52 protein-coding genes (2 of these 52 only partly in view) are annotated in these 56,770 nt (G+C 73.1%); 17 read left to right on the top strand and 35 right to left on the bottom strand.

Annotated elements, in window-relative coordinates; genetic code table 11:
* Window positions 1-696, bottom strand: the 5' portion of a protein-coding gene (locus tag ACIRJR_RS23280) for a S1 family peptidase (RefSeq protein WP_403783849.1). 81 nt of this gene lie to the left of the window's left edge; only the first 696 of its 777 coding nucleotides appear in the window; the start codon lies at window positions 694-696; its stop codon lies beyond the left edge, outside the window.
* A 255-nt stretch (window positions 697-951) separates the two neighbouring features.
* On the opposite strand from ACIRJR_RS23280, the gene ACIRJR_RS23275 reads away from it, so the two are divergent.
* The gene (locus ACIRJR_RS23275) at window positions 952-1,863 is read left to right on the top strand and encodes a hypothetical protein (protein WP_403783847.1); all 912 of its coding nucleotides are present in this window, start codon (window positions 952-954) and stop codon (window positions 1,861-1,863) included.
* 38 nt (window positions 1,864-1,901) lie between these two features.
* Entirely contained in the window at window positions 1,902-2,972 is a 1,071-nt protein-coding gene (locus tag ACIRJR_RS23270) for an ankyrin repeat domain-containing protein (RefSeq protein ID WP_403783845.1), read from the top strand.
* 45 nt (window positions 2,973-3,017) lie between these two features.
* Here the strand turns inward: ACIRJR_RS23270 and ACIRJR_RS23265 are convergent, their stop codons facing one another.
* The 4 genes from ACIRJR_RS23265 to ACIRJR_RS23250 form a co-directional block, all read right to left on the bottom strand.
* Window positions 3,018-4,706, bottom strand: a complete 1,689-nt coding sequence (locus ACIRJR_RS23265) for a DEAD/DEAH box helicase (RefSeq protein ID WP_403783843.1) — start codon at window positions 4,704-4,706, stop codon at window positions 3,018-3,020.
* Window positions 4,707-4,904: 198 nt separating this feature from the next.
* A complete protein-coding gene (locus ACIRJR_RS23260; RefSeq protein WP_015607926.1) occupies window positions 4,905-5,108 on the bottom strand; it encodes a cold-shock protein in 204 nt (67 codons plus the stop codon).
* A 562-nt stretch (window positions 5,109-5,670) separates the two neighbouring features.
* Window positions 5,671-6,192: a pyridoxamine 5'-phosphate oxidase family protein gene (locus ACIRJR_RS23255; protein WP_403783841.1), complete on the bottom strand. Its 522-nt coding sequence runs from the start codon at window positions 6,190-6,192 to the stop codon at window positions 5,671-5,673.
* 136 nt (window positions 6,193-6,328) lie between these two features.
* Entirely contained in the window at window positions 6,329-7,072 is a 744-nt protein-coding gene (locus ACIRJR_RS23250) for a vWA domain-containing protein (protein ID WP_403783839.1), read from the bottom strand.
* A gap of 164 nt (window positions 7,073-7,236) precedes the next feature.
* Between ACIRJR_RS23250 and ACIRJR_RS23245 the strand changes: the two genes are divergently transcribed.
* Window positions 7,237-8,151: a rhomboid family intramembrane serine protease gene (locus ACIRJR_RS23245; RefSeq protein ID WP_403783837.1), complete on the top strand. Its 915-nt coding sequence runs from the start codon at window positions 7,237-7,239 to the stop codon at window positions 8,149-8,151.
* Window positions 8,152-8,353: 202 nt separating this feature from the next.
* Window positions 8,354-9,589 (top strand): SLC13 family permease, encoded by a 1,236-nt coding sequence (locus ACIRJR_RS23240; RefSeq protein WP_403783835.1) that lies wholly within the window; start codon window positions 8,354-8,356, stop codon window positions 9,587-9,589.
* Window positions 9,590-9,716: 127 nt separating this feature from the next.
* Here ACIRJR_RS23240 and ACIRJR_RS23235 read toward each other — a convergent pair whose 3' ends face one another.
* The 3 genes from ACIRJR_RS23235 to ACIRJR_RS23225 all read right to left on the bottom strand — a co-directional run bounded on the left by ACIRJR_RS23235 (window position 9,717) and on the right by ACIRJR_RS23225 (window position 16,932).
* A complete protein-coding gene (locus ACIRJR_RS23235; protein ID WP_403783833.1) occupies window positions 9,717-11,177 on the bottom strand; it encodes a glutamate synthase subunit beta in 1,461 nt (486 codons plus the stop codon).
* Entirely contained in the window at window positions 11,170-15,729 is a 4,560-nt protein-coding gene (gltB, locus tag ACIRJR_RS23230; RefSeq protein WP_403783831.1) for a glutamate synthase large subunit, read from the bottom strand. The genes ACIRJR_RS23235 and gltB overlap by 8 nt, the downstream gene beginning before the upstream one ends.
* Before the next feature lie 471 nt (window positions 15,730-16,200).
* Window positions 16,201-16,932 (bottom strand): VIT1/CCC1 transporter family protein, encoded by a 732-nt coding sequence (locus ACIRJR_RS23225; protein ID WP_403783829.1) that lies wholly within the window; start codon window positions 16,930-16,932, stop codon window positions 16,201-16,203.
* Between the two features lie 224 nt (window positions 16,933-17,156).
* Between ACIRJR_RS23225 and ACIRJR_RS23220 the strand changes: the two genes are divergently transcribed.
* The 7 genes from ACIRJR_RS23220 (at window position 17,157) to ACIRJR_RS23190 (ending at window position 25,063) form a co-directional block, all read left to right on the top strand.
* Complete coding sequence (locus tag ACIRJR_RS23220; protein WP_403783827.1) at window positions 17,157-18,353, top strand: ADP-ribosylglycohydrolase family protein; 1,197 nt, start codon at window positions 17,157-17,159, stop codon at window positions 18,351-18,353.
* 71 nt (window positions 18,354-18,424) lie between these two features.
* Entirely contained in the window at window positions 18,425-19,654 is a 1,230-nt protein-coding gene (locus tag ACIRJR_RS23215; protein WP_403784257.1) for an ADP-ribosylglycohydrolase family protein, read from the top strand.
* Complete coding sequence (locus ACIRJR_RS23210) at window positions 19,599-20,786, top strand: ADP-ribosylglycohydrolase family protein (protein WP_403783825.1); 1,188 nt, start codon at window positions 19,599-19,601, stop codon at window positions 20,784-20,786. The genes ACIRJR_RS23215 and ACIRJR_RS23210 overlap by 56 nt, the downstream gene beginning before the upstream one ends.
* Window positions 20,783-22,150 carry an ADP-ribosylglycohydrolase family protein gene (locus tag ACIRJR_RS23205; RefSeq protein WP_403783823.1) on the top strand — a complete coding sequence of 456 codons (1,368 nt, stop codon included), beginning with the start codon at window positions 20,783-20,785 and terminating at the stop codon, window positions 22,148-22,150. The genes ACIRJR_RS23210 and ACIRJR_RS23205 overlap by 4 nt, the downstream gene beginning before the upstream one ends.
* Window positions 22,147-23,034 (top strand): ribokinase, encoded by an 888-nt coding sequence (gene rbsK / locus ACIRJR_RS23200; RefSeq protein ID WP_403783821.1) that lies wholly within the window; start codon window positions 22,147-22,149, stop codon window positions 23,032-23,034. Before ACIRJR_RS23205 ends, rbsK begins: the two co-directional genes overlap by 4 nt.
* Window positions 23,031-24,248 carry a CaiB/BaiF CoA transferase family protein gene (locus ACIRJR_RS23195; RefSeq protein WP_403783819.1) on the top strand — a complete coding sequence of 406 codons (1,218 nt, stop codon included), beginning with the start codon at window positions 23,031-23,033 and terminating at the stop codon, window positions 24,246-24,248. The genes rbsK and ACIRJR_RS23195 overlap by 4 nt, the downstream gene beginning before the upstream one ends.
* Window positions 24,245-25,063: an HpcH/HpaI aldolase/citrate lyase family protein gene (locus ACIRJR_RS23190; protein ID WP_403783817.1), complete on the top strand. Its 819-nt coding sequence runs from the start codon at window positions 24,245-24,247 to the stop codon at window positions 25,061-25,063. Before ACIRJR_RS23195 ends, ACIRJR_RS23190 begins: the two co-directional genes overlap by 4 nt.
* 68 nt (window positions 25,064-25,131) lie before the next feature.
* Here ACIRJR_RS23190 and lgt read toward each other — a convergent pair whose 3' ends face one another.
* The 11 genes from lgt to hisI form a co-directional block, all read right to left on the bottom strand.
* Window positions 25,132-26,109: a prolipoprotein diacylglyceryl transferase gene (gene lgt, locus ACIRJR_RS23185; protein ID WP_403783815.1), complete on the bottom strand. Its 978-nt coding sequence runs from the start codon at window positions 26,107-26,109 to the stop codon at window positions 25,132-25,134.
* 106 nt (window positions 26,110-26,215) lie between these two features.
* Complete coding sequence (locus tag ACIRJR_RS23180; RefSeq protein ID WP_403783813.1) at window positions 26,216-27,040, bottom strand: thioredoxin domain-containing protein; 825 nt, start codon at window positions 27,038-27,040, stop codon at window positions 26,216-26,218.
* A 75-nt stretch (window positions 27,041-27,115) separates the two neighbouring features.
* Complete coding sequence (trpA, locus tag ACIRJR_RS23175; RefSeq protein WP_403783811.1) at window positions 27,116-27,928, bottom strand: tryptophan synthase subunit alpha; 813 nt, start codon at window positions 27,926-27,928, stop codon at window positions 27,116-27,118.
* Window positions 27,925-29,205, bottom strand: coding sequence for a tryptophan synthase subunit beta (trpB, locus tag ACIRJR_RS23170; protein ID WP_403783809.1), 1,281 nt, complete (start codon window positions 29,203-29,205; stop codon window positions 27,925-27,927). Before trpB ends, trpA begins: the two co-directional genes overlap by 4 nt.
* A 136-nt stretch (window positions 29,206-29,341) precedes the next feature.
* Complete coding sequence (gene trpM, locus ACIRJR_RS23165) at window positions 29,342-29,599, bottom strand: tryptophan biosynthesis modulator TrpM (protein WP_403783807.1); 258 nt, start codon at window positions 29,597-29,599, stop codon at window positions 29,342-29,344.
* 8 nt (window positions 29,600-29,607) lie between these two features.
* Entirely contained in the window at window positions 29,608-30,417 is an 810-nt protein-coding gene (gene trpC / locus ACIRJR_RS23160) for an indole-3-glycerol phosphate synthase TrpC (protein WP_277334476.1), read from the bottom strand.
* 113 nt (window positions 30,418-30,530) lie between these two features.
* Window positions 30,531-30,989: a DUF2752 domain-containing protein gene (locus ACIRJR_RS23155; protein WP_403783805.1), complete on the bottom strand. Its 459-nt coding sequence runs from the start codon at window positions 30,987-30,989 to the stop codon at window positions 30,531-30,533.
* 160 nt (window positions 30,990-31,149) lie between these two features.
* Entirely contained in the window at window positions 31,150-31,401 is a 252-nt protein-coding gene (locus ACIRJR_RS23150) for an HGxxPAAW family protein (protein WP_403783803.1), read from the bottom strand.
* 95 nt (window positions 31,402-31,496) lie between these two features.
* Complete coding sequence (locus ACIRJR_RS23145; RefSeq protein WP_403783801.1) at window positions 31,497-32,156, bottom strand: TIGR02234 family membrane protein; 660 nt, start codon at window positions 32,154-32,156, stop codon at window positions 31,497-31,499.
* Between the two features lie 14 nt (window positions 32,157-32,170).
* Complete coding sequence (locus ACIRJR_RS23140) at window positions 32,171-33,664, bottom strand: anthranilate synthase component I (RefSeq protein ID WP_403783799.1); 1,494 nt, start codon at window positions 33,662-33,664, stop codon at window positions 32,171-32,173.
* 11 nt (window positions 33,665-33,675) lie between these two features.
* Window positions 33,676-34,056: a phosphoribosyl-AMP cyclohydrolase gene (hisI, locus tag ACIRJR_RS23135; RefSeq protein WP_403783796.1), complete on the bottom strand. Its 381-nt coding sequence runs from the start codon at window positions 34,054-34,056 to the stop codon at window positions 33,676-33,678.
* An 85-nt stretch (window positions 34,057-34,141) separates the two neighbouring features.
* Between hisI and ACIRJR_RS23130 the strand changes: the two genes are divergently transcribed.
* Window positions 34,142-34,774, top strand: a complete 633-nt coding sequence (locus ACIRJR_RS23130) for a TIGR03085 family metal-binding protein (RefSeq protein ID WP_403783794.1) — start codon at window positions 34,142-34,144, stop codon at window positions 34,772-34,774.
* Window positions 34,775-34,802: 28 nt separating this feature from the next.
* Here the strand turns inward: ACIRJR_RS23130 and ACIRJR_RS23125 are convergent, their stop codons facing one another.
* From ACIRJR_RS23125 to ACIRJR_RS23115, 3 genes are all read right to left on the bottom strand, one after another.
* Window positions 34,803-36,404, bottom strand: a complete 1,602-nt coding sequence (locus ACIRJR_RS23125) for a cation acetate symporter (protein WP_403783792.1) — start codon at window positions 36,402-36,404, stop codon at window positions 34,803-34,805.
* Between the two features lie 487 nt (window positions 36,405-36,891).
* Window positions 36,892-38,280 (bottom strand): PucR family transcriptional regulator, encoded by a 1,389-nt coding sequence (locus ACIRJR_RS23120; protein ID WP_403783790.1) that lies wholly within the window; start codon window positions 38,278-38,280, stop codon window positions 36,892-36,894.
* A 126-nt stretch (window positions 38,281-38,406) separates the two neighbouring features.
* Complete coding sequence (locus tag ACIRJR_RS23115) at window positions 38,407-41,199, bottom strand: LuxR C-terminal-related transcriptional regulator (protein ID WP_403784255.1); 2,793 nt, start codon at window positions 41,197-41,199, stop codon at window positions 38,407-38,409.
* A gap of 170 nt (window positions 41,200-41,369) precedes the next feature.
* Between ACIRJR_RS23115 and ACIRJR_RS23110 the strand changes: the two genes are divergently transcribed.
* A complete protein-coding gene (locus tag ACIRJR_RS23110; RefSeq protein ID WP_403783788.1) occupies window positions 41,370-42,143 on the top strand; it encodes an alpha/beta fold hydrolase in 774 nt (257 codons plus the stop codon).
* 92 nt (window positions 42,144-42,235) lie between these two features.
* Here the strand turns inward: ACIRJR_RS23110 and ACIRJR_RS23105 are convergent, their stop codons facing one another.
* The 10 genes from ACIRJR_RS23105 to hisD form a co-directional block, all read right to left on the bottom strand.
* Window positions 42,236-43,171, bottom strand: coding sequence for an alpha/beta hydrolase family protein (locus tag ACIRJR_RS23105; RefSeq protein ID WP_403783786.1), 936 nt, complete (start codon window positions 43,169-43,171; stop codon window positions 42,236-42,238).
* A gap of 250 nt (window positions 43,172-43,421) precedes the next feature.
* Window positions 43,422-44,354 carry an alpha/beta hydrolase family protein gene (locus ACIRJR_RS23100; RefSeq protein ID WP_403783784.1) on the bottom strand — a complete coding sequence of 311 codons (933 nt, stop codon included), beginning with the start codon at window positions 44,352-44,354 and terminating at the stop codon, window positions 43,422-43,424.
* Between the two features lie 186 nt (window positions 44,355-44,540).
* Window positions 44,541-45,296, bottom strand: a complete 756-nt coding sequence (hisF, locus tag ACIRJR_RS23095) for an imidazole glycerol phosphate synthase subunit HisF (protein ID WP_403783782.1) — start codon at window positions 45,294-45,296, stop codon at window positions 44,541-44,543.
* Entirely contained in the window at window positions 45,293-45,691 is a 399-nt protein-coding gene (locus ACIRJR_RS23090) for a RidA family protein (RefSeq protein WP_403783780.1), read from the bottom strand. The genes hisF and ACIRJR_RS23090 overlap by 4 nt, the downstream gene beginning before the upstream one ends.
* Entirely contained in the window at window positions 45,688-46,413 is a 726-nt protein-coding gene (gene priA / locus ACIRJR_RS23085) for a bifunctional 1-(5-phosphoribosyl)-5-((5-phosphoribosylamino)methylideneamino)imidazole-4-carboxamide isomerase/phosphoribosylanthranilate isomerase PriA (RefSeq protein ID WP_403783778.1), read from the bottom strand. The genes ACIRJR_RS23090 and priA overlap by 4 nt, the downstream gene beginning before the upstream one ends.
* The gene (gene hisH, locus ACIRJR_RS23080; RefSeq protein WP_103760317.1) at window positions 46,413-47,054 is read right to left on the bottom strand and encodes an imidazole glycerol phosphate synthase subunit HisH; all 642 of its coding nucleotides are present in this window, start codon (window positions 47,052-47,054) and stop codon (window positions 46,413-46,415) included. Before hisH ends, priA begins: the two co-directional genes overlap by 1 nt.
* A gap of 7 nt (window positions 47,055-47,061) precedes the next feature.
* Window positions 47,062-47,229, bottom strand: a complete 168-nt coding sequence (locus ACIRJR_RS23075; protein WP_014156783.1) for a hypothetical protein — start codon at window positions 47,227-47,229, stop codon at window positions 47,062-47,064.
* On the bottom strand, window positions 47,226-47,819 hold the full coding sequence (hisB, locus tag ACIRJR_RS23070; protein WP_403783775.1) for an imidazoleglycerol-phosphate dehydratase HisB: 594 nt from the start codon (window positions 47,817-47,819) through the stop codon (window positions 47,226-47,228). Before hisB ends, ACIRJR_RS23075 begins: the two co-directional genes overlap by 4 nt.
* Entirely contained in the window at window positions 47,816-48,943 is a 1,128-nt protein-coding gene (locus ACIRJR_RS23065) for a histidinol-phosphate transaminase (protein WP_403783773.1), read from the bottom strand. The genes hisB and ACIRJR_RS23065 overlap by 4 nt, the downstream gene beginning before the upstream one ends.
* On the bottom strand, window positions 48,940-50,262 hold the full coding sequence (gene hisD, locus ACIRJR_RS23060) for a histidinol dehydrogenase (RefSeq protein WP_403783771.1): 1,323 nt from the start codon (window positions 50,260-50,262) through the stop codon (window positions 48,940-48,942). Before hisD ends, ACIRJR_RS23065 begins: the two co-directional genes overlap by 4 nt.
* Window positions 50,263-50,422: 160 nt before the next feature.
* On the opposite strand from hisD, the gene ACIRJR_RS23055 reads away from it, so the two are divergent.
* The 4 genes from ACIRJR_RS23055 (at window position 50,423) to ybaK (ending at window position 54,586) form a co-directional block, all read left to right on the top strand.
* Window positions 50,423-52,024 (top strand): oxidoreductase, encoded by a 1,602-nt coding sequence (locus tag ACIRJR_RS23055; RefSeq protein ID WP_403783769.1) that lies wholly within the window; start codon window positions 50,423-50,425, stop codon window positions 52,022-52,024.
* Between the two features lie 222 nt (window positions 52,025-52,246).
* Window positions 52,247-53,281, top strand: coding sequence for a hypothetical protein (locus ACIRJR_RS23050; protein ID WP_403783767.1), 1,035 nt, complete (start codon window positions 52,247-52,249; stop codon window positions 53,279-53,281).
* A gap of 11 nt (window positions 53,282-53,292) precedes the next feature.
* Entirely contained in the window at window positions 53,293-54,069 is a 777-nt protein-coding gene (locus ACIRJR_RS23045) for an LON peptidase substrate-binding domain-containing protein (RefSeq protein ID WP_403783765.1), read from the top strand.
* Window positions 54,070-54,085: 16 nt separating this feature from the next.
* The gene (gene ybaK, locus ACIRJR_RS23040) at window positions 54,086-54,586 is read left to right on the top strand and encodes a Cys-tRNA(Pro) deacylase (protein WP_403783763.1); all 501 of its coding nucleotides are present in this window, start codon (window positions 54,086-54,088) and stop codon (window positions 54,584-54,586) included.
* A gap of 37 nt (window positions 54,587-54,623) precedes the next feature.
* Here the strand turns inward: ybaK and ACIRJR_RS23035 are convergent, their stop codons facing one another.
* The 3 genes in view from ACIRJR_RS23035 to ACIRJR_RS23025 are tightly spaced (at most 55 nt apart) and all read right to left on the bottom strand, a layout consistent with a single transcriptional unit that may run on beyond the window.
* Window positions 54,624-55,346, bottom strand: a complete 723-nt coding sequence (locus tag ACIRJR_RS23035) for an ABC transporter permease (RefSeq protein WP_403783761.1) — start codon at window positions 55,344-55,346, stop codon at window positions 54,624-54,626.
* A 34-nt stretch (window positions 55,347-55,380) separates the two neighbouring features.
* The gene (locus ACIRJR_RS23030) at window positions 55,381-56,229 is read right to left on the bottom strand and encodes an ABC transporter permease (RefSeq protein ID WP_403783759.1); all 849 of its coding nucleotides are present in this window, start codon (window positions 56,227-56,229) and stop codon (window positions 55,381-55,383) included.
* Between the two features lie 55 nt (window positions 56,230-56,284).
* A protein-coding gene (locus tag ACIRJR_RS23025) for an ABC transporter ATP-binding protein (RefSeq protein ID WP_403783757.1) crosses the window boundary here: on the bottom strand, window positions 56,285-56,770 show its 3' portion. Its footprint extends 498 nt past the window's final position; the window shows 486 of its 984 coding nt (coding positions 499-984); its start codon lies beyond the right edge, outside the window — the gene reads right to left on this strand; the stop codon is at window positions 56,285-56,287.

Genomic DNA, 56,770 nt, shown 5'->3' with positions numbered 1-56,770 from the left:
GCAGCCCTGGCCCCAGCTGACGATGCCGACCTGGATCCATGCTCCGGCGTTGTCCTTGCGGAACATGGGGCCGCCGGAGTCGCCCTGGCAGGTGTCGACTCCACCGGCGCTGACGTATCCGGCGCAGATCTCCTGGCTGGGTACGAGGTCGCTTCCGTAGGCCTGCTGGCAGGTGGCGTCGGAGACGTAGGGGACGGTGGCCTTGAGGAGGTAGCGCTGCTGGCCCCCGCCCTCGGTGGCGGCGCCCCATCCGGCGATGGTGAAGGTGCCGGTGTCGTAGGCGGTGGTGGTGGCGATCTTGAGGGTGGGCTGGTTGATGGGCTGGGCGAGCTTGATCAGTGCCCAGTCCTTGCCGACGCCGTTGTAGCCGGGTGCCTGGAGGACCTTGGTGGAGCGGACCTTGACGGCTGAGGACGACTGGAGGTCCACGGTGCCGGCGGTGGCGGTGATGGAGGTGTTGTTGCCGGATCCGTTGACGCAGTGGGCTGCGGTGAGGACGACGGTCGGGCTGTAGAGGGCGCCGCCGCAGCCCATGGAGAGCCGGACCATGAAGGGGAATTCGCCCTGGGCGGCGCGGGTGCCGCCGACGACGGGTGCGGGGGCGGCGGAGGAGCTGGACGGCTGGAGGCTGAGGGTGGCGAGTGCCACCGCTGCGATGACGGAGCATCTCTTGAGGGTGCGCAGCAGTTGCTTCACGGGCTGTGCCTGCTTTCGGTGGGGGGTGGAGGTGGGGGGTGCGGGTGCAGGCGTGCGGGTGTGCGTGTCCTGGTCAGGGGCACGGGCCAGGTCATTATCGGCATGCCCTCGACAAGACGCTCCGATTATCGGGAAGCGATCACCGCTGCCACAAGGCGGGGATTCCGGCCAAGATCGACTGCCGTGTCCGGGCCGGTTCTCCTCGGACCGCCTTAGAGTGAAGGCCGGTCGAGCGCCATCGATGGGGGTGCGGACGTGAGCGACGTCGGTAACGGCAGCGGCGGCGGTCCCGTCGTCCACGGCTTCCCGCACCTCGACGCCGTGCGGTCCTCGATCACCGCCCTCTACCGGCGGCTCTCCCCCGACGGCGTGCGGGCCTACGCCACGAGCCTGGCTCCGGCCGACGCGGCCTTCTCCGACGGGGACGACCTGTATCCCGGCGCCCAGCGGGTGGCCGGCGCCCTGGTCCAGCACCTCCGGCTGCCGCAGGCCCGCGTCATCGTGGGCTTCCGGCGGATGGACCACGCGGCGAGCGTCGAACTCACCGCCGGCCCGGAGTACTTCGTCGAGCTCAACGACCGCTTCCGCACGCACCGCAGGGACATCGGAGCTGCACTGGCCCACGAGATCACCCATGTGCTGCTGCACCGGCTGGGGCTGGAGCTCCCTGGCACCGGCGACAACGAGATCCTCACGGACACGGTGACGGCCTATCTGGGCGCGGGCTGGCTCCTGCTGGACGCGTTCCGTCAGGACGCGGTCTCCAGCCAGAAGCTCGGGTATCTCACACCCGAGGAGTTCGGGTACGTACTCGCCAAGCGGGCGCTGGCCTTCGACGAGGACCCGTCCGTGTGGTTCACCAGCCCGCAGGCGTACACGGCGTACACCAGGGGCATGGCCGAGGCGCTGAACGACCTGCGCCGGCCGCCGCTGACAGCGGCGGGCTGGGCGGGCAGGCGCCGTTACGCCAAGGACCGCCGCTGCGCCGCGGACCGTTCCGGCCCGGGCCCCGGCCCGTCCGTCCCGTACGCCTTCGAGAGCGGGGCCGACGGGCTCCGGGTCTCCTTCGCCTGCCCCACCTGCCACCAGCGCGTCCGGGTACCGGTCCGGGGGCGGACGCGGGCCCGGTGCGGCCTGTGCCGCACGGTCCTGGAGTGCGACACCTGAGCGAACACCCCTGGTGGGCGTGGCCGTAGGGTCGGTACATGACGAATGGTCCGGCCGGGGGCGCGAGGAGTCTCTTCGAGGCGTTGTACGCCGATGAGGACGCCGTCGTGAGAGCGCTCCGGGCCGGCGCGTCGGCCGAGTCGAGCGACGAGGAGGGGACGACGGCGCTGTATCTGGCGTCCGTGCAGGATCTTCCCGGCACGGTCCGGCTGCTCCTCGCCGCGGGTGCGGACCCGAACAGGGCGAGCGGACCGGAGGAGGGCGACCTGCCGCTGTGCGGGGCCGCGTGCGGCGGTCACACCGAGGTCACCGGGGCGCTGCTGTCCGCGGGGGCCGACCCGGACCGGAGCGAGCAGTTCGGTTTCACGGCGCTGCGCTGGGCGGCGGGTCTGGGCCACGCGCGGGTCGCGGAGATCCTCCTCGCCCACGGCGCGGACCCTGACCTGCCCGGCCCGCGGGGTGAGACCCCGTTGGTGGTCGCGGCGCGGCGGGGGTCGGCGCACACCGTGAGGGCGCTTCTGCTCCACGGCGCCCGCGGCCGCTCCCCCGCGCTGGAGGAGGCGAGGCGGATGCTCGCACTGGACGTGGAGCGGGAACTGCGCGACGCCCTGCGGGAGGCGTACGGGGACGAGGGGCACGAGAGCGCGGTGCGCCGCGAGCCGGTGGACGGCGGGGTGACCGTCACCGTCGAACTGCTGCGGGACGGGGAGCCGTTCGCGTCCCAGGACCTGCAGACGGGGCACGGGGCGATCGTGACGCTGCTGGAGAACGAGATGGGCCTGCGGGCCCCGTTCGAGGAGCTGGCCGTCCGGGCCCTGCGGGGCGGGGACCCCGGGCTCGACAACTGGCTGGTGGCGGTCGGGACGCTGTGGCTGCGCGGCGACGAGGAGACGTTCCAGGCGGCGGTGGCCTGGACGTCGAGCGGGGATCCGCTGCGGCAGAGGTTCGGCGTGGACGTGCTGGCGCGGCTCGGGTTCCGTACCGGCGAGAGGCCGTTCGCCGCGCGGGCCGTCCCGCTGCTGCGGGAGCTCGCCCGGGGCGGGGACCCGCTGCCCGCCGGAGCGGCGGCGCGGGCGCTCGCCGGGTACGGGGACGCGGCCGCGGAATGAGGACGGGCGTGGTGACCGGCTCCCGCCGGTCACCACGCCCGGTGGTCAGGCTGCCCGGCGGCCACGGCCGGGAGCGCTGCCGCGCCCCGTGCCGCCGGCCCGGCCGGCCCCGGCCCCGCGGGCGGATCCGCCGGCGCCGCCGGCACCACCGCGGGCCGCACCGCCTCCGCTGCCGCCACGGGCCGCGCCGCCCGCACCGCCCGCGCCACGGGAAGCGCCGCCGGCACCGCCCTGTGCGGCGGCAGAGCCCGAGCCCGTCCCGCCACGCCGGCCACGGCCCCGGCTGCCCGAGCGGAAGGACCCGCCCGCTGCCGAGCCGGAGCCCTGACCGTTGCCGCGCGTACGCGGCTTGGGCTGCGCCTGCTGCGGTACCTCTATGACGATCGCGACGCCGGACGGTTCACGGGCACCCGTGATCCGGCTGAGCTCCTCGTCGCCGGACTTGATCCGGGTGGTGCGCGGCGCGATGCCCGCGTCCTGCATCAGCCGGGTCATGTCGCGCTTCTCCTCGGGCAGCACGAGCGTGACGACGCTGCCGGACTCCCCGGCGCGAGCGGTGCGCCCGCCGCGGTGGAGGTAGTCCTTGTGGTCGGTCGGCGGGTCCACGTTGACGACGAGGTCCAGGTCGTCGATGTGGATGCCGCGGGCCGCCACGTTGGTCGCGACGAGAGCGGTGACCTGGCCGTTCTTGAACTGGTCCAGCGTGCGGTTGCGCTGCGGCTGGGACCGTCCGCCGTGCAGGGCCGCGGCCCGCACGCCGCTGGCGAGGAGCCGCTTGGCGAAGCGGTCGGCGGCACGCTTGGTGTCCACGAACATGATCACCCGGCCCTCGCGGGCGGCGATCTTCGTGGCGACGGCCTTCTTGTCCGTCTCGTCCAGGACGTGGAGCACGTGGTGCTCCATCGTGGTGACCGCGCCGGCGGACGGGTCGACGGAGTGCACGACCGGGTCCGTGAGGAACATCTTGACGAGGCGGTCGATGTTCTTGTCGAGGGTCGCGGAGAACAGCATCCGCTGGCCGTCGGGCTCGACCTGCTTGAGCAGTGCGACGACCTGCGGCATGAAGCCCATGTCGGCCATCTGGTCGGCCTCGTCGAGGACGGTGATCGCGACCTCGTCGAGCCGGCAGTCGCCACGCTCGATGAGGTCCTTGAGGCGGCCCGGCGTCGCGACGAGCACCTCGGCGCCGCGGCGCAGCGCGCCGGACTGCCTGCTGATCGACATGCCGCCGACGACGGTGGCGACGCGCAGGTTCACGGAGGTGGCGTACGGGGTCAGCGCGTCCGTGACCTGCTGGGCGAGCTCGCGGGTGGGGACGAGGACGAGCGCGAGCGGGGCGTGCGGCTCGGAGCGGCGCCCCGCGGTGCGGGCGAGCAGCGCCAGGCCGAAGGCGAGGGTCTTGCCGGAGCCGGTGCGGCCACGGCCGAGGATGTCCCGGCCGGCCAGCGAGTTCGGCAGGGTGGCGCCCTGGATGGGGAAGGGATCGGTCACGCCCTGCGCGGCGAGGGTCTTGAGCAGCGCGGCGGGCATGTCCAGCTCGGCGAACGCGTCGACGGCCGGCAGTGCGGGGGTGAGGGTCTCCGGCAGGGCGAATTCGCCGCCCTGGGCCGGCGCGGTCCTGCGTCGGGCCGGAGCCTTGCCGGATCCTCGGGTGGTCGCCTGTGCCCGGTCAGCGCCGCGGCCCCTTATCGGGCGGTTGCGGGTCGGTCGGTCCTGGCGTTCGGAGCGGGTCATACGGAATTGCCCTCCTGGGGGATTCCTGGGGTTACTGCCGACTGCTGCGGACTGCTTGATGTGCGCCCCAGGATGCAAGCACAGAGCAGCTGTCCCGGTGGCGGAGCCGAACCGAGGACAGGACGAGCCGGAAACAGCACAAACCGGGGCCCGCACCTTCACGGTGCGGGCCCCGGCTGCGAGGTACGCGTCCGGCAATTAGGCCGGGACGATGTTCTCCGCCTGCGGGCCCTTCTGGCCCTGCGTGACGTCGAAGGAGACCTTCTGGCCCTCCTGGAGCTCACGGAAGCCCTGGGTGGCGATGTTGGAGTAGTGGGCGAAGACGTCGGCGCCGCCGCCGTCCTGCTCGATGAAGCCGAAGCCCTTTTCCGAGTTGAACCACTTCACGGTTCCAGTAGCCATGTCATTCTCCTAAAAGAGGTGCAGTGCCGGAAATCCGCACTTTACGAATTCCAAGTCGCCGCATTGAGCCCCATCCGGAGAAAGCCGGAAAACAATAAAGCGCCTGAGGAGGGTTCCCGTCAGGCGCACATAAAGTTCATGGGTACCAAAACTGCAACTCGGCAACCGTAGCACGTTCTGTCGTCGAGCGGCAGATCACCTTGGACCGGCGCGCCGGAAGATGTGCTGACCAGGGCGGTCGCGGGGACCGTTCACGGGGAGTTCCGGCTGCGTTCCCGGATGCTTCCCACCCTGTTGTCCCAAGGGTTCCGGCCTCTGCGCGGGGTGCCGGAACATCTCATTCCGCGGAGGGGGCCTGAGCCGCGCCGGGCAGCGTGACGTGTGGGCCGCTTTCACCCGGATGCCGTACGGCTACCCCTGCGGGCAGCGCGCCGGACGGCACCGGATTCCCGGCGGGGCTTACGCCGGCCGGGTAGCTTCCCCCGGACGCCCGGCAGGCCCCAGCGCTCCCCCGGCCGCCCGGCAGGCCCCCGCTGCCGCGTGGCCCGGGCGGCGCCGGGAGTCAGGACTCGCGGACGGGACTGTCGTCGGCCGCCCTGCGCAGCGTGCGCAGCGGGTGGCCGGGCCGCCAGACCCGCACGACGAGGTCGTCGCCGTCGAGCCCGGTGCTGACCACCTCGGTGGGATCCGCGCGGAAGAGCAGGAAGGGCTCGGGCGGTGCCGCCTCGTCGACGAAGCGGGCCAGGGTGTCGGGGGCGGTGACCTCCACGGCACGTCCGGAGACGCGGATGTCCCCGTCCGCCATCTCCGCGTCCGGCCCCGGGTTGGCCTGGATCGCGAAGCGGGGGTCGCGCCGCAGGTCGAGCGCCTTGCGCGAGTTCGGCATCATGCCGAACCACATCGCGTCCATCAGGAACGAGACCTCCAGGCCGGTGACCCGGGGCGAGCCGTCCGCGCGCAGGGTGGCGAGGACCTGGTGCCTGTACTGCTGGAACCGTGTGCGCACGGTGTCGGCGAAGGCCGGCTCCGCCGCGCGGAAGTCCTGCCACGAACTCGGTGTCATGTTCGATGTCATGAGAGCCATCGAACCCCCTGATCCGGACACCTTCTGTCGTGTTTCGCCACGCGTCACCGGATCGGACGGCACCGCGTGGCGCACGGCCCGGACGGGTCGCCGGAGAGCGCGATGTCCTGCCCGGGCCGGTGGCCGGAGCGCGGGGTCAGCGGACGAGGCCCTGGGAGCGGGCCGCCGCCAGCCAGTGCGGGAACTCGGCGACGAGCCGGTCGTAGAGTTCGAGGTCCGGGAGGGACCGGGGGTCGGGCCCGGCGTGGAAGAAGCCCGCGTTGTCGATGGGCCGCCGGGCCGGGACGGCGAGGTCGTCGAGCCTGCGCAGGAAGTCGAACTGCGAGCTCCGCTTGTTTCCGAAGCCGATGAACTGCCAGAACATCGGCAGTTTCGCCGCCTTGCACAGGTAGCGCTCCGCCGCGTGCTTGCTGATCGGCCCGCCGTCGGTCTGGAAGACGACGAGGGCGGGGGCGGCCGATCCGCTGTCGAGGTAGTGGTCGATGACGGCATCCATCGCCAGGTGGTAGCTGGTCCTCCCCATGTGCCCGAGGCCGGCCACGATCGCGTCGACGCGGCCGTGGTGGTTGTCCAGGGATATGTCGGTGACGGCGTCGACGTCCGTCGAGAAGAAGACGACGGGCACCTGTCCGTCGTCGTCCAGATGGGCCGAGAGCCCGAGCACCCGGTCGGCGAGGGCCTGGACGCTGCCGTCCTCGTAGTACTCCCGCATCGAGCCGGAGTAGTCGAGGACCAGGTAGACGGCGGCCCGTGAACCGCTCATCCCGTGCTTCTCCAGGGACACCCGCGCGCTCTCGTGGAAGCCGGCGATGGCCGGTGCGCGCTCCCGCACCTTCTGCAGACTGATGGCCGGTCCTGCGGGGACGGGCGAGCCGGTCACGCGGGGCTCCGATCCGGGCGGCGGGATCGCGCCCTGACGACTACGGGAGTGGTGAGCGTAGGGCATGCCGGTACCCGGGGGTCCCGGTCCTCACCGCCGTTCGCTATCTTGATCGCCGCCGCCTCCGGCGGCCCTGCGCCCGTTCGCGAATGAAGGAGCCGGCCATGGAGGCCGCCGCCACCACGTGTTACCGCCACCCGTCGTACGAGACGTACGTGCGCTGCACGCGCTGCGACCGGTACATCTGCCCCGACTGCATGCGTGAGGCGTCCGTGGGGCACCACTGCGTGGAGTGCGTGAAGGAGGGGCAGGCCTCGGTCCGCCGGGCCCGCTCGCTGTTCGGCGGCGCTGTGCCGGACGCGGCGACGCCGGTCGTGACGTACGTGCTGATGGCGCTGAACATCGTGGCGTACGTCGTCGAGGTCCTACGGTCCGGAACCGTCGACCGGTTCGGGATGATCGGGGCGGCGCTGGCCGGTCCGGACGGTGAGTTGTACGTGTACGACGGCTGGACCTCGCCCGGCTTCGAACTGACGGGGGTGGCCGACGGGGAGTGGTACCGGCTGCTGACGGGCGCGTTCCTGCACCTCCCGCCCGACACGTCGTTCGGTGTGATGCACCTCGTCTTCAACATGCTCGCCCTGTGGAATCTGGGCCGGATCGTGGAGGGCCAGCTCGGCCGGGCACGTTACCTCGCGCTCTACCTGCTGTCCGCGGTGGGCGGTTCGGTGCTGGTGTACCTGGTCTCGCCGGAGACCTCCGCGGTCGGCGCGTCAGGCGCGATCTTCGGGCTGGCGGCGTCCTTCTACGTCATCAACCGCCGCCTGGGCAGGGACATGGGGCCGGTCAGGCGCTTCCTGGCGGGATTCCTGCTCTGGATGGTGATCTCCGCCGTGTTCACCTCGTGGGAGGGCCACCTCGGCGGGCTGCTGACCGGCGGCCTGGTCACCTACGGGCTCGCCTACGCCCCGGCGAAGCTGCGGACGTCTGCCGCGCAGCTGGCCGGCGGGGCGGCTCTGGTCGTGCTGCTGGCAGCGGTGGTGGCCCTGCGGACGGCTTCCCTGACGGGGGCGGGCTGACGGGAGCGGCCGCAGTCCGGCGGAGGAGCCCCCGTACTGCGGGAGACGGCCCGCGAACCGGCCGGGCTCGGGGACGCGCCCCGACCGACGGCTGAGGTTCCGGATCCCGCGGCTTTCTCCCGCCGACCGGTCTGGTCGCGAGGGGCCTCACGGCGAACTCGCGGGTCCACGGCGCGCGTCCGCTTTCTGAGATCATCGTTCCATGGCGACAGAGTTCTCAGCGGAGGACGGGCCCGGTGACGGTCCGGGCCGTGGACTCCGGTGGCTGCACCCGCTCGACTGGCTCGCGGGCGGCCTGCTGGCGCTGGGGCTGCTCGCGGTGGTGACCGGGCTGCTGCCCTCGGAGGCGGCGGCCGACGAGATGCGGCGCGTGGGGCCGCTGCTGGTCTTCCTGGGCACCGTGATCGTGATGGCCGAACTGACGGGCCGGGCGCAGGTCTTCGACGTGGTGGCGTCCTGGGTGGCGCGTGCGGGGCGGGGGCGGTACCCGCTGCTCTTCGGGCTGTGCGTGCTCTTCGCCTCGCTCACCACCATCACGCTGAATCTGGACACCACGGCGGTGCTGCTCACTCCGGTCATGCTGGCGCTGGCCGGCCGGGTGGGGATCGCGGCGGTGCCTCTGGCGATGACGACGGTGTGGCTCGCCAACACCGCGAGTCTGCTGCTGCCGGTGTCGAATCTGACGAATCTGCTGGCGGCGGAGCGGGTGGCGCTCTCGCCGTCCGGCCTCGCGGCGGTGATGTGGCTGCCCCAGCTCGCGGCGATCGCCGTGACGGCGGCGTGCCTGTGGGTCTTCTACTGGCGGCGCGGCCGGCGCGGCGCCGACCGGTACACCCCGCCGGGCGCGCCGGTGGCCGGGGATCCCGTCCTGCTGCGGATCTGCGCGGTGGCCTGTGCGGGCTTCCTGCTGGCGATCCTCCTCGCGGACGTCCCGCTGTGGTCGGCGTCGCTGACCGCGATGGTGGTCGTCGTGGCGGCGTTCGCCGTACGGCGCAGGCAGGAGCTGCGGCTGTCCCTGGTGCCGTGGCGGCTGCTGGTCCTCGTCCCGGGGATGTTCCTGGTGGTGCAGACGGTCGACGCGCACGGTCTGCACGAGCTGCTGGAGTCCCTGCTCGGTACGGACGACGGCTTCTGGGGGATGCTGCGGACGGCCGCTGTGGGGGCGGGGCTGTCGAACGTCCTGAACAACCTGCCCGCCTACCTGGCGGGCGAGGCGGTCGTCCCGGTGGGGAACCAGGATCAGTTGCTGGCCCTGCTGATCGGCGTCAACGTGGGGCCACTGGTCACTCCGTGGGCGTCACTGGCGACGCTGCTGTGGTTCGAGCGGTGCCGCTGGCAGGGGACGCGTATCGCGATGGGCCGGTTCGTCGGGACCGGTCTGGTGCTCTCGGTGGCGGGCACCCTGGCCGCGGTGTGCGCGCTGGCTCTGGCCGGCTGAGCAGGTGCGGGGCACCGCGCCGCCCTCCGGACGCGCCGCGGCGCCCGCCCTTGTCCGGTCGGGGACGGGGGCGGGCGCCGCGTTCAGTTCCGTACGCCGTTGTACGGGACGTCTGTGTGTGCCGTGATCAGACCGTCAGGGAACGGTCCGTCGGGCGGATCGGGGCATGCAGTGCGCTGGCCCCGGTCAGGAAGCGGTCCACGCCGCGCGCCGCGGAGCGGCCCTCGGCGATGGCCCACACGATGAGGGACTGGCCGCGGCCGGCGTCGCCGGCGACGTAGACGCCGTCGACGTTGGTCGCGTAGTCCTCGTCGCGCGCGATGTTGCCGCGCTCGTCGAGGGCGACGCCGAACTGCTGGACGAGGCCGTTGGCCTGGTCGGTGCCGGTGAAGCCCATGGCCAGGGTGACGAGCTGGGCCGGGATGACACGCTCGGTGCCGGCCTTCTGCTCCAGCTTGCCGTCCTTGAACTCCACCTCGATGAGGTGGAGGGACTGGACGTTGCCGTCCTCGTCGCCCTCGAAGTGGGTGGTGGAGACGGAGTAGATCCGCTCACCGCCCTCCTCGTGCGCGGAGGTGACCTTGTAGAGCATCGGGAAGGTCGGCCAGGGCTGGTTGGCGTTACGCTCCTCGCCCGGCTGGGGCATGATCTCCAGCTGGGTGACGGAGGCGGCGCCCTGCCGGTGGGCGGTACCGACGCAGTCGGCGCCGGTGTCGCCGCCGCCGATGACGACGACGTGCTTGCCCTCGGCGGTGATCGGGGCGACGGTGAGGTCGCCCTCCTGCACCTTGTTGGCGAGCGGCAGGTACTCCATCGCGAAGTGGATGCCGTTCAGCTCACGGCCCGGGACGGGCAGGTCGCGGGAGACGGTGGCACCGGCGGCGATGACGACCGCGTCGTAGCGGCGGCGGAGCTTCGCGGCGTCGATGTCCTTGCCGATCTCCACCTCCGTGCGGAACTTGGTGCCTTCCGCGCGCATCTGCTCGATGCGGCGGTTGATGTGCGACTTCTCCATCTTGAACTCGGGGATGCCGTAGCGGAGGAGTCCTCCGATGCGGTCCGCGCGCTCGAAGACGGCGACCGTGTGGCCGGCGCGGGTCAGCTGCTGGGCGGCGGCGAGACCCGCCGGGCCCGAGCCGATGACGGCGACGGTCTTGCCGGAGAGGCGCTCGGGCGGCTGCGGGGTGACGTCGCCGCTGTCCCACGCCTTGTCGATGATGCTGACTTCGACGTTCTTGATGGTGACGGCCGGCTGGTTGATGCCGAGGACGCACGCCGACTCGCAGGGAGCGGGGCAGAGGCGGCCCGTGAACTCCGGGAAGTTGTTCGTGGCGTGCAGGCGCTCGGACGCCGCCGACCAGTCCTCGCGGTATGCGTAGTCGTTCCACTCGGGGATGAGGTTTCCGAGCGGGCAGCCGTTGTGGCAGAACGGGATGCCGCAGTCCATGCAGCGGCCGGCCTGCTTGCTGATGATCGGGAGCAGCGAGCCCGGAACGTAGACCTCGTTCCAGTCCTTGACACGCTCGCCGACGGGGCGGGTCTGGGCGACCTCGCGTCCGGTGGTCAGGAAGCCCTTGGGGTCAGCCATTGGTCGCCGCCTCCATCATCTTCTCGGTGGTCTCCTGCTCGGAGAGACCGGCGAGCTCAGCGGCGTCCTTGGCGGCGAGCACTGCCTTGTAGGTGGACGGGATGATCTTGCTGAAGCGGGCGGCCGAGGAGTCCCAGTCGGCCAGCAGCTTCTGGGCGACCGTGGATCCGGTCTCCTCCTGGTGGCGGCGCACGACGTCGTGCAGCCACTGCCGGTCGGTGTCGTCGAGGGCCTCGACCGCACCGATGTTGCCGGTGTTGACGTTGTCGAGGTCCAGGTCGATGACGTACGCGATGCCGCCGGACATGCCTGCGGCGAAGTTGCGTCCGGTCTCACCGAGGACGACGGCGTGCCCGCCGGTCATGTACTCGCAGCCGTGGTCGCCCACGCCTTCGGAGACGACCGTCGCGCCGGAGTTGCGGACGCAGAAGCGTTCGCCGGTCCGGCCGCGGAGGAACAGCTCGCCGCCGGTCGCACCGTAGCCGATGGTGTTGCCGGCGATGGTGGAGTACTCGGCGAGGTGGTCGGCGCCGCGGTCCGGGCGGACGATGACGCGGCCGCCGGAGAGGCCCTTGCCGACGTAGTCGTTGGCGTCGCCCTCCAGTCGCAGCGTCACACCGCGCGGCACGAACGCGCCGAAGGACTGGCCCGCGGAGCCGGTGAAGGTGATGTCGATGGTGTCGTCGGGCAGGCCCGCACCGCCGAACTTCTTGGTCACCTCGTGGCCCAGCATCGTGCCGACGGTCCGGTTGATGTTGCGGATCGCGATCTGGGCGCGGACGGGCTGCGCGGCTTCGGCGCTGTCGGCGCCCAGGGCGTCGGCGGCGAGCTTGATCAGCTCGTTGTCGAGGGCCTTGGCCAGTCCGTGGTCCTGCTCGGCGATCTGGTGGCGCACCGCGCCCTCGGGCAGCTCGGGGACGTAGAAGAGGGGCTCGAGGTCGAGGCCCTGTGCCTTCCAGTGGGTGACGGCCCGCTCGGTGTCGAGGAGTTCGGCGTGGCCGACGGCCTCCTCGATCGTGCGGAAGCCGAGCTCGGCGAGGATCTCGCGGACCTCTTCGGCGATGAACTCGAAGAAGTTGACGATGTACTCGGCCTTGCCGGAGAACCGCTCGCGCAGGACGGGGTTCTGGGTGGCGATGCCGACGGGGCAGGTGTCGAGGTGGCAGACGCGCATCATAACGCAGCCGGAGACGACGAGCGGCGCGGTCGCGAAACCGAACTCCTCGGCGCCCAGCAGTGCGGCGATGACGACGTCGCGGCCGGTCTTGAGCTGGCCGTCGGTCTGGACGACGATGCGGTCGCGCAGGCCGTTGAGCAGCAGGGTCTGCTGGGTCTCGGCGAGGCCGAGTTCCCAGGGGCCGCCCGCGTGCTTGAGCGAGGTCAGCGGCGAGGCGCCCGTTCCGCCGTCGTGGCCGGAGATGAGGACGACGTCCGCGTGGGCCTTGGAGACACCCGCGGCGACCGTGCCCACGCCGACCTCGGAGACCAGCTTCACGTGGATGCGGGCCGCCGGGTTGGCGTTCTTGAGGTCGTGGATCAGCTGAGCCAGGTCCTCGATGGAGTAGATGTCGTGGTGCGGCGGGGGCGAGATCAGGCCGACACCCGGGGTGGAGTGCCGGGTCTTGGCGACCCACGGGTAGACCTTGTGGCCGGGCAGCTGGCCGCCCTCGCCGGGCTTGGCGCCCTGCGCCATCTTGATCTGGATGTCGTCCGCGTTGACCAGGTACTCGCTGGTCACACCGAAGCGGCCGGAGGCGACCTGCTTGATGGACGAGCGGCGTGCCGGGTCGTACAGGCGCTCGGCGTCCTCGCCGCCCTCGCCGGTGTTGGACTTGCCGCCCAGCTGGTTCATGGCGACGGCGAGGGTCTCGTGCGCCTCCTGGGAGATGGAGCCGTACGACATGGCGCCGGTGGAGAAGCGCTTGACGATCTCGGAGGCGGACTCGACCTCGTCGATGGAGATCGGGTCGCGGCCGCTCTTGAAGCCGAAGAGGCCGCGGAGCGTCATGAGGCGCTCGGACTGCTCGTTGACCCGGCCGGTGTACTTCTTGAAGATGTCGTACCGGCGGTTGCGGGTGGCGTGCTGGAGGCGGAAGACCGTGTCCGGGTCGAACAGGTGCGGCTCGCCCTCGCGGCGCCACTGGTACTCGCCGCCGATCTCCAGCGCGCGGTGCGAGGCGGCGATGCCGGAGGCGGGGTACGCCTTCGTGTGGCGGGCGGCGACCTCCTTGGCGACGACGTCGAGTCCGGCGCCGCCGATCTTGGTGGCGGTGCCGTTGAAGTACTGGGCGACGAAGGACTCGTCGAGGCCGACGGCCTCGAAGACCTGGGCGCCGCGGTAGGACGCGACGGTCGAGATGCCCATCTTGGACATGACCTTCAGGACGCCCTTGCCCAGCGCGTAGATCAGGTTGCGGATGGCCAGCTCGGGCTCGAGGCCCTCGATGAACGTGCCGGCGCGGACGAGGTCCTCGACGGACTCCATCGCGAGGTACGGGTTGACGGCGGCGGCGCCGTAGCCGATGAGGAGCGCGACGTGGTGGACCTCGCGGACGTCGCCGGCCTCGACCAGCAGGCCCATCTGGGTGCGCTGCTTGGTGCGGATGAGGTGGTGGTGGACGGCGGAGGTGAGCAGGAGCGACGGGATCGGCGCGTGCTCGGCGTCGGAGTGGCGGTCGGAGAGGACGATCAGGCGGGCGCCGTCCTCCATCGCCGCGTCGACCTCGGCGCAGATCTCCTCGATCCGGGCGGCGAGGGCGTCGCCGCCGCCGCTGACGCGGTAGAGGCCGGCCAGGGTGGCGGCCTTCATGCCCGGCATGTCGCCGTCGGCGTTGATGTGTATGAGCTTGGCGAGCTCGTCGTTGTCGATGACCGGGAACGGCAGCGTGACGTTGCGGCACGTCGCGGCGGTCGGTTCCAGGATGTTGCCCTGCGGGCCGATCGTGGAGCGCAGCGAGGTGACGAGCTCCTCGCGGATGGCGTCCAGCGGCGGGTTGGTGACCTGGGCGAACAGCTGGGTGAAGTAGTCGAAGAGCAGCCGGGGGCGCTCGGAGAGCGCGGCGATCGGCGAGTCGGTGCCCATGGAGCCGAGGGGTTCACCGGCGGTGCGGGCCATCGGCGCGAGGAGGACGCGGAGCTCTTCCTCGGTGTAGCCGAAGGTCTGCTGGCGGCGGGTGACCGAGGCGTGGGTGTGGACGATGTGCTCGCGCTCGGGAAGGTCCTCGAGCTCGATCTCGCCGGTTTCCAGCCACTCGGCGTACGGGTTCTCGGCGGCCAGGGACGCCTTGATCTCGTCGTCCTCGATGATGCGGTGCTCGGCGGTGTCGACGAGGAACATCTTGCCGGGCTGGAGGCGGCCCTTGCGGACGACCTTGGCGGGGTCGATGTCCAGGACACCGACCTCGGAGGAGAGGACGACGAGGCCGTCGTCGGTGACCCAGTAGCGTCCGGGGCGCAGACCGTTGCGGTCGAGGACCGCGCCGACCTGGGTTCCGTCGGTGAAGGTGACGCAGGCCGGGCCGTCCCAGGGCTCCATCATCGTGGCGTGGTACTGGTAGAACGCGCGGCGGGCCGGGTCCATGGAGGCGTGGTTCTCCCACGCCTCGGGGACCATCATCAGCACCGAGTGCGGCAGGGAGCGGCCGCCGAGGTGGAGCAGCTCCAGGACCTCGTCGAAGGACGCCGAGTCGGAGGCGTCGGGGGTGCAGACGGGGAAGATCCGGTCGAGGTTCTCGGCACCGAAGAGGCTCGAGGCGAGCTGGGACTCGCGGGCCTTCATCCAGTTGCGGTTGCCCTTGACCGTGTTGATCTCGCCGTTGTGCGCGACGAAGCGGTACGGGTGGGCGAGCGGCCAGCTCGGGAAGGTGTTCGTCGAGAAGCGGGAGTGGACCAGCGCGACCCTGGTGGCGAAGCGGCGGTCGGAGAGGTCCGGGAAGAACGGCTCCAGCTGGCCGGTGGTGAGCATGCCCTTGTAGACGAGCGTGCGTGCGGAGAGCGAGGGGAAGTACACCCCGGCCTCGCGCTCGGCGCGCTTGCGCAGGACGAAGGCCTTGCGGTCCAGCTCGATGCCGGTGCTGCTGCCGTCGGCGACGATCAGCTGGCGGAATTCGGGCATCGTGGCGCGGGCGCCGTTGCCGAGGATGTCCGGGGTGACCGGGACGTCGCGCCAGCCGAGGACGTCGAGGGCCTCCTCGGCGGCGATCTTCTCGATCCGCTGGACGGCTCCGGTGGAGTCGTCGGCGGGGAGGAAGGCGATCCCGACGGCGTAGGAGCCGGCCTCGGGGAGCTCGAACGCGACCTCTTCGCGGAGGAAGGCGTCCGGGACCTGAAGGAGGATACCGGCGCCGTCACCGGAGTCGGGCTCGGATCCCGTGGCGCCGCGGTGTTCGAGGTTGCGCAGTACGGTCAGCGCCTGCTCGACCAGCTCATGGCTGGCCACACCGGTCAGAGTGGCCACGAACCCGACGCCACAGGCGTCGTGCTCGTTACGGGGGTCGTACATTCCCTGCTGGACAGGGCGACCGTCCATGGGCGACCAGGCGTCGGAACGCATCGGCTCTCCCGTCGTCGTCGTGGCATGTGCTGTGCCGAGGGACGACGCTGGCCCTCTGCGAAATTTCGTGCAGGTTACATGATGGAACGCTTCTCAAAAAGCGAATAGTCCGTTCCAACATGCGGACACCACGGAGTCGTGGAGCCGGTGGGTCACGATCGGACGGACCCTTGTGGATCACCGTCCGGGGAGACCGCAGAGTGCAGGCGTCGTTGCCCGCGAGTGTCTACGGCTATTGCCCGTCGGTCATGGATTCGAAACCGCCGAGTAACGGCTACTTATGTGCAGCCCTGCATAGAGTCTCATTTTACGGCGGGCACACCCCGTCCGCCCAGTGACGTGCGCCAAGACGTACGTCACACCGTCACGACGCCGCTGGGTGCCCCGTGAGTCCCGCCCGCGGTGATCCGGCGCCCCAGGAGGGCGTTCCGTGGGTGCCGGGGAGGGTTCCCGGGGCGGCCTTCCAGGGCCTCAGCCCGCGGCGACGCCGAAGAGGGCGCCCAGACCGTACGTGATCGCCGCGGCGGACCCGCCGAGGACGAGCTGCCGCAGCCCGCTGAACCACCAGCTGCGCGCCGTCACCCTGGCCACCACCGCGCCGCAGCCGAACAGGCCCGCCAGGGCGAGCAGCACGGCGGGCCACAGTGCGTCGGCGCCGAGCAGGTAGGGCAGTACGGGCAGCAGGGCGCCCAGCGCGAAGGCGCCGAAGGAGGACACGGCGGCGACGAGCGGCGAGGGCAGGTCGCCGGGGTCGATGCCCAGTTCCTCACGGGCGTGTATCTCGAGGGCCTGCTCGGGGTCCCTGGAGAGCTGCCGGGCGACTTCGCGGGCGAGCGCGGGCTCGACGCCCCGGGACTCGTAAAGCGCGGCGAGCTCCTCCATCTCGTCCTTGGGGTGCTTGCGCAGTTCACGCCGCTCGACGTCGAGCTCGGCCTCGACGAGCTCGCGCTGCGAGGCGACGGAGGTGTACTCCCCCGCGGCCATGGAGAAGGCGCCGGCGGCCAGCCCGGCGAGGCCCGTGATGACGATGGTCTGCTGGGACACCGCGCCCCCGGCGACGCCCGTCATCAGGGCGAGGTTGGAGACGAGACCGTCCATGGCACCGAACACCGCGGGCCGCAGCCAGCCGCCGTTGACGTCACGGTGGGTGTGGTTGTCGCGGTGCGCGTCGTGCAGTACGGCGTCGGTCTCGATGATGGACACAGAGCTCTCCCCTATTCCGGGAGCGGGCCCCGTGGACTTCTCCCGCTCCACATCGTCGAAAGTACGCACGAAAAAGGCCTCCCGCCAGCAAGGAAGGCCGAACTTACCTGCGCCTGGAGCGTCACCCGGGCGGACGATTTGTACGAAATGCGCGCCTCTCTTCGCCGTGAGCGGGGAAACCTCGCATATCCGGTTGTTCCGGGTGGGAGCGAAGGGTCGGCACGATGGAGCTCATGGCGGACAGCCCGGCGGCGGGCACGGGTGACCGGGCACGGGGGGCGTTGCTGGGGCTCGCCGTGGGGGACGCGCTCGGCGCCCCGGCGGAGAACATGCGTCCGTCCGAGATCCGCCGCCGCTGGGGCCGTATCGAGGGTTTCGTCAGCGACGACCCGGCGGGGACCGACGACACCGAGTACGCGATCTTCTCCGGGCTGCTGCTGGCCAGGCACGGTTCGGCGCTCACCGTCTCGCACGTCGAACGGGCCTGGCACCACTGGATCGCCGATCTGGACGAGGGCCCGTTCCGGGGCGCCGGATTCAGCGAGCGCGGCACCCTGGAGAACCTGCGGCGCGGTCTGGCCGCCCCCATCTCGGCTCAGCACCGGCACGCCTGGAGCGACGGTCTCGCCATGCGGGCGGCGCCGTTCGGGGTCTTCGCCGCGGGCCGGCCCGCGGAGGCCGCCCGGCTGGTGGCGGTGGACGGCCGGGTCAGCCATGACGGCGAGGGCATCTACGGCGGGCAGGCGGTGGCGGCGGGGGTGGCGGCCGCGATGGTGGGGGCGGGTCTCGCCTCCGTGATCGCCGCCGCGCTCTCCGTCGTGCCGATGGACTCCTGGACGGCCCGCTCGCTGCGCCGGGCGGTCTCGGCCGCGCAGCGCTCGTACCCGGACCGGCTGACGGCGGAGCGCGCGGTGCGCTCCGCGGTGGTGATCGGCGGCTATCCCTGGACGGACCTGGCGCCGGAGGCGGTGGGCCTGGCCTTCGGCGCCCTCACGGCGGCGCGCGGCGACTTCCGTGAGGCGGTGCTCACGGCCGTGAACATGGGCCGGGACGCGGACACCACGGCGGCGGTGGCGGGGGCGCTGGCCGGGGCCCTGCACGGGGCGTCGGCGATCCCCCGGGACTGGGCGGCGGCCATCGGCCCGGTGCGGGGCAGCTGCCTGCCGTCGATGCGCGGCTATCACGTCCTGGACATCGCGGAGCTGCTGACCCCGGACGACGGTGAGGACCAGCCGGACGGGCCGCCGGCCCCGGACCGGCCCGCCGCCGCGCCCTGCTCCCCGCGGCACGAGATGTCCGGTGCCCCACCCGGCGGGCAGCCGGCCGGGTGGGGGCCGGCCGCCGCCTCGTGGCACACCCCCGTCCACGGCGGGCCGGGCGCCGGTGCTCCGGTCTCCGGCACCCGGCAGGACGCCCGGTGACCGGCGCCCGGCGCGCCTCCCCGGGCGCGTCCACCGCACCGGCGGAGTCCGCCCCTCACCTGGCCATCCGGATCACCGCCGAGCGCGCGGCGGAGGGCCGCGACGCCTCGGGAAGGCGGGCCAGGATCGAGGGACTGCTGCTCGGCCTGGCGGCCGGCGACGCCGCGGGGTGGCCTGCCGCGCGGCACCGGGCGGCGCGGATGCCCGAGTGGACGCGCCGGCTCACCCGGGAGCTGGACACCTTCGCGGAGCAGAACGCGACGACGACGCTCCCGGTGCCGATCGCCCTCAACCAGCCGCCGGAACCGCTGCGGCTCGGTCCGTCCGACGACGCCGAGTGGGCCGCGTTCGCCGCCCGCACGGTGCTGGCGGCCGCCGCCGACCACGCACCGGACCTCTGCACCGGCCGGCGGATGCGGGACGCGGTCGACCGGTCGTGGAACGCGCTGGCCGCCAAGGTCGCCGCGGCGAGCGCCCGGGCCCCCGAGGTCGAGTCGGCCGTGCTCCCGCTGCGGGCCCGGATCTCCGTACGGGCCGGGCTCGGCAATCTCGCCGCGGGGCTGCGCCCGCCCGCCACCGGCCACGACAATCCGCACTACTTCGACGACGCCGCCTGTGTGCGGGCCGCCGTGCTCGCCGTCGTGCACCCCGGCGACCCGGAGGCCGCGGCCGATCTCGCCGAGTTCGACGCCCGGTACACGCAGGACGGTGACGGGGTGCACGGGGCGCGTGCCATCGCCGCCGCGGTCTCGGAGGCGCTCGCGGGCGCGGATGTCGACACCGCGGTGAACTCGGCGCTGGGCCAGTTGCCCGACGGCACGGAGATCGCCCGCAACGCCGTCCACGCCGTGCGGCTGGCCCGGGAGTTCGCGGACGAGGCGGCGGGTGCCTTCGCGCTCGTGCCGGTGCTGGAGCATCAGATCGTCGACCACGTCTACAGCTACGGGATCGCCGCCGCCGAGACGGTCCCGGTCGCGCTGGCCCTGGCGACCGCCGCCCGGGGCGAGATCGCGCAGGCCGTCCCCGCCGCGGCCTGCCTCTCCCGGGTCGCGGACTCCGCGCCCGCCCTGGCCGGGGCGCTGACCGGTGCGCTGGGCGGGTCCGCCACCGTGCCGGCGGGCTGGCGGGAGGCCTGCCGCACGCTGGCCGGGTGCGCGCTGCCCCGGCTGGCCGGGACGGATCTGATCGAACTCGCCGGGCTGCTCGCAGCCACGGAACCGGCCACTCCGGGTGGACAATTCCGGCATGGCACACAAAACAACCGCTTCGCTCACGGACCGCACGACGCTCACCCTGGATGAACGCGTCACCGGCGCGCTCGTCGGCGCGGCCGTCGGGGACGCGCTCGGCGGCCCCGTCGAGGGCTGGACGCCCGAACAGATCGCGGAGCGCCACGGCGGCCGGGTGACCGGGATCGTCGGGCCCTGGTACGGCGACGACTGGCGCACCGCGCGCCCCATCGCCCCGTACCACAAGGGCGACGGGCACGTCACGGACGACACTCTGATGACCCATGCGCTGGTCCGGGTCTACGAGACGGTGCGCGGCCATCTCGACGCGTACGCGGTCGCCGACCACCTCGTGCCGGACCTGATGTCGCGGCCCCGCTGGATCCCGGAGCTGGAGGCCGAGGCGCTGCCCCTGCAGCGGATCTTCCTCGCCGAGAAGTGGATCGTCACGCGGCTGCACTACGGGCACGCCGACCCGCGCGAGGCAGGCGTGGGCAACATCGTCAACTGCGGGGCCGCGATGTACATGGCGCCGGTCGGCCTGGTGAACGCCGCCCATCCCGGCGCCGCGTACGCGGAGGCGCTGGATGTCGCGGGCGCCCACCAGTCGTCGTACGGCAGGGAGGCGGCCGGAGTCCTGGCCGCCGCGGTCGCCGCCGCGTGCACGCCGGGCGCCACCCCCGTCTCCGTGGTCGAGACGGCACTGGCGCTGGCCAAGGACGGGACCCGGTCGGCGATCGAAGCGGTGTGCGAAGTGGCCTGCCGGTACACCGACTTCGAGTCCGCGCTGGTACCGCTGCGCGCCGCTGTCGCCCCCTTCGACACGGTGGGCCCCCACTACCGCGAGCCCTCCCTGGACGCCCGGCGGCCGTCGCGGCTGCACTCCATCGAGGAACTGCCGGTGGCGCTCGGCATGCTGCTCGTCGGCGGTGGCGACTTCCGCCGCACGGTCCTCGGCTCGGTCAACTACGGCCGTGACTGCGACTCGATCGCCACGATGAGCGGCGCGCTCGCGGGTGCGCTCCACGGCGAGCAGGCCATTCCCGTCGACTGGGTGAAGACGGTCGCCGAGGCCAGCCGCCTCGATCTGCACGCCCCGGCACGGGCGCTGGCGGAGGTCGCCCGTGAGGTCTTCGCACAGGACACCGCACGGCGCCGCACGCACGAGGCGGCGTTCGCCGGGCTGGCGGGAGAGGACCGGTGACCGTCCGCCTGACCTGGGTCCAGCCCGAGGACCTGGTGGGTCACGAACTGCGCCAGGCCGCGCAGGACGGCCGGGACGCCGGGGAGATCGAGCAGCGCTGGCACACGGCGGGCGGCACTCCTGCTCCAGCGCGGGCCGGGGCCTCGGAGCAACCCGCCCCGCGGCACCTGCGCGCGCTCGCGGAGCGGCTCCTGGACGAACTGGACTCCCTGGAGAGCCCGTTGGCAGAGGATGAGCCGACGGACCTGCGGGCGGTCCGGGCCGCCTGTCCTCGCTGGCCGTCGCCCCCCGGCCGTCCGGTGTCCCTCGGCAGCGACGCCCTGCACGCGGCCTGGCTGGGCCGGGCCGCCGGCTGCCTGCTCGGCAAGCCCGTCGAGAAGCTGCCGCTGGCCGGTGTCCGCGCCCTGGCACGGGCCACCGGCAACTGGCCGCTCACCACCTGGTTCACCGCGCGGGGCGTGCCCGCCGACCTGGCTGCCGCGTACCCGTGGAACCGCCGCTCGGCAGCCACCTCCCTCGCCGAGAACATCGACGGGATGCCGGAGGACGACGACCTCAACTACCCGCTGCTGACCGTGCTGCTGCTCCAGCGCCACGGCCGGGGCTTCAGTACGTCGGACCTGGCCCGCCTCTGGCTGGACGAGCTCCCGGCGGGCCGCGTCTTCACCGCCGAACGCATCGCCTACCGCAATCTCCTCGACGGCCTGGAGCCACCGGCCACGGCCCGCCGGCGCAACCCCTTCCGGGAGTGGATCGGCGCCCAGATCCGGGCCGATGTGCACGGCTGGACGCACCCGGGCGATCCGGGGGCCGCCGCCGCGCAGGCCCATCGCGACGCGGTCCTCACCCACACGGCGAACGGGGTGTACGGGGCGATGTTCACCGCCGCCGCACTCGCCGTCGCCGCGGGCGGCGAGACGGACGTGCACGGCTGTCTGGCGGCCGGACTGCGTGTGGTGCCGCCCCGGTCCCGGTACGCCCGCGCGGTGCGGCTCGGCATCGAGACGGCGCGCGAGGAAAGGGACTTCGACGCGGTCGTGGACCGGCTCCACGACGCGTACGGCTCCACCCACCACTGGGTGCACGTCCTGCCCAACGCGGCACTGCTGGCCGCCGCCCTCACCCACGCGGAGGGTGACTTCTCCCGCTCCATCGGCTGCGCGGTGTCCGGCGGCTGGGACACCGACTCCAACGGCGCGACGGCCGGTTCGCTCGCCGGCCTGCTGGCCGGGCGGGCCGCCGCGCTGCCCGGCCACTGGACCGCCCCGCTCAAGAACCGTCTCGCCACCTCCGTGTCCGGCCTCGGCTCCATCGGCTTCGACACCCTCGCGGAACTGACCTATCAGGAGGTACGCCGCCCATGACAGCGATCGCGGTGCTCGGCAGCACCAACATGGACCTGGTCGTCTACGTCGACCGGGCGCCAGGACTCGGGGAGACCGTCACCGGAAGGGAGTTCAGGACCGTCCCCGGCGGCAAGGGCGCCAACCAGGCCCTCGCCGCGGCCCGCGCGGGGGGCGAGGTCGTGATGATCGGCGCGGTCGGCACCGACGAGTACGGCTCGCTGCTCCGGACGAATCTGGAGCACGCCGGCGTGGACACCGATCTGCTGCACACCGTCGCGGGGCCCAGCGGCACCGCGCACATCGTCGTCGACGACGAGGGGTCCAACGCGATCGTGGTGGTTCCCGGCGCGAACGGCACGGTGACCGCCCTCGGTCCGGGCGAGAGGGCGGCGGTCTCCGCTGCCGGCCTGCTCCTCCTCCAGCTGGAACTCCCGCTGTCCGCCGTCACCGAGGCGGCGCGGACGGCGAAGGCCCACGGGGTGCGGACGATCCTCACCCCCTCCCCCGTACAGCCCCTGCCGCCCGGCCTCCTGGACGCCGTCGACCTGCTGGTCCCCAACGAGCACGAGGCCGCCCGGCTCACCGGGCAGGCGGAACCGCACGCGGCCGCGCAGGTCCTGCTCCAGCAGGTCCCCGAGGTCGTGATCACGCTCGGCGGGAAGGGCTGCCTGTACGTGGCCCGGGGCGGCGAACCGCCGGTCCTCTTCCCGGCCCCCGAGGTCACCGCCGTCGACACGACCGGCGCCGGTGACACCTTCGTGGGCACCCTCGCCGTGGCGCTCGGCGAGGGCCGGTCCGTCCCCGAGGCGCTGGGCTGGGCGTCCTCGGCGGCGGCCCTCTGCGTGCAGCGTCACGGCGCGTCCACGTCCATGCCCTACCGCAGCGAGATCGATGCCGCATGAGTACCCCCGCGACCTCCCCCACGACGCCGACGGCTCCCCTCGCCGGCCTGCGGGTCCTGGACCTCGCCACCCTCTTCGCCGGGCCGCTCGCGGCCACCATGCTCGGTGACTTCGGGGCCGGGGTCATCAAGGTCGAGCATCCGCGCAAGCCCGATCCCTCGCGCGGGCACGGCCCGTCGAAGGACGGGATCGGCCTGTGGTGGAAGATGCTCGGCCGCAACAAGCGGACGCTGACCCTGGACCTGTCCTCCCCGGGCGGCCGGGACGTGCTGCTGCGGCTGGCGGCGGAGACCGATGTGGTCATCGAGAACTTCCGGCCCGGCACGCTGGAGCGCTGGGGGCTGGGCTGGGAGGAGCTGCGGGCCGTGAACCCGCGGCTGGTGCTCGCCCGGGTCACGGGCTTCGGCCAGTCGGGCCCGTACGCGCACCGGCCCGGCTTCGGCACCCTCGCCGAGGCGATGAGCGGCTTCGCCGCCGTCACCGGGGAGCCCGACGGGCCGCCGACCCTGCCGCCGTTCGGGCTCGCCGACTCGATCGCGGCGCTCGCCACGGCGTACGCGGTGATGACGGCGCTGGCCGGACGCGACCGGACCGGGGGCGGCCAGGTGGTGGACATGGCGATCATCGAGCCGATCCTGACCGTGCTGGGACCGCAGCCCCTCTGGTACGACCAGCTCGGTTACGTCCAGCCGCGGACCGGCAACCGCTCCCGCAACAACGCCCCGCGCAACACCTACCGCACCGCGGACGGCCACTGGGTCGCCGTCTCGACCTCCGCCCAGTCGGTCGCCGAGCGCGTGATGCGTCTGGTGGGGCGCCCCGAACTGACCGAGGAGCCGTGGTTCTCAGCCGGGAGCACCCGTGCCGAGCACGCCGACGAGCTGGACGAGGCGGTGGGCCACTGGATCGCACGGCGCACCCGGGAGGAGGCGGTGGACGCGTTCGAGAAGGCCGAGGCGGCGATCGCGCCGGTCCATGACGTACGGGACGTGATGGAGGATCCCCAGTACCGGGCGCTGGGCACGATCACCGAGGTCGACGACCCCGAGCTGGGACCGCTGCGGATGCAGAACGTGCTCTTCAGGCTGTCCGAGACCCCGGGGGCGATCCGCTGGGCCGGCCGGCCGCACGGGGCGGACACGGACGAGATCCTGGCGGAGCTGGGCCTCTCCGCCCCCGCGGTCGCGGCGCTGCGGGACGAGGGTGCCCTGTGACCGGCACGGCGGTGGCGCTGACCTGGCTGTACGTTCCCGGGGACCGGCCGGAGGTGGTCCGCAAGGCGCTCGGTTCGGGCGCGCACGTCGTGATCGTCGACCTGGAGGACGCGGTCGCCCCGGACCGCAAGGAGTACGCACGGTCGGCGACGGCCGAGCTCCTCTCGGATCCGGTGACGGCGGACCCGATGGCGGTGCCCGTCCATGTGCGGGTCCACGGCGAGGAGGACGTGAAGGCGCTGACGGGGCTGCCGGGGCTGTCCGGGATGCGGCTGCCCAAGATCACCCACGCGGGGTCGGTGCACCATGTCGCGGCTCTGGCGCCCGGGGTGCCGCTGTATCCGCTGCTGGAGTCGGCGCTGGCGATCGAGCACGCGTACTCGATCGCCGGCGCCCATCATGCCGTGCGGGGGGTCGCGCTGGGCGAGGCGGATCTCCGTGCGGACCTGGGGGTGCGGGACGACGCCGGGCTCGACTGGCCGCGCAGCCGTGTGGTGATCGCGGCGCGGGCGGCCGGGCTCGACCCGCCCGTCATGTCGGTGTACCCCGATGTCCGTGACCTGTCCGGGCTGAGGGCGTCGTGTGCGCACGGGCGGGATCTCGGGCTGCTCGGCCGGGCGGCGATCCACCCCCGGCAGCTGCCGGTCATCGAGCGCGCGTTCCGGCCCACGGCGCGCGAGGTCGAGGCGGCGGAGCAGATCCTGGAGGCGTCCCGGACCGAGGCCGGGGCGCAGGCCCTGCCGGACGGGCGGTTCGTCGACGCGGCGGTGGTGGCGACCGCGCGGCGCACGCTCTCGCTGGCGGGGCGGCGCTGAGGCACGTACACGCGAAGGGGCCGCCGGACCTCTGTGGTCCGGCGGCCCCTTCGGGGGTCTGCGGGGTGTCAGCTCCGGTCGGCCTTCTGCGGGGTCCCGTCGGCCTCGGGCGCCTGCGCCTCGGGAGCGGTGTCCGCGCCGTCGCCGGCGGCCTCGGTGGTCTCGGTGGCCTCGTCCGCCGTGCCGGCCTCGTCGGTGGGTGCCGCCTTCTCGCCGTCACCGGCCGGGTCGACGGCCGCCGGCTCGACGATCTCCTCGCGGCCGGGGCGGATCCGAGCCGAGATCACGATGTACGTGACGGCGAGCACGAACACGACGATCGCGGTCCACACGTTGAGCCTCAGGCCCAGCACGTGGTGCGCCTCGTCGACGCGCATGTACTCGATCCATCCGCGGCCCGCGCAGTACGCCGCGACGTACAGGGCGAAGGCCCGGCCGTGTCCGAGCTTGAAGCGGCGGTCCGCCCAGATGACCAGGAGCGCGACGCCGACGCACCACAGGGACTCGTAGAGGAACGTCGGGTGGTAGGTGCCCTCGACCCGGTTGGTGCCCTCGCTGATCTTCAGCGCCCAGGGCACGTCCGTGGGCTTTCCGTAGAGCTCCTGGTTGAACCAGTTGCCCCAGCGGCCGATGGCCTGGGCGAAGGCGATACCGGGAGCCAGGGCGTCGGCCCAGGCCGGGAGGGGGATGCCGCGCCGACGGCAGCCGATCCAGGCGCCGACCGCACCGAGCGCGATCGCGCCCCAGATGCCGAGGCCGCCCTCCCAGATCTTGAAGGCGTCCACCCAGTTCTCACCGTCGCTGAAGTACAGCTGGTAGTCGGTGATGACGTGGTAGAGCCTGCCGCCGACCAGGCCGAAGGGCACGGCCCAGACGGCGATGTCGGCGACGGTGCCGGCTTTGCCGCCCCTGGCGACCCAGCGCTTGTTGCCGAACCAGACGGCGACGAAGACACCGATGATGATGCAGAACGCGTAGCCGCGGAGCGGGATCGGGCCGAGCTCGATCACGCCGGTCGACGGGCTGGGAATGAAGGCAAGGTTCATGACGGGGTCGACGCTACCTTGCCGGACGGGACGTGCGGCAAGCCGTCCGGCAACTTCTGGATAACGGGACCCCTTGCGGAGTACCTGCCGGGGCGCTCCGGCCGGCCTACGACGCCGACGGTGTGGCCCCGACGGTGCCCGGCTTCTTGCCCTTGTTCGCCTCCGCCACCCACTTCTTGATGTTGGCCTCGGAGATCTGCTCGTCCCCCTTCTTCGGGAAGATCGACTCGCCGTTGAGCAGCGCCGTGGGTGTCCCCTGGAAGCCGCCTTCGCCGAACGCCTTGTTGGACTTCTCGACCCAGCTGTCGTGCGTGCCGTCCTCCACGCAGCTGCGGAAGGCGGGGGTGTCCAGGCCGTCCACCTCGCCGGCCAGCTCGATCAGCTTGCTGTTCTTGCCGAAGGCGTCGTCGGTCTCGGCGGGCTGGTTGCGGTAGAGGACGTCGTGGTACGGGGCGAACTTGCCGACGTCCTGGGCGCAGGCGGCGGCGTTGGCCGCGCGCAGGGACCCGCTGCCGCCGAGGTTGCCGTCGATGATCGTGGCCAGGTGGTACTCCACCTTGAGCTGGCCGCTCTCCGCGAGCTCGGTGAACGTGTCACGGAAGGCGTTCTCGAACTGGGCGCAGACCGGGCAGCGGAAGTCCTCCCAGATCGTGAGCGTGGACGGTGCGTCGTCGGCCCCGACCTGGAGGGCGAGCCCGTCCTCCCCCATCGCCCCGGACGGGGTGACGGCGGGCCCGGCCTCGCTGTCCTTGTCGTTCTTCCCGGCGTTGGCGGCGATCACGCCGATCACGGCGGCGAGCGCCAGCACCCCCACCACGGCGGTCGCGACGATCAGCGTGCGGCGGCGGCGCTCCCGCGCCCGGTCCTGCTCACGCTGCTGGACGAGCCGGTCGCGCGCGGCTCTGCTTCGGTCTTGGTTCTTCTCGCTCACACCGCGCAAACGAACCGGGGAGGCGCGTGAGCGCCTCCCCGGTCCCAGGTCCACCCGTACGGATGACGACGGCTGTCAGCGCTTTCGAACGCCTTCGGCCAGTTCGCCCGCGAGGGCACGGACCGCGGCGAGGCCGGCGGCCTCGTCCGGGGCGTCCAGCATCCGCTTGACGAAGGCCGAGCCGACGATCACCCCGTCGGCGAAGGCCGCGACCTCCCGGGCGTGCTCGGCGGTGGAGACGCCGATGCCCACGCAGACCGGCAGGTCCGTGGTGGCACGGGTGCGCCGCACCAGGTCCTGGGCCTGCTCACCCACCGATTCGCGGGTGCCGGTGACGCCCATCAGCGAGGCCGCGTACACGAAGCCGGAGCCGGCCGCCGTGATGGTGGCGAGGCGGGCGTCCTTGCTGCTCGGGGCGACGACGAAGACGGTGGCGAGGGAGTGCTTCTCGGCGTGCTCCCTCCACAGTCCGGACTCCTGGACCGGCAGGTCGGGCAGGATGCAGCCGGCGCCGCCCGCCTCGGCGAGCTCGGCGGTGAAGCGCTCGACGCCGTAGCGGTCGATCGGGTTCCAGTACGTCATGACGAGGATCGGCGCGCCGGTGGCCTCGTGGGTCTCACGGACCGTGCGCATGATGTCGGCGATCCTGACCCCGCCGCGCAGCGCGATGTCGTCGGCGGTCTGGATGACCGGCCCGTCGAGGACCGGGTCGCTGTGCGGGAGGCCGATCTCGATGACGTCCGCGCCGCCGGCCACGGCCGCCTTGACGGCCTCGATCCCGCCGTCGACGGTCGGGAAGCCGCCGGGCAGGTAGGCGATGAGCGCCGCCCGGTCCTCGGATTTCGCCCCGGCCAGCGTCGCTTCGAGGAGCTCTCGGTTGCCGCTCACTTGGTGACCTCCACCTCTCCGTCGGCCACGTCGGCCTCGACGACGGCGTCGGCGCCGTCGTAGAGCCCGAAGTAGCGCGCCGCCGTGTCCATGTCCTTGTCGCCGCGGCCGGACAGGTTGATCAGGATCAGTCCGTCCTCGCCGAGCTCCCGTCCGACCTCCAGCGCGCCGGCCAGCGCGTGCGCGCTCTCGATGGCCGGGATGATCCCCTCGGTGCGGGACAGGAGGCGCAGCGCCTGCATGGCGGCGTCGTCGGTGACCGCGCGGTACTCTCCGCGGCCGACGTCCTTGAGGTAGGCGTGCTCGGGGCCGATGCCCGGGTAGTCGAGCCCGGCGGAGATGGAGTACGGCTCGGTGATCTGGCCCTCGTCGTCCTGGAGGACGTAACTGCGTGAGCCGTGCAGGATGCCGGGCTCGCCCGCGGTGAGGGTCGCCGCGTGTTCGCCGGTCTCCACACCGTGTCCGGCGGGTTCGCAGCCGATCAGGCGGACGCCCTCGTCGGGGATGAAGGCGTGGAAGAGGCCGATGGCGTTGGATCCGCCGCCGACGCACGCGACCGCGGCGTCCGGCAGCCGGCCGGCGCGCTCCAGGATCTGGCGGCGGGCCTCGACGCCGATCACCCGGTGGAAGTCGCGGACCATCGCCGGGAAGGGGTGCGGCCCGGCGACCGTGCCGAAGAGGTAGTGGGTACGGTCCACGTTGGCGACCCAGTCGCGGAACGCCTCGTTGATGGCGTCCTTGAGGGTCCGGGAGCCGGACTTCACGGCGACGACCTCGGCGCCGAGCATCCGCATGCGCGCCACGTTCAGCGCCTGCCGCTCGGTGTCGATCTCCCCCATGTAGATGGTGCACTCGAGCCCGAAGAGGGCGCAGGCGGTCGCGGTGGCGACGCCGTGCTGGCCCGCTCCGGTCTCCGCGATGATGCGGGTCTTGCCCATGCGCTTGGTGAGGAGGGCCTGGCCGAGCACGTTGTTGATCTTGTGCGAGCCGGTGTGGTTGAGGTCCTCGCGCTTGAGGAAGACGCGGGCGCCTCCGGCGTGCTCGGCGAAGCGCGCGACCTCGGTGAGCGCACTGGGCCGGCCCGTGTAGTCGACCATGAGCTCGTTGAGCTCGGCGGCGAAGGCCGGGTCCGCCTTGGCCTTGTCGTATTCGACGGCCACCTCGTCCACGGCGGCGACCAGCGCCTCCGGGATGAACTTGCCACCGTAGGCGCCGAAGTACCCCTCGGCGCTGGGGATCAGACCCTCGGGGTCCGGAATGAAGAAGTCGGACGACATGCGACGTGCTCCTCGAATCGCAACGGGTGATGTCACCGTATGCGCCGTGGGCGGAGCGCCGCGCCGACCGGTGGGCGGTCGGTGCGGTGGGTCGTGCGGATCCCCCTGTACGGCGGGGGGCGACGGCCGGGGCTCGCTACGGCGCGGACCCCGTGCGCCATCGCATGCCGTTGACCTGACCGGGCTCGTCTCCGATGACGTACCGCACGCGCCGGCCGTGGACGCGCCGGGCGGGGGCGCGGCAGCCGCGGTGCCAGAAGGGCGGCGCGCAGCGCCTCGGTTGAGGGTGGCGGAGGGAGGCGGGCAGGCGGCAGCCGCGCGCCGGCGGCGCGTGCGGGTCCGGGGCGCTCGCCCCGGCGGGGCGCAGGCCCGGCCGGATGCGGGCGGCGGACACGGGTGGGGTCAGCCCCGTCCGTGCCGGAGCGCCGGGTGGGCGCCGGCCGCGACCAGGTCGGCGACGGCGGCCCGGGGGTCGCGGCCGGTGACCAGGGACTCGCCGACGAGCACCGCGTCCGCGCCGGCGTTGGCGTAGGCGATGAGGTCGTGCGGGCCGCGGACGCCGGACTCGGCGACCTTGACGATGTGGTCGGGGATCTCGGGGGCGACGCGTTCGAAGGTGGAACGGTCGACCTTGAGGTCCTTCAGGTTGCGCGCGTTGACACCGATGATCTTCGCTCCGGCGTCCACGGCGCGCTCCGCCTCCTCCTCGTCGTGGGCCTCGACGATCGGCGTGAGGCCGATCGACTCGGCCCGCTCGATCAGCGAGACGAGGGCCTCCTGGTCGAGGGCGGCGACGATCAGCAGGGCGAGGTCGGCCCCGTAGGCGCGTGCCTCCCACAGCTGGTAGGAGGTGACGATGAAGTCCTTGCGCAGGACCGGGATGTCGACCTTGGCGCGGACGGCCTCCAGGTCCGCGAGCGAGCCGCCGAAGCGGCGCTCCTCGGTGAGGACCGAGATGACGGAAGCCCCGCCGGCCTCGTAGTCCGCGGCGAGCGCGGCCGGGTCGGCGATCGCGGCAAGGGCCCCCTTGGAGGGGCTGGAGCGCTTGACCTCGCAGATGACGGTGACGCCCTCGCCGCGCAGGGCGGCGACTCCGTCCTTGGCCTGGGGAGCGCGCGCGGCGCGTTCCTTGAGCTCGTCGAGGCTTACGCGCGCCTGCCGCTCCGCGAGGTCGGCGCGAACGCCGTCGATGATCTCGTCGAGCACACTCACGCGAGCGGCCCCCTTCCGAAGCGGTGATGGGTACAGGATCAGCCATCTCGATGGTATCCGCAGGAGGGCTCAGGGCTCGCATCCGGCGGTCCCGCGTCCCACTACCTGGTCATTCAGGGCGCCAGTGCGGAGCCGAAGGGCAGGTTCCTGACCACGGAGAACACCAGCAGAACCGTGCCGACGCCCCACCAGTGGACGGGCGCGAGACCGATCCGGACCGGACGGCCCCGGCTCGCGCGGACCGCCCACAGGAGCCAGACCGCGGCGAAGACGACGTAGCCGACGACGGCCAGGGCATTGGCGCCCAGCGCGGTGGTGAGGTCGCCGTGGGCGAAGGCGTAGGCGCTGCGGAGACCGCCGCAGCCGGGACAGAACACTCCGGTGAAGCGGAGCATGGGGCAGACCGGGTAGTGGCCCGGCTCGTTGGGGTCGACCGCCGCGACGTAGCCGAAGGCCGCGACGACGACGGCCATGGCCCCGGCGGGGGCGGCGAGCCGCCTGATCCGGGAGACCGGGGCGGGGGCCGGGGGGAGCCCGGGGGCGGGGGCTGGGGGAGAGGCTGAGGCGTCCACGCGGTGATTGTCCCCGCTGACGCGGAGAGGCGCAGCCCGGTCCGGGCCGCGCCTCTCGTCGTGTCCTGCGGCCGGCCCCTGCCGGCGGACGGCGCCGGGGCCGGTCTTCGTGCGGATCGGGCCGGGCCGGATGGGCCCGGCACGGTCCTGCCGGGAGGCTCTAGGCCGCGACCTGGGCCTCCGAGGCCCGGGCCCGTGCGGCGGCCATCTCGGAGGACTCCTTCGGCATGCCGAGGCCCGCCGCCTTCATGGCGAGACCGACGACACCGCCGAGGAGGGTGACGGCGATCCCGGCCCAGAAGCCGAGGGTGTTCGCCGCGACCATGAAGAGGCCCGCGATGCAGAAGCCGATGAAGGAGATGATGACACCGGTCCAGGCGGCCGGGGTGTGTCCGTGGCTGCTGCCCGCCATGAGTTGCTCCTAGTTGGTGTTGCGCTGAAGGTGTCGCTGTTGGAAAGGCTCGATGCCATTGTCCCGTACGTGCCGGGGGACGTGAGGCTGGGGGGTCACGCCTCGCGCGTCGGGTCCTCGCCGCGGTCCAGCGCCTTCCACAGCTCCTCGGGCCGGTCGGGGTCCGGGGCGGTGCGGGGGGCCTTGCGGGGGCGGGGGGTGCCGTCGCGTTCGTACCGCCCCGACATGGCGGGCCAGCGGGCGCCGTAGCGCAGTGCGAGCAGTCCGGCGAGCAGGATCAGCAGTCCGCCGGCCGCGGTGATGTAGGGCCAGGCGGTGTGGCTGAGGGCGGCGACCGTGGCCGATGTGTTGCCCGTGGTCTGCGCGGCCTGTTCGTCCAGGGTCGCCCTGTCCGAGGCACCGGCGTAGGCGCTCAGTCCGGCGCCGAGGCCGCTGAGGGCGAGGAGCGCGGCGACCAGTCGCCGTCCTCCGCCCCGGACGGCGAAGACGGCGACGAGGGCGGCCAGGCCGACCACGGCCAGGGCGGCCGGGAGTCCGGTGACGTCCTGGCCGTCGGCGCTCAGCGGCAGGGAGCCGCCGCCGACGGCGGCCACGCCCTCGGCCCAGGTCTGGCCCGAGGCGAGGAGTACGACGGTGGCGCCGGCCGCCCCGAGGAGCAGGCCGGCGGCCAGGCTTCGGCGGCTTCCCGCGCTGTCGGGCGCGGACGCGGCTCGGGCACGGGGCTGGGGTACGGGAACAGCACTCACGTACCCCACTATCCCCTACCGGCTCAGTCGGACCCCAGCCGGTTCGCCGTATGCACGGCCCGCAGGACCGCGGCGGCCTTGTTGCGGCACTCCGTGTCCTCGGCGACCGGGTCGGAGTCCGCGACGATGCCCGCGCCCGCCTGGACGTAGGCGGTGCCGTCGCGGAGCAGGGCCGTGCGGATGGCGATGGCGGTGTCGGAGTCCCCGGCGAAGTCGAGGTAGCCGACGCAGCCGCCGTACAGTCCGCGGCGGGTCGGCTCGAGCTCCTCGATGATCTGCAGGGCGCGGGGCTTGGGCGCTCCCGACAGGGTGCCCGCGGGGAAGCACGCGGTGAGGACGTCGAAGGCGCTGCGGCCCTCGGCGACTCGTCCGGTGACGGTGGAGACGATGTGCATGACGTGCGAGTACCGCTCGACCGACATGAAGTCGACGACCTCGACGCTGCCGGGCGCGCAGACCCGTCCCAGGTCGTTGCGGCCGAGGTCGACGAGCATGAGGTGCTCTGCTCGTTCCTTCGGGTCGGCGAGCAGTTCGTCGGCGAGCGCCTGGTCCTCCTGGGGGGTGGCGCCGCGGTGCCTGGTCCCGGCGATCGGGTGCACCATGGCCCGCCCGTCCTCGACCTTGACGAGCGCCTCGGGGCTGGAGCCGACGACGTCGAAGCCGTCGAAGCGGAAGAGGTACATGTACGGCGACGGGTTGGTGGCCCGCAGGACCCGGTAGACGTCCAGGGCGCTCGCCGTGCACGGCGTCTCGAAGCGCTGGGAGGGGACGACCTGGAAGGCCTCGCCCGCCCTGATGCGCTCCTTGACGTCCTCGACGGCGTCCATGAAGGCCTGGCCGCCCCACAGCGCGGTGTAGGGCGGGAGCTCGGAGGGCGGCAGCGCGGCGGGGGCGTTCTCCACGGGCCGGGAGAGGTCGCGCTCCATGGCGTCGAGCCGGGCGACCGCGTCCGCGTACGCCTCGTCCACACCGGTGTCCAGGTCGTTGTGGTTGATGGCGTTGGCGATGAGCAGGACGGTGCCGTTCCCGTGGTCGAGCACGGCGAGGTCCGAGGTGAGCAGCATCGTCAGCTCGGGGAGCTCCAGGTCGTCGCCGCCGTGCTCGGTGATCCGCTCCAGCCGGCGTACGACGTCGTAGCCGAGATAGCCGACCATGCCGCCGGTGAACGGGGGCAGGCCGTCGTCGCCGACGAGGTCGCGCGGGGTGTGCAGGGTCTCGACGGTGGCGCGCAGGGCCCGCAGCGGGTCGCCGTCGACGGGGACGCCGACGGGCGGGGTGCCGAGCCAGTGGGCCTGTCCGTCGAGGGCGGTCAGGGTGGCGGCGCTGCGTACCCCGATGAAGGAGTAGCGGGACCAGGTGCGGCCGTTCTCCGCGCTTTCCAGGAGGAACGTGCCGGTGCGTTCGGCGGCGAGCTTGCGGTAGAGCCCGACCGGGGTGTCACCGTCCGCGAGGAGCCGGCGGCTGACGGGGATGACGCGCCGGTCGACGGCGAGCTTGCGGAAGGTCTCGAGATCCATGGCGGCCGGCCTTATCGGGGTGCGGTGAGCGGAAGGACGTCCCTGTCGAAGCAGGTGCGGGCGCCCGTGTGGCAGGCGGCGCCCGTCTGGTCGACCTTGACCAGGACGGTGTCGGCGTCGCAGTCGAGGGCGACGGACTTCACCAGCTGGACGTGTCCGGAGGTGTCGCCCTTGACCCAGTACTCCTGGCGGCTGCGCGACCAGTAGGTGCAGCGGCCCGTGGTGAGCGTGCGGTGCAGCGCCTCGTCGTCCATCCAGCCGAGCATGAGTACCTCGCCCGTGTCGTACTGCTGGGCGATGGCCGGGACCAGTCCGTCGGGGCCGCGCTTGAGGCGGGCGGCGACGGCCGGGTCGAGGTTGCTGGCGGGCGTGGAGCCGGGCGTGCTGGTCATGCGCCCCATTGTGCCGCGCCGGGCGGGGCGCTCCGGCCGTGCGTCCACTGGGCGGACCAGGGGCGGCGGCCTTACGCTGGCGGGCATGTCGACCCATGCGAAGCGTGAACGTCTTCTGCTCGCCGACCTGTTGGAAGCGGCGGGCCCCGAGGCCCAGACTCTGTGCAACGGCTGGAAGACCCGTGACCTGGCCGCCCATGTCGTGGTGCGTGAACGGCGTGCGGACGCCGCGGGCGGGATCCTGCTGGGCGCCCTGAAGAACAGGCTGGAGCGGGTCCAGGCCGAATTCGCCGCCAAGCCGTACGAGGAGTTGATCCAGCTCATCCGCACGGGGCCGCCCCGGATGTCGCCCTTCGGGCTGAAGCAGCTGGACGAGGCGGCGAACACCGTCGAGTTCTACATCCACGCGGAGGACGTGCGCCGGGCGCAGCCCGACTGGTCGCAGCGGGACCTCGATCCTGTCTTCGCCGATGTGCTGTGGTCGCGCACCGAGAGGACGGCCCGGATGATGGGCCGCCGCTCGCCGGTGGGTCTGGTGCTGCGGCGCCCCGACGGCCAGACGGCGGTGGCCCACAAGGGCACCCCGGTGGTGACGGTCACCGGGGAGCCGGGCGAGTTGCTGCTGTTCGCGGCGGGGCGGCAGGACGCGGCGCGGGTGGAGCTGGAGGGCGACAAGGACGCGCTGGCCCGGCTGCACACGGCCGAGCTCGGCCTGTAGCCGGGCCAGGCCGCGCCTCGCCGGCCGCTCAGGCGTCGTGGCGGACGCGTACGGGCGCCCAGCGGGCGCGGTGGCGGTGCCGCTCCTCCCGTGCGTCGTCCTCGCCCCGTCCCGATCCCAGCAGGCCGAGGAGGAAGCCTGCCGGGATCGTGACGAGGCCCGGGGTCTGGAGCGGGAACACAGCGAAGTCCCACTCCGGGAAGAGCGCGACGGGCGTACCGGAGAACGCCGGTGAAAGGATCATCAGGACCACGATCAGCGGAAGCGTGCCGTACACGGTCCACCGCACCCCCCGGGCGTTGAACCGTGGCCGGAAGAGGGCGTAGAGCAGGACGGGCGGCAGGACCGAGGCCGCCGCCGCGAACGACAGGGAGAGCAGCACCTGGGGGTTGCGGTCGTGGGTGTACGCCGAGAGGAGCACGGCGAGCGCGCCGATCCCGACGACGGCCCAGCGGGCGTGCCGGATCTCCCTGGCCGAGGCCTTGCCCTCGCCCTGGGCTCCCGACTTCAGCGTGAAGTCGCGGGCCACGGACGACGCGGCGGCCAGGGTGATCCCGGCGACCGCGGCCAGGGTGGTCGCGAACGCGGCGCAGGCGACGAGTGCGAACAGCGGGCTGTCCCGCGGCCCGGTCGCTCCGGGGTCCAGGGCGCCGGTCACCATGAGGAGGGCAGTGCCGCCGGCCGGGTCGGCGGCGTGCAGCAGGTCCCGGCCGATGAGGGCGGAGGCCCCGAGTCCGACGATGACGATGCCGACGCACAGCAGGGCGACGGGGGCCACGGCCCAGACGCCGGCCCGGCGGGCGGTCCAGGCGTCGCGGACCGGGTGGAGCCGCATCATGATGTGCGGCATGCACGCGGCGCCGAGCACGAGGGTGGCCTGGAAGCCGATCAGGTCGAGCCCGCCGGCGAGGCCGTGGCCGAACTGCAGTCCGGGGCGAGCGTAGGCGCCGCCCGCCTTGCTGCCTTCCCGCGCGGCGTCGAACAGGGCGAACGGCGACCAGTCGAAGCGTGCGAGGACGAGCCCGGCGAGCAGGGTGACGGCTCCCAGGACGACGGCCACCTTGAGGATCTGGATGTAGCCGGTGCCGCGCATCCCGCCGAACGCCGAGTAGCAGACCATCAGCGCGCCGCTGGCGACGGTGCAGCCGGTGAGCGCGCCGTCGGGCAGGCCGAACATGGAGGTCATGACGTGGCCGGCGGTGGTCAGCTGGACGAGCAGCAGCGGGGCCAGCACCACGAGGGTGGCCACGCCGAGCGCGCGGCGTACGGATCCGTCGCCGAGGCGGTCGGCGAGGAAGTCCCCCAGGGTGAACACGCCCTTGCGGCGCAGGCGTTCGGCGAACAGGCGCATGACCAGGGCCAGGGAGGCGACCGTGGCCAGGGCGAACAGCAGGCCGTCGAACCCGGCGAGCGCGACGGACCCGGTGGTGGAGAGCAGCGTGGCGGCGGACACGTAGTCACCGGCGATGGCCAGCCCGCCGCCGACGGGGCCGAGGGTGGCTCCGCCCGCGTAGAAGTGCTCCGGATCGTCCTGGTCGGCCGCCGCGAGCCCGCACAGCAGCAGGGACACGGCGACGAAGCCGAGGAAGATGACCACGGCCAGGGACCGGGCGTCGATCGCGCCGCTCACCGGGTTCGCTCCGCCGGTACGGCTCCGCAAGGGGCAGCTGAAGACATGCGCGTCATGGCACCAGCAGGGGCGGGCGGGGCACAGGGGGCCGGAGCGGGGCGCGGCGCCCGTACAGCCGTCGCGGCACAGGTCTGTGCTCCCGCACAACTCCCCCGGCCGGGAGCGTCCGGCCGGGGACGGACGGACGGACCCGGTCCCGGCGGACTGTGTTCGCGCGCGGCCGTGTTCGCGCGCGGCCCGCGCTCGCGTACGGCCCGTGTTCGCGTGCGGCTCGTGCTCGCGTACGGCCCCTGCTCGCGTACGGCCCGTGCTCGCGTACGGCCCGCTCGCGTGCGCCTCACCGGCGGTCGGGCGGCGCCGGGCGTCCTCCTCGTTCGTCCGCGCCGGGCCTGGTCCCGGGCCTGTACGGACGAACGGCCGGGCGCTCCCCCGCCGGCGGCTCGTCCGGTGGGGGAACACCCGGCCGGTGACGGCGGGCGGGGCGGGCTCAGCCCGTCAGGAGCCGTCGCGCCGCGAGAGCCAGCGACACCTCGACCGCGTCCGACGGCCGTGTCAGGCAGCGCCCCGTCAGCTGCTCGAACCGCCGGAGCCGGTTCAGCACGGTGTTGCGGTGGCAGTACAGCTTCGTCCCCGCCCGCTGGGCCGAGCCGTCCGAGTCGAGCCATGCCGTCAGCGTCTCGATGATCACGTCCCGGTCCGCCGGGTCGAGGCGGTCCAGCGGCCCGAGGACCCGGTCGGCGAGCGCCGTCCCGAGGCCGGGCGAGGACACGACGAGCGCGGCGGGCAGGTGCTCGTCGAGCAGGACGGTGCCACCGGACGCCGGGCAGGCCTTCAGCGCCGTCTCGGCGAGGCGCCGCGCGTCGCCGACCGAGGCGAGCCCGTCGACCACGGAGCTGACGCCGACCCGGGTGCCCGGAGGCGCCGTCAGCTCCGCTGCGAGCGCGGCGAGTTCACCGCGGGAGGCGCCGGGGGTCCCGGGGGGGCCGGGGGTGCCGGAGGCCTCGGTGGCGTCGGCGGGGGCGACGGCCGTCCCGTCCTCGCCGTCGCACCTCGGCTCCGCCTCGAACGCCACCGGGGCCGTCCCCAGCGGCAGGATCGCCAGCTCCACCTCGCCCGCGGAGTGCCAGAGCGCGGGTGTGCCCTCGGCCAGGTCCAGCGGCGGACGGCCCGTGCCGTGCGGGGCCCGGGCGCCGGCGACCGCGAGTACCGCGTACCGCCCGTGCACCGGCAGTCCCAGCATGGCGGCGGCGTCCGGCAGGTCCGAGATCCGGGCGGTGCCGTCCAGCAGCGCGGCCGTCATCAGGCGCTGCTGGTTCTCGCGGCGCCAGGACAGCCGCCGCTCGGCCTGGCGATAGGCCTCGGCCACCACGGCACAGTGTTCGTCGACGAAGTTCCAGACGTCCGCGGCGACATGGACGAGCAGCCGGGTGTCCTCGGGGTGGCGCCGGGCCGTGTCGTCGACCAGGTCCTGCCAGACCATCGCGCCGCCCATCCTGAAGGCGTGCATGACGGCGTCGAGGGGCACACCCTGCTCGGCCCGGCTCTCGCCGATCCACCGGGAGGTGCGGTGGGCGGCCTCCCGGAACTCGCGGGGCTGGATGAGGGAGGCGACGTTGTGCCGCAGCGAGTGGTGGACCTCCTGCCAGATCTCCGCGGGCTCGGACTCCATCGCGGCGCGGTAGGCGGGCTCCTGCTCCCGCAGCGCCTCGACCAGCCGGTCCGTGAGCTCCGGCAGCGCCTCCAGCAGCACGCGGGCCGCCCGGTGGAGGACCGCTACGGCCTCACGGTCGGCCAGGGAGCGGGCGCGGTGCGGCAACGGCGCTACGGGGGGCGGTCCGTGCAGCGCCCTGATCCGTGAACGTACGACCTGTGGCATGGCGGCCTCCACCGGGAATCGGCCGGCTGCGGTGGGCCGGCCCCGGTGTGCGCCCGGCCCGGCATTGGGCTGGTGCACACCGATTGATCCTGACGGACGCAGAATGGCATACCGCCCGGTCGGTACCTAGAGGTCTGCGCGGTTCTTCTCATCACGGTCCTGCAACCTCGCCACGCCCTCGCGGTCCAGCAGTCTCGCGAGTTCGGTCCGGGACCGTACGCCGAGCGCGGCGAAGACGTTGCGGAGATGGTGGTCCACGGTCCGCGGGCTCACCGAGAGCCGCACCGCCACCTCGCGGTTGGTGGCCCCCTCGGCGACGCAGCGGGCGATCCGCTGCTGCTGAGGTGTCAGTCCGGCCAGGGGGCCGGGGCCGCTCTGTTCCGGCACGTCCACCGCCTCCCCCGCGGCCCGCAGCTCCCCTCCCGCCCGGTCGGCCCAGACGCGGGCCGAACAGCGCTCGAAGGCGACCAGCGCGTCGCGCAGCGGCCCGCGGGCCTCACGGGTGCGGCGCAGACGGCGCAGCAGCTGGCCGTGGAGCAGCTGGGTGCGGGCGCGCTCGAAGTCACCGCCCGCGCGGTCGTGGTGGGCCAGTGCCTCCTCGTAGTGCGCACCGGCCTCCTCGGGCGGCGCCAGCAGGGCGCGGCAGCGGGCCAGCTGGGCAGGCACCTGCGGGTCGGTCGTCCGCGCCGTCCACAAGGCGAACTCCTCTACGGCCACGATGAGTTCGGTTGCCCATTCGTCGGCGCGGCCGGAGAGCACCACCGCCTCGACGTAACAGGGCACGGCGAGCATCCGGGTGGCGAAGTGGCCTGTTCCGGGACCCGGCCTGACCAGCGGTCCGAGCCTGGCGGCCGCTTCGCCCGGGCGTCCGGCCGCCAGGTCGGCACGGGCGACCGCCCAGGTGGCGAGCATGGCCGCCTGGGTCAGGCCGTGCGGTCCCGCCCCGGCCAGCGCGGCGTCCGCGTGGGCGGCGCACGCCTCGGCAGGCCCCTCCACGGAGGCGGCCAGCGCGAGCACGGAGTGCAGGTGTGTCGCGGAGTTCTGCTGCCCGGTGCGGCGGGCCGCGTGCAGCCCCTCCAGCGCGTGGGCGCGGGCCCTCGCGTGCTGCCCGGCACGCAGTTCGGCGTACGCGAGCTGCTCCAGGGCGTGCGGCAGCAGGGCCTCGGGCCCCCGGGTGCGCACGACGGCGAGGGCGCGGGCCCCCGCCCGGCAGGCCGCGTCGACCTCGCCGAGCACCAGTGCCGAGGCGCCCGCACGCAGCAGCTCGCCGGCGTCCTCGGCCCGGTCGGCCGCGTCGAGGCAGCACCGCAGGAGGGCGTGGCCACGGTCGGGGTGTCCGGCGAGCACGGCGCACATCCCGGCGCGGTACTGCGCCATGGACCGGTCGGCCGCCGCGACGGGGATGCGGTGCATGGCGTCCAGGTACGCGATGGCGTCCCCCATGTCCCAGGCCGCCTCCGCCGCGCCGAACAGGGCGTCCAGGGTGCGGCGCGGGTCGTGCGGGGCGAGCAGCTCCGCCGCCGTCAGGAGCGCCTCGCGCGCGTCGGCCGCCGGTCCGTCGCGCAGGGCCAGCATGCCGCGCACGTACGGCGCGGCTCCCCCGGCGAGGTGGGGCCCGACGCGGGCGAGCATGGCGCGGGCCCGGCCGGTGTCGCCCGCCAGCCGCGCCTGCTCGGCGGCGGCGGTGAAGCGTGCGGCGCGCAGGGCGTCGTCCGTGGTGAGCGCGGCGGCCCGGGCCAGTGCGGCCGAGCGTTCACCGTGCGGGCGGGGTGCCGCGGCCGCCGCCTCCAGCTGCCCGGCGAGCGCCGCGTCCGGCCCCGGCGCGGCGCAGGCCCACTGGACGAGTGCCGGCAGGGGCGCCGGTCCCGGCCCGGCGAGGAGTCCGGCGAGGAGTTCGTGCACGGCGCGGCGGCGCCCCGGGGGCGCCCGGTGCAGGACCGCGCGGCGGAGCAGCGGGTGGCTGAAGTGCACCCGGCTGCCTGCGCGCTGGAGGGCTCCGGCGGTGCCGGCGGGGGCGAACAGGACACGGTCGAGGTAGGCGGGCGCCAGTCCGGCCCGGGCTCCCGCGCGCAGCAGCAGGGCGGCGTCCGCGCCGGCCCCGTCCGGCTCGTGCTCCTCGGCGGCCGCGGCCAGCAGGAGCAGGGTGTGGGTGTCGGGGGACAGCCCGTCCAGATGTCCGGCGTGGGCGTCGAGGACGCTCTCGGCGCCGGGCAGCGGATACGGCAGCGCGGTGCGGCCGGCCAGCTGACCGGGGGTGAGGCGGCTGACGAGTCCGGCCATAAGGCGCGGGTTCCCGGCCGCTTCACGCAGGAGTTCGCTGCGTACGACGGGGTCGACCTCGGCCGTGCCGTCGGTGAGCCGGTCCAGCAGGGCGGTCGCCGCGTCGTCGCCGAGCGGGCCGAGGCGCAGCGCGGGCAGTCCGGCGAAGGCGGTCTCGTCGGCCGCGCCGATCACCACGGCGACCCGGCTGCCCGCGCCGAGCCTGCGGGCCGCGAAGCCGAGTGCGGCGCGGGAGTCGGGGTCCCAGGCGTCCGCGTCGTCCACACAGACGAGCAGGGGCTGTTCGGCGCCCAGGCCCCGCAGCAGGCCGAGCAGACCCCCCGGGGTGATCCCGGAGCGCAGGATCGTGTCGGGCGCGAGGGGCAGCGGGCCGGGTGCGGAGCAGAGCAGGGCGTGCAGTCCGCTGTAGGGCAGTCGCTGTTCGGTGGGGGCCGCGGCGGCGAACAGGACGGGGCCGCCGTGCCCCGCGAGGTAGTGGGCGGCGGCCTGCCGCAGCAGGGCGGTGCGGCCGAGGCCGGGCGGCGAGGTCAGCACGAGCGCTCCGCCGTCCCCTGCCCACAGCCGCCCCAACAGGGTTTCCAGGATGGCCAGTTCACCGCTGCGGCCGTACAGCCGGAGCGGACTGTGCACGGTCGTCATAGGGGTCACGCTCTTCACGTTACTTCCGCGTAAACAGCGTCGGAAGGCTCGCGTCCGCTCCCTGTTCCCGGCCGGCCCGGAGCGGTGCGGGCTCCCAACGGAACGGCGTAACCGCTGTGCGAGGGCACAGTCCCGGCCTGTTCGGCGACGGCCGCCCGTAACTTCGGTGCATGACTGATGAATTGCGTACACACGACGGTTTGACCCTGCGTTACTGGTCCTGGTCGCGGGACCCGGACACCGCCCTGCCCCCGGTGGTGCTGCTGCACGGCTTCGCGGCGAACGCCCGGCTGAACTGGGAGGGGCCCGGGGTCGTCGAGGCGCTCGTGGCACGGGGGCGACGGGTGTACGCCCTGGACGCGCGTGGCCACGGTGAGTCGGACAGGCCGCACGACGACACCCACTACGGCGAGTCGCTGATGGCCCGTGACGTCCGCCTGCTCGTCGACCGGATCGGCGAGGACCGGGTGCACCTCGCGGGCTACTCCATGGGCGCCGTGGTCGCGGTGCTCGCCGCGGCACAGGACACCAGGATCAGCCGCCTGGTGGCCGGAGGTATCGGTGCGGGCGCCGTGGAGGTCGGCGGTCTGGACACCCGGGTGATGCCTCCCGAGCTGGTGTCGGCGGCGCTGACGGCCGATGACGCGGCGGACGCGCCGGAGCGGACCCGGGCCTTCAGGGTCCTGGCCGACACGGCGGGCGGGGACCGGCTGGCGCTGGCCGCCCAGATACGGGCGGTGCACCGGGACGCGCTGCCGCTGGACCGGATCGTGGTCCCGACACTGGTTCTCGCCGGCGGGAGCGACCCCCTCGCCACCCGGCCCGAGGTGCTGGCCTCGGCGATAGCGGGGGCGGAGCTGACCGTGCTCCCGGGGGACCATCTGACGGCCGTACGCGATCCCGGGTTCGCCGAGGCCATCGCCTCGTTCCTCGCGCGGGACTGAGCCCCGGCCGACCCGAGCGAGGGGGCCGGCACCCCCGGGACGGGAAGGGGCCGGACCGCGGTACGCGCGGCCCGGCCCCTCGTCCCCCGTGGTCAGGAGGTGTGCGGGCAGTTGCCCCTGTACTCGGCGATCGTGAGGCTGGTCGACGGCAGCGGGCAGAGGAACTGCTCGTAGCGGGTGTCGTTGTCGATGAAGCGCTTCAGCCAGCTGATGCTGTACTTCGCGATCGTCGTGTTCGACGAGTTCGGGGTGAAGTGGCTGGCCCCGCGCAGCTCCAGGTACGCCTTGTCCAGCGAGCTCGGCAGCGAGTTGTAGAACGGCTTGGAGTGCGTGGCGACCGGGGCGATGGTGTCGCCGTCCGCGCCGATGACCAGGGTCGGGGTCTTGACCTCGGGCCACGTCTTGTCCGTGTTCCAGCCCGTCAGCGGGATCGCAGCCTGCAGCGAGGGACGGTCCTTCGCCGCTTCGAGCGTGCCGCCACCGCCCATCGAGTGGCCCATCACACCGAGCCGGGAGGCGTCGACCCGGCTGCGCACGGAGCTGTCCTCGGTCAGGTAGTCCAGCGCGGCGAGCAACTGGTCACCACGGCTGGCCGGCTGGTCCACCGTGGTGTTGGTGTCGATGGTGAACACCACGAAGCCCTGCGAGGCCAGGCGTTCTCCGAGCCACGCGATGCTCGACTCGTAGGCGGTGAAACCGGGCGAGATGACCACGGCCCCGAAGGTGCCGTCCGAGGTGGTCGTCGGGTAGTAGATCGTCCCGCCGCCGAAGCCTCTGACGCTCAGCGAGGACACGGAGGTGTCCGAGACCGAGTACGAACCCCGGAGCGCCTCGATGCTCGAGTTGCTCGGGGCCGGACCGCGCTCGTACGGGTTGTCGGCGGCCTGGGCACCACCGGGGACGAGCGCGGTGAGCAGACCGGCGGTCGCCGCCGCGGCCGCCAGGGCGCCCTTGACGGTGCGGGAGCGGCTCTTCGACATCCGGTGGCGGCGCGGGGAGATGTCGCCGGAGGGGAGGTGCTGCTGCACGGGGATTCCTCTCGGTAATGGCGGAACGGCACCGCGGCGGCCGGCGGCCCCGTCGTCCGGGGGCCTTCGGGGTGTGCACCGCGACGGTCACGCCGTCGTTCTTTGGCCTGCCGCCACTTTCGCGGTGCCTCCCCCGCGCCGACATCGGCGAGATCGCCGGTCTTCGGTCCGGACTCCGTGACCGGCGGGGGCTGATGACAGCACGAGGGGCCGGACCGCGTGACACGGTCCGGCCCCTGCTCTCCTGTGGTCAGGAGGTGTGCGGGCAGTTGCCCTTGTACTCGGCGATCGTGAGGCTGGTCGACGGCAGCGGGCAGAGGAACTGCTCGTAGCGGGTGTCGTTGTCGATGAAGCGCTTCAGCCAGCTGATGCTGTACTTCGCGATCGTCGTGTTCGACGAGTTCGGGGTGAAGTGGCTGGCCCCGCGCAGCTCCAGGTACGCCTTGTCCAGCGAGCTCGGCAGCGAGTTGTAGAACGGCTCCGAGTGCGAGGCGACGGGGGCGATGGTGTCGCCGTCCGCGCCGATGACCAGGGTCGGGGTCTTGACCTCGGGCCACGTCTTGTCCGTGTTCCAGCCCGTCAGCGGGATCGCCGCCTGCAGCGACGGACGGTCCTTCGCCGCTTCGAGCGTGCCGCCACCACCCATCGAGTGCCCCATGACCCCGAGCCGGCTGGAGTCGATCCGGCTCTTCACCGAGCTGGTCCCGGTCAGGTAGTCCAGTGCGGCGAGCAGTTGGTCACCGCGGCTGGCCGGCTGGTCCGACGTGGTGTTGGTGTCGATGGTGAACACCACGAAGCCCTGCGAGGCCAGGCGCGGCCCCAGCCACGCGATGCTCGACTGGTAGGCCGTGAAGCCCGGCGAGATGACGACCGCGCCGAAGGTGCCGTCCGAGGTGGACGTCGGGTAGTAGATCGTCCCGCCGCCGAAGCCGCGGACGCTCAGCGAGGAGACGGTCGTCTGGGACGTGGCGTACGAACCACGGCTCGCCTCGATACTCGAGTTGCTCGGCGCCGGACCGCGCTCGTACGGGTTCTCGGCGGCCTGGGCGCCCGGCATCAGCGCCGTGACCAGGCCGGCCGTCGCGGCAGCGGCGGCGAGGGCGAACGTGACGGATCGGGAGCGGCTCTTCGACATCCGGTGGCGGCGCGGGGAGATGTCGCCGGAGGGGAGGTGCTGCTGCACGAGGGGGGATCCTCTCGGTTGTGGCGGACCACACCGCGGCAGCCGGGGCCCGTCGTCCGGGGCCTTCGGGGGAGCACCGCGTGGTGGCGCCGTCATTCGTTGACGGCGCCACTCTGGTGGCGCTCGCTCCTCGCGGACATCGGCGAGATCGCCGGTCTTCGGGACCGGACCACTCCCACGCCGGGGTCAGCGGACCGGGTGCCCGGCCTCGCGCAGAGCGCCCTTGACCTCGGAGATCCGCAGGTCACCGAAGTGGAAGACGGACGCGGCGAGCACCGCGTCGGCCCCCGCGCCGACGGCGGGCGGGAAGTCGGCGAGCCTACCCGCGCCGCCCGAGGCGATGACCGGAACGGTCACGTGGGCCCGTACCGCCTCGATCATCTCGGTGTCGTAGCCGTCCTTGGTGCCGTCGGCGTCCATCGAGTTGAGCAGGATCTCGCCCGCTCCGAGCTCGGCCGCCCGGTGCGCCCACTCGACGGCGTCGATGCCGGTGCCACGGCGGCCGCCGTGGGTCGTCACCTCGAAGGTGCCCTCGGGCGTGCGGCGGGCATCGACGGAGAGCACGAGGACCTGGCGCCCGAACCGCTCCGCGATCTCGCGGATGAGGTCGGGGCGGGCGATGGCCGCGGTGTTGACCCCGACCTTGTCGGCCCCGGCGCGCAGCAGCTTGTCGACGTCGTCGGGGGTGCGGACCCCGCCGCCGACGGTGAGCGGGATGAAGACCTGCTCGGCGGTGCGGCGCACCACGTCGTACGTCGTCTCGCGGTCGCCGCTGGAGGCGGTGATGTCGAGGAAGGTCAGCTCGTCGGCGCCCTCGGCGTCGTAGAGCTTGGCCATCTCGACGGGGTCTCCCGCGTCGCGCAGGTTCTGGAAGTTGACGCCCTTGACGACGCGGCCCTTGTCGACGTCCAGGCAGGGGATGACGCGTACGGCGAGGGTCATCGTCCACCTGCCCGGTACGCCTCGATCTCGACCTCGACGACCAGGGAGGGGTCGACGAAGCCGGACACGATGATCATGGAGGCGGCGGGGCGTACGTCGTCGAAGAGCTCCTTGTGGGCGCGGCCCACCTCGTCGACGTCCCGGGCGTGGGTGATGTACATCCGGGTGCGGACGACGTCCTCACGGCCGAGCCCGACCTGCTTCAGCGCGTCGAAGGCGACCTGGAAGGAGGCGACGGCCTGCTCGTACGGGCTGCCCGCGGAGATCTGTCCGTTGACCACGGAGGTGCAGCCGGCCACCAGTACGAGCCCGTTGGGGAGTTCGACCGCGCGGGAGTATCCGAACTTCTCCTCGAAGGGAACGTCCGAGGAGACACGGCGTACGGAGTCCGTCATGCGGCGACCGCCTTGAGTGCCTCTTCGAGGGTGAACGCCTCGGCGTACAGCGCCTTGCCGACGATGGCTCCCTCGACGCCTTCGGGGACGAGCAGGGAGATCGCGCGGAGGTCCGCGAGCGAGGAGACGCCGCCGGAGGCGACGACCGGCTTGTCGGTGGCGGCGCAGACGTCCCGCAGGAGGCCCAGGTTGGGGCCCTGGAGGGTGCCGTCCTTGGCGATGTCGGTGACGACGTAGCGGGCGCAGCCCTCGGAGTCGAGGCGGGCGAGCGTCTCGTAGAGGTCGCCGCCGTCACGGGTCCAGCCGCGGCCCCGCAGTGTGGTGCCGCGGACGTCGAGGCCCACGGCGATCTTGTCGCCGTGCTCGGCGATGACCTTGGCGACCCACTCGGGGGTCTCCAGGGCCGCGGTGCCGAGGTTGACGCGGCGGCAGCCGGTGGCGAGGGCGGCGGCGAGTGAGGCGTCGTCGCGGATGCCGCCGGAGAGCTCGACCTTGATGTCCATGGCGCCGGCCACCTCGGCGATCAGCGCGCGGTTGTCGCCGGTGCCGAAGGCGGCGTCCAGGTCGACGAGGTGCAGCCACTCGGCGCCGGAGGCCTGCCAGGCGAGGGCCGCTTCGAGCGGCGAGCCGTAGGAGGTCTCGGAGCCGGATTCGCCGTGCACGAGGCGGACGGCCTGTCCGTCGCGGACGTCTACGGCGGGGAGCAGTTCAAGCTTCGGCATTACAGCGTCTCGATCCAGTTGGTCAGCAGCTGGGCGCCGGCATCGCCGGACTTCTCGGGGTGGAACTGGGTGGCCCACAGCGCGCCGTTCTCCACGGCGGCCACGAACCGCTCTCCGTGCGTGGCCCAGGTGACCTTGGGGGCACGGATCTTGGCGTTGGTCACTTCGAGGGACCAGTCGTGCGCCGCGTAGGAGTGCACGAAGTAGTAGCGGGCCTCGGGGTCCAGACCGGCGAAGAGTTGGGAGCCCTCCGGGGACTCGACGGTGTTCCAGCCCATGTGCGGGACGACGTCGGCCTTCAGCGGGCCCACGGTGCCCGGCCACTCGTCGAGGCCCTCGGTCTCCACGCCGTGCTCGATGCCGCGCTCGAACAGGATCTGCATGCCCACGCAGATGCCCATCACGGGCCGGCCGCCGGACAGCCGCCGCCCGATGATCCATTCGCCGCGTGCCTGCTTCAGCCCTTCCATGCAGGCCGAGAAGGCGCCGACGCCGGGGACGAGCAGCCCGTCGGCGTTCATCGCGGTGTCGAAGTCGCGGGTGATCTCCACGTCCCCGCCGACGTGGGCGAGGGCCCGCTCGGCGGAACGGACGTTGCCGAAGCCGTAGTCGAAGACGACGATCTTCTTCTTGTCGCTCACAGATTCCTCAGTCCCAGAGTCCCTGGATCCGCATGACGCCTGCCACCAGGCACATCACGGAGCCGATTCCGAGCAGCACGACGACGCCCTTGGGCATGCCCTGCTTCCAGAAGGAGTAGACGCCGCCGGCCAGGAAGAGGCCGACGAGGATCAGTACGGTGTTGAGGCCGGTCACAGGGCGCCCTTCGTGGACGGAAGGATGCCGGCGGCCCGCGGGTCGTGCTCGCTGGCGTAGCGCAGGGCGCGGGCGAGCGCCTTGAACTGGCACTCGACGATGTGGTGGGCGTTGCGCCCGTACGGCACGTGGATGTGCAGGGCGACCTGCGCCTGGGCGACGAAGGACTCGAAGATGTGGCGGGTCATCGTCGTGTCGTACGCGCCGATCATCGGCGCCATGTTCTCGGGCTCGGTGTGCACCAGGTACGGGCGGCCGGAGAGGTCGACGGTGACCTGGGCGAGCGACTCGTCCAGCGGGACGGTGCAGTTGCCGAAGCGGTAGATGCCGACCTTGTCGCCGAGGGCCTGCTTGAAGGCGGCGCCCAGAGCGAGGGCCGTGTCCTCGATGGTGTGGTGCGTGTCGATGTGCAGGTCGCCCTCGGTCTTGACCGTGAGGTCGAAGAGTCCGTGGCGGCCGAGCTGGTCCAGCATGTGGTCGTAGAAGCCGACCCCGGTCGCGACATCGACCTTGCCGGTGCCGTCGAGGTTGATCTCGACGAGCACGGAGGTCTCCTTGGTGGTCCGCTCCACCCTGCCTACGCGGCTCATGCGTCGTGCTCCTTCTTCAGTTCGCGCACCGCATCGAGGAACGCGTCGTTCTCTGCCGGGGTTCCCGCGGAGACCCGCAGCCACCCCGGTACGCCGTTGTCCCGGACCAGGACACCCCGGTCGAGGATCTGCTGCCAGGCCGTACGGCTGTCGGCGAAGCGGCCGAACTGGACGAAGTTGGCGTCCGAGTCGGTGACGGCGAAGCCGAGCTCCCGCAGTCCGTCGACCAGCCGGTCGCGCTCGCTCTTCAGCTGCGCGACGTACCCCAGCAGCGTATCCGTGTGCTCCAGGGCGGCGAGGGCGGTGGCCTGGGTGACGGAGGACAGGTGGTACGGCAGCCGCACCAGCTGGACCGCGTCGACGACGGCCGGGGCCGCCGCGAGGTAGCCGAGACGCAGGCCCGCGGCGCCGAACGCCTTGGACATGGTGCGCGAGAGCACCAGGTGGGGGCGGCCTTCGATGAGCGGGAGCAGCGAGGGGTGGTGGCTGAACTCTCCGTACGCCTCGTCCACGACGACCATCGAGGGCCGGGCGGCCTGGGCCGCGTCGTACAGGGCGAGGACGGTGTCGGCGTCCACGGCGGTGCCGGTGGGGTTGTTGGGCGAGGTGATGAAGACGACCTCGGGCCGGTGGTCGGCGATGGCCTTCTTCGCGGCCTCCACGTCGATGGTGAAGTCCTCGTTGCGCGGTCCGGAGATCCAGCCGGTGCCGGTGCCGCGTGCGATGAGGGCGTGCATCGAGTACGAGGGCTCGAAGCCGATCGCGGTGCGCCCGGGGCCGCCGAAGGTCTGCAGCAGCTGCTGGAGGACCTCGTTGGAGCCGTTGGCCGCCCAGACGTTGGCGGCGGCGACGGCGTGTCCGGCGGTGCGGGTGAGGTAGCGGGCGAGCTCGGTGCGGAGCTCGACGGCGTCACGGTCGGGGTAGCGGTTGAGGTCGCGGGCGGCCTCGCGGACCCGTTCGGCGATGCGGTCGACGAGGGCGTCGGGCAGCGGGTACGGGTTCTCGTTGGTGTTCAGCCGGACCGGTACGTCGAGCTGGGGCGCCCCGTACGGGGACTGGCCGCGCAGTTCGTCGCGGATCGGGAGCGCGTCCCACGCGTTCGGGGTGGTGCTGCTGTTCGTCACGCCTGCGGAACCTTCCAGCCGAACCTGGCCTTGAGCGCGGCGCCGTGGGCGGGGAGGTCCTCCGCCTCGGCCAGGGTCACGACGTGGTGGGTGACCTCGGCGAGCGCGTCACGGGTGTAGTCGACGATGTGGATGCCGCGCAGGAAGGACTGCACGGACAGGCCCGAGGAGTGGCAGGCGCAGCCGCCGGTGGGCAGGACGTGGTTGGAGCCGGCGCAGTAGTCGCCGAGGGAGACGGGCGACCAGGGGCCGACGAAGACCGCTCCGGCGTTGCGGACCCGGTCGGCGACGGCGGCGGCGTTCTCGGTCTGGATCTCCAGGTGCTCCGCGGCGTACGCGTCGACGACCTTGAGTCCGTCCTCCAGGTCGTTGACCAGGACGATCGCGGACTGGCGGCCGGCCAGCGCGGGCTCGATACGGTCGGTGACGTGCCGGGTCGCGGCGACCTGGGGCTTCAGCTCGGCCTCGGTGGCGGCGGCGAGCTCCTCGGAGTCGGTGACGAGGACGGCGGCGGCCATCGGGTCGTGCTCGGCCTGGCTGATCAGGTCGGCGGCGACGTGCACCGGGTCGGCGCTCGCGTCGGCGAGGATCGCGATCTCGGTGGGGCCCGCCTCGGCGTCGATGCCGATGCGGCCCTTGAGGAGGCGCTTGGCGGCGGCGACGTAGATGTTGCCGGGGCCGGTGACGAGGTTCACGGGGAGGCAGTCCTCGGTGCCGTACGCGAACATCGCGACGGCCTGGGAGCCGCCGGCGGCGTACACCTCGTCGACGCCGAGGAGGGCGCAGGCGGCGAGGATCGTGGGGTGCGGCAGTCCGCCGAACTCCTTCTGTGGCGGGGACGCGACGGCGATGCCCTCGACGCCCGCCTCCTGTGCCGGGACGACGTTCATGACGACGGACGAGGGGTAGACCGAGCGGCCGCCCGGGACGTAGAGCCCCACACGCTCGACGGGGACCCACTTCTCGGTGACCGTGCCGCCGGGGACGACCTGGGTGGTGTGCGTGGTGCGGCGCTGCTCGCGGTGGACGAGGCGGGCGCGGCGGATGGACTCCTCGAGCGCGGCCCGCACGGCCGGGTCGAGGCTCTTGAGCGCGTCGGTGATCGCGTCGGCCGGGACCCGGATCGAGTCGAGCCGTACGCCGTCGAACTTCGCTCCCCACTCGATCACCGCGGCGGAGCCACGATGGCGTACGTCCTCGCAGATGGGCCGCACCGTCTCCAGGGCGGCTTCCACGTCGAACTCGGCACGGGGCAGCAGGTCGCGCAGGTCGCCGCCCTCGGGGAGGGCGGTACCGCGCAGATCGATTCGAGAGATCACACCGCAATTCTCTCAGACCGCCTCAGGCGTCCGGCCGCCCGTATCACTGGCTGATACATGTCCCGGCCGTCACTGCTGACCGTTAGCGTTCACGCCGTCACACAGAGGGAAGAACGACTGTACGAAGCGCGGGCAGGACCGGGCAGGTGGAGGTGGTGCAGTGACCGAACCGCACGACGGGGAGATCCCCGACGGGCTCAGCGCCGCGGAGCTGGGCATGTGGCAGTCGTTCCGGAACGGCACCACCTATGACCTCCGCTCGCACGACCCGGTGCGCGACGACCCGTTCGCCCCGCACAGCTGGGGGCCGGAGCGCAGCGTGGGCGCCCGGACGGTGGCGCGGCTGCTGCTGAGCGGGCCGGCCGCGCGGCCCGGCCGGGTGGCCGCCCTGAAGCTCCGGGGTGTCCGCATCACGGGGAAGCTGGATCTGGCGGGCGGCCGCGTCTCGCCCTATGTGGAGATGACGGGCTGCCGCTTCGAGCAGGAGGTGGTGCTGCCCGAGTGCCATTTCACGACGCTCCGGATGGTGGGCTGCGCGGTGCCGAGGCTGGACGCGGCGCGGCTGCACACGGAGGGGGATCTTCATCTGCCGCGCTGCCGGATCGAGCGCGGCATCAGGCTGACCGACGCGCAGATCGGCACGGACCTGCTGGTCAACCAGATCTACATCGGGCCCGACCGGCGCGGCCGCTCCTTCGTGGGTGACGGGATGTCGGTGGCGCAGGACCTGCAGGCCGAGATGATCGAGACGCGGGGCGAGCTGAGCCTGCGCGGCGCCAAGGTCGGCGGTTCGCTGAGCCTGCGCGGCAGCCGGCTGCGGGCCTCGGACGGGCGCCGGGCGCTGAACGCCCCGCAGCTGAGCGTGGAGCGCACGCTGTACATGACGGAGGCGTGGGTGAGCATCGACACGGGGAACCAGGGCACCACTCCCCCGTACGGTGTGGCGCGCGGCGGGGGCCCGGCGCGCGGGACGCGCGCGCAGGCCTTCGAATGCCGTGGCGCGGTGCGGCTCGACGACGGGCGGTTCGGGGACGCGGTGGACCTGCACAAGGCCCGGTTCATGCTCGGGGACCGGGAGGAGCTCTCACTGCGCCGCATCATCACCCCCGAGCTGCGGTTCAACGCGGAGCGCCCCCGGGAGGGCCGGGTCGTGCTGAACGGTGCGAAGGTCGTCACGCTGATCGACGTGTCGACCAGCTGGCCGGGGCCTGGCGGCCTGGCGATGGGCGGCTTCGTGTACGAGAACCTCGTGCCGTACGGCCACTTCCCGCTCTCCCGCCGTCTGGAGTGGGTACTGGCCGCGACCCCGGAGTACGTCCCCGAGCCGTACGAGCGCCTCGCGACGGTGCTCCGCAGCTGCGGGGAGGACGCGGACGCCCGGGAGGTGCTGCTGGCCAAGCAGCGGCGGAGACGGGAGACGCTGCCGCCCGCGGGAAGGATCTGGGGCTACCTGCAGGACTGGACGGTGGCGTACGGCTACCGGCCCGGGCGGGCCCTGGTCTGGATGGCGGTCCTGTGGGCGGCCGGGGCGGTGGCCTTCTCGCAGTACCGCCCGGAGTCGATCAAGGGGAGCGAGCACCCGCAGTGGAATCCGGCGCTGTACGCCCTGGACCTCCTGGTGCCGGTGGTCGATCTCGGACAGGACGGCTACTGGCTGCTGGAGGGCGGCTGGCAGTGGGCGGCGGCGGTCCTCGTCCTGCTCGGGTGGATATTGGCCACGACGGTGGCGGCGGGTGCGTCCCGGCTGCTGCGGCGCGGCTGACCGGACGGCGGCGCCCCGTCCGGCCGGATCCCTGTCGGCACGGCGATGGAACGGGAGGTCGGGGCCCGGCCTGACGGGCGGTTATCGGCAACGGGAGGGGCGGATTCGAGCCAGCCGCGGTCCTTTCCTTTACCTTTTCTTGACCCTGCCCAGGGCAACCCTCCCACTCGGCACAGAAGCTTCACAGAGGCCCTCTGGCGCCGCCCCCACCAGGGCTTTTCAATGGTCTGCACCATGGCTTTCCTCCGCGCACTGCTGACCACCGCGCGCACGCTCCGGCACGGCCCCGGGCTGTCCACCGGGCTCCCGGCGGACGACGCGGTGATGCTCGACGCCCCGGACGAGCGGCTCTCCCCCGCGCTGGTGGCAGCCGCCCTGGGAGACTTCGAACCCGCGGCCAAGCTTCTGGCCACCACCCGGGACGCTGCCGACTGGGAGTCCCGCGACCGCACTCTGGCCCGGCTGGTCGCCTTCGCCCGCAACCGCGACGGCTGGCTCGGAGGCTGGCTGGCCGCCGCTCCCCGCGACCCCGACGCCCTGCTGGTCAAGGCCGCGCTGGCCGTGCACCGGGCGTGGGAGTCCCCCGCCCGCGCCGAGCTCCTGCGCGAGGTGGGGCCGCTGATCACCGCGGCGTCGGAGGCCGGTCCCCGCGATCCGGTGCCATGGCGTCTCGCGCTCGACCACGCCCGTGGCACGCACGCCCCGCACACCGTCTTCGAGGCGCTGTGGGAGCAGGCGGTCCGCCGCTCCCCGCACCACTACGGCAGCCATGTCGCGGCGCTCCGGTACCTCTCGGCCGAGTGGTACGGATCCCACCGCGAGTGCTTCGACTTCGCCGAGCGGGCGGCCGAGGACGCCGCCGGGGACTCCCTGGTGCAGGCGCTCCCCGTACGGGCGGCCTTCGCCCTGCTCCGGGACGGGGAGGCGGTCGCCCGGGCGACGTCCGTGCAGGTGGACCGGGTCGACGCGGCGGCCGACCTCGCGATCAGGTTCTCGGCCGCGTTCCCCGCCGGTGACCCCTGGCCGGCGGAGGTCCGCAACCTGCTCGCCTACGTCCTGGTCTCACGGGGCCGCGCGGCCGAGGCCCTGGAGCAGTTCCGGCTGATCGGACCGTACGCGACCTCGTTCCCGTGGGCGTCGGTGACCGGCGAGGCGCTCGGGGGATTCCTCGACGCGCGGGCGGATGTCCGGCTCCGGGTCGCCTCTTCCACACCCCTGTACGGGAGGCCGGGACACGGCGGGCGCCGCGGCCATTAGGCTTGGCCGATGTGACCACCGCTCGCCTGCCCCTCTTCCCGCTGAACGCGGTGCTGTTCCCCGGCCTCGTGCTGCCGCTCAACGTCTTCGAGGAGCGTTATCGCGCCATGATGCGCGAGCTGCTCGAGATCGACGAGGACGAGCCGCGCCGCTTCGTGGTGGTCGCGATCCGCGACGGCCGCGAGACCGCCCCGACGGCAACCGGGATGCCGGACACGGTCGCCACCGCGCCTCCCGTGGAGCGGGCCCCTGCCGACGGCTTCGGTCCCGATCCCATCCAGACCTTCCACCGGGTCGGCTGCGTCGCGGACGCGGCGAAGATCCGTGAGCGTGCCGACGGCAGCTACGAGGTGCTGGCGACCGGCACCACACGGGTGCGGCTGCTCTCGGTCGACGCGAGCGGCCCGTTCCTGACGGCCGAGGTGGAGGAGCTGCCCGAGGACCCGGGGGCGGCCGAGGAGGGCGACTCCCCCACGGACGAGGCGGGGGCACTCTCCGAGGGTGTCCTGCGGGCCTTCCGCAGCTACCAGAAGCGGCTGGCCGGAGCGAGCGAGCGCTCCCTGACGACCGGTGCGGACCTGCCGGACGACCCTTCGGTCGTCTCGTACCTGGTGGCCGCCGCCGCCGTGCTCGACATCCCGTCGAAGCAGCGGCTGCTCCAGGCCCCGGACACGGCGACCCGGTTGCGCGAGGAACTGGCGCTCCTGCGCAAGGAGACCGCCGTCATCCGGCACCTGCCGTCGCTTCCGGCGATCGACCTGACCCGCGACCCGACGCACCCCAACTGACCCGAGGACCTGCCCGGTGGCGAAGAAGTCCAGGAAGCAGCAGCCCGGCGGCACCCCCGCCACGGTCGTCCTGACCGCGGCCGGAACCGCGTTCACGGTCCACGCGTACGACCACGACCCGGCGTCCCCGTCCTACGGCGAGGAGGCGGCCGAGGCCCTGGGAGTCTCCGCCGACCGGGTGTTCAAGACCCTGGTCGCCGACGTCGACGGCGACCTGGTCGTCGCCGTCGTACCCGTAGCGGGATCGCTGGACCTGAAGGCACTGGCCACGGCTGTCGGCGGCAAGCGGGCGGCGATGGCCGACCCCGCGGCCGCGGAACGCACCACGGGTTACGTACGGGGCGGCATCTCCCCCCTGGGCCAGCGCAAACGCCTGCGTACGGTACTGGACGCGTCGGCCGGATCCCATGCCACGATCTGCGTCTCGGCGGGCCGCCGCGGCCTGGAGGTCGAACTCTCCCCGGCGGACCTGGCCACCCTGACGGAAGCCTCCCTGGCCCCGATCGGCCGCCCCTGAACCCCGGGCGGACACCGGAGCCGGGGCGCCCGCGCCGCTACGACCGCTCCGGGAACTCCCCCGTGCCCTTGCCGTCCTCGGCCACCGGCCCCGGCCCGAACGCCGACTCAGGCCCCGTGGCCGAACCCGGCTGACCCTCCCCGTAAGGGATCCCCCACTCCGGTTCAGGATCCCGGGGCCCGAACAGGGCCGTCAGCCCCAGGTGGACGATCATCGCGGCGATGGGCCAGGCGAGCATCGCCGCGCCCACCGCGTGGAGCTCCAGCGGCGCGTCGAAGGTGACCCCCTTGCCGACCTCCTTGGCGTGGGCCACCACATCGGACGTGGGGCCGAACCAGGTCCCGATCCCCCACGCCAGCAGGGAGCCGAGCAGCCCGCCCAGCGCGAGGCCCACCACCAGGGGGATGCCTCCGCGCCGGCGGAAGAGGAAGACGGCGGCCGCCGAGACCAGGCCGAAGGCCAGCGCCAGCAGCACGAAGGTGCCGTCGGCCCCGATGGCCTGCTCGCCCTCGCTGTTCTTGAGGAACACGGCGGTGTCGTCGGAGACGAGCGGTACCCGCGGCGCCAGCCAGAGCCAGAGCAGCCCGAGGGCGACGCCCGCCACCGTCAGGACCGCGGCGGTCACCGCGCCCTCTCTGATCTCCGCACGCCGCTCGTCCGCGCCCGGCTGCGCGCCGGGCACGGCATGCGACCCGGACGGCGGGGCCTGCCACGGGTCGTTCGGCTGGGGCTGGTGCGGCGGCGTCAACGGTGCGGTCACGGTGCCATCGTGCCAGGCCCGGACACGCGCCGCCTCACCGGACCGCCGCGCGGCGGTAAGCCCAGGTGGCCACGGCAAGCGACAGCACACCGACCGCCGCGCACACCGCGAGGTCGAGGGCGACCACCGCCCAGTCGGGGTGGGCGTCGAAGGACCGGGACAGCGCCTCGACGCCGTACGTCGAGGGGAGCAGATCGCGTGCCCACCCGACCGGGCCGGGCAGCCGCTCGGCCGGCAGCACGCCGAGCAGCAGCGCGGCCGACATCCCGAGCTGGCCGAGCAGCGTCGCCAGCTCCTGCCGCGGCGCCAGCAGACCGAGCGCGGCGCCCAGGCCGGAGAGCGCGGCGCCGGCGAGCGGGATGACGGCGACGAGCACCCACAGATGTGTCATGGGCAGCCCGAACAGCGCGCTGCCCGCCACCGCCGTGACGATCGTGCCGGGCACGGTGAACGAGGCGTACGCCCCCGCCGCCCCCAGCACCACGGCGGCAGGCGGCACCGGCAGCGTCGCGTAGTGGTCGAGTCCGCCGCCGGCCCGGAGCTGGCCGAAGTACTGGGCGAGCAGGTTGAGCGCGACGAAGGCCACGACCAGCACGCTGGACCCCGCCACGACGGCCCGCGCCTCCTCGCCACCGTCGACGACCCCGCGCATCAGCACCATGATCCCGACGGACTGGAACGTCGCGACGAACAGCAGCGGGATCCGGGCGACCCTCGCCCGCGACAGCTGCGCCCGGTACACGGCGGCCAGCGACGGAAGCAGTCTGGCCCGCGGCGCGAGATCCGCCGGGGCCGTACGGGCGGGCGGGCCGTTCCGTACGGCGGCGGTCCGCACCTTCGGCCCGGACACCTTCGCGGACTCCGTGGGAACGATGCTCGTCACCTGGCAGTGCTCCCGTTCGACTCGGACACGTATCCCGACACGTTCACCGTCCTGATCACGCCTTCACCAGTCCCTCGCCGGCCCTGGCAGCGTCCCCGCCGAGGGCCAGGTAGACGTCCTCCAGGCTGGGGGTGGCCAGGGTGAAGTCGTCGAGCGAGGAGAACGCCGCCCCGCCGGTCACCGCGGCCACGGCGGCCCGGGCCTCGTCGGGTCCGAGCCTCAGCACCCACTTGCGCCCCGATTCCTGGGCGGACCCGCGGAGTGCGGCGACCTCCGGGACGTCCAGCGGGGCGCGTTCGCGCCACACGAGCTCGACCCGGACCTCGCCGGCCACCCGCTCCTTGAGCCCGGAGGGGGTGTCGCAGGCGATGACCCGGCCGCGCTCCATGACGGCCACCCGGTCCAGGACCGTCTCCGCCTCGATCACGTTGTGGGTCACGAGCAGCACCGTCGCGCCGTGCTCGGCCCGCCGCCGGTCGACGGCGGACCAGACGGAACGCCGGGCGACGGGGTCCATCCCGGTCGTGGGCTCGTCCAGCAC

Source organism: Streptomyces sp. NPDC102402 (assembly GCF_044765765.1).
GTDB lineage: Bacteria > Actinomycetota > Actinomycetes > Streptomycetales > Streptomycetaceae > Streptomyces.
The sequence above is the reverse complement of the archived record's forward strand: the minus strand, read 5'-3'. Positions and strand labels throughout refer to the sequence as shown.

What these genes read in the sequence shown, in the direction of transcription:
- ACIRJR_RS23255 (WP_403783841.1), bottom strand. Translation starts at nt 6,192, where the DNA reads ATGGCTCTCATGACATCGAACATGACACCGAGTTCGTGGCAGGACTTC.
- ACIRJR_RS23110 (WP_403783788.1), top strand. Translation starts at nt 41,370, where the DNA reads ATGACTGATGAATTGCGTACACACGACGGTTTGACCCTGCGTTACTGG.
- ACIRJR_RS23240 (WP_403783835.1), top strand. Translation starts at nt 8,354, where the DNA reads ATGGCGACAGAGTTCTCAGCGGAGGACGGGCCCGGTGACGGTCCGGGC.
- ACIRJR_RS23260 (WP_015607926.1), bottom strand. Translation starts at nt 5,108, where the DNA reads ATGGCTACTGGAACCGTGAAGTGGTTCAACTCGGAAAAGGGCTTCGGC.
- ACIRJR_RS23150 (WP_403783803.1), bottom strand. Translation starts at nt 31,401, where the DNA reads ATGGCGGGCAGCAGCCACGGACACACCCCGGCCGCCTGGACCGGTGTC.
- ACIRJR_RS23220 (WP_403783827.1), top strand. Translation starts at nt 17,157, where the DNA reads ATGGAGCTCATGGCGGACAGCCCGGCGGCGGGCACGGGTGACCGGGCA.
- hisF (WP_403783782.1), bottom strand. Translation starts at nt 45,296, where the DNA reads ATGACCCTCGCCGTACGCGTCATCCCCTGCCTGGACGTCGACAAGGGC.
- hisI (WP_403783796.1), bottom strand. Translation starts at nt 34,056, where the DNA reads ATGACCAGCACGCCCGGCTCCACGCCCGCCAGCAACCTCGACCCGGCC.
- ACIRJR_RS23120 (WP_403783790.1), bottom strand. Translation starts at nt 38,280, where the DNA reads ATGCCACAGGTCGTACGTTCACGGATCAGGGCGCTGCACGGACCGCCC.
- ACIRJR_RS23265 (WP_403783843.1), bottom strand. Translation starts at nt 4,706, where the DNA reads ATGACCCGCTCCGAACGCCAGGACCGACCGACCCGCAACCGCCCGATA.
- hisB (WP_403783775.1), bottom strand. Translation starts at nt 47,819, where the DNA reads ATGAGCCGCGTAGGCAGGGTGGAGCGGACCACCAAGGAGACCTCCGTG.
- trpB (WP_403783809.1), bottom strand. Translation starts at nt 29,205, where the DNA reads ATGTCGTCCGACTTCTTCATTCCGGACCCCGAGGGTCTGATCCCCAGC.
- lgt (WP_403783815.1), bottom strand. Translation starts at nt 26,109, where the DNA reads ATGAACCTTGCCTTCATTCCCAGCCCGTCGACCGGCGTGATCGAGCTC.
- ACIRJR_RS23115 (WP_403784255.1), bottom strand. Translation starts at nt 41,199, where the DNA reads ATGACGACCGTGCACAGTCCGCTCCGGCTGTACGGCCGCAGCGGTGAA.
- priA (WP_403783778.1), bottom strand. Translation starts at nt 46,413, where the DNA reads ATGCCGAAGCTTGAACTGCTCCCCGCCGTAGACGTCCGCGACGGACAG.
- rbsK (WP_403783821.1), top strand. Translation starts at nt 22,147, where the DNA reads ATGACAGCGATCGCGGTGCTCGGCAGCACCAACATGGACCTGGTCGTC.
- ACIRJR_RS23050 (WP_403783767.1), top strand. Translation starts at nt 52,247, where the DNA reads ATGGTCTGCACCATGGCTTTCCTCCGCGCACTGCTGACCACCGCGCGC.
- ACIRJR_RS23235 (WP_403783833.1), bottom strand. Translation starts at nt 11,177, where the DNA reads ATGGCTGACCCCAAGGGCTTCCTGACCACCGGACGCGAGGTCGCCCAG.
- ACIRJR_RS23140 (WP_403783799.1), bottom strand. Translation starts at nt 33,664, where the DNA reads ATGGATCTCGAGACCTTCCGCAAGCTCGCCGTCGACCGGCGCGTCATC.
- ACIRJR_RS23090 (WP_403783780.1), bottom strand. Translation starts at nt 45,691, where the DNA reads ATGACGGACTCCGTACGCCGTGTCTCCTCGGACGTTCCCTTCGAGGAG.
- ACIRJR_RS23195 (WP_403783819.1), top strand. Translation starts at nt 23,031, where the DNA reads ATGAGTACCCCCGCGACCTCCCCCACGACGCCGACGGCTCCCCTCGCC.
- ACIRJR_RS23270 (WP_403783845.1), top strand. Translation starts at nt 1,902, where the DNA reads ATGACGAATGGTCCGGCCGGGGGCGCGAGGAGTCTCTTCGAGGCGTTG.
- gltB (WP_403783831.1), bottom strand. Translation starts at nt 15,729, where the DNA reads ATGCGTTCCGACGCCTGGTCGCCCATGGACGGTCGCCCTGTCCAGCAG.
- ACIRJR_RS23210 (WP_403783825.1), top strand. Translation starts at nt 19,599, where the DNA reads ATGGCACACAAAACAACCGCTTCGCTCACGGACCGCACGACGCTCACC.
- ACIRJR_RS23130 (WP_403783794.1), top strand. Translation starts at nt 34,142, where the DNA reads ATGTCGACCCATGCGAAGCGTGAACGTCTTCTGCTCGCCGACCTGTTG.
- ACIRJR_RS23245 (WP_403783837.1), top strand. Translation starts at nt 7,237, where the DNA reads ATGGAGGCCGCCGCCACCACGTGTTACCGCCACCCGTCGTACGAGACG.